Annotated in this window: 58 protein-coding genes and 1 other RNA gene; 32 read left to right on the top strand and 27 right to left on the bottom strand. The window is 65.2% G+C overall.

Annotated features, from left to right (window positions below):
- Positions 1-587: 587 nt before the first annotated feature.
- A complete protein-coding gene (locus IB259_RS21870; protein WP_054458545.1) occupies positions 588-1,064 on the bottom strand; it encodes an Lrp/AsnC family transcriptional regulator in 477 nt (158 codons plus the stop codon).
- 156 nt (positions 1,065-1,220) lie between these two features.
- On the opposite strand from IB259_RS21870, the gene hppD reads away from it, so the two are divergent.
- A complete protein-coding gene (gene hppD / locus IB259_RS21875) occupies positions 1,221-2,333 on the top strand; it encodes a 4-hydroxyphenylpyruvate dioxygenase (protein WP_054458542.1) in 1,113 nt (370 codons plus the stop codon).
- A gap of 82 nt (positions 2,334-2,415) precedes the next feature.
- Here the strand turns inward: hppD and msrA are convergent, their stop codons facing one another.
- The 3 genes from msrA to ilvD all read right to left on the bottom strand — a co-directional run bounded on the left by msrA (position 2,416) and on the right by ilvD (position 5,054).
- Positions 2,416-2,970: a peptide-methionine (S)-S-oxide reductase MsrA gene (msrA, locus tag IB259_RS21880; RefSeq protein WP_192330114.1), complete on the bottom strand. Its 555-nt coding sequence runs from the start codon at positions 2,968-2,970 to the stop codon at positions 2,416-2,418.
- A gap of 79 nt (positions 2,971-3,049) precedes the next feature.
- The gene (locus IB259_RS21885) at positions 3,050-3,385 is read right to left on the bottom strand and encodes a c-type cytochrome (protein WP_054458538.1); all 336 of its coding nucleotides are present in this window, start codon (positions 3,383-3,385) and stop codon (positions 3,050-3,052) included.
- On the bottom strand, positions 3,369-5,054 hold the full coding sequence (ilvD, locus tag IB259_RS21890) for a dihydroxy-acid dehydratase (protein ID WP_054458536.1): 1,686 nt from the start codon (positions 5,052-5,054) through the stop codon (positions 3,369-3,371). The genes IB259_RS21885 and ilvD overlap by 17 nt, the downstream gene beginning before the upstream one ends.
- Positions 5,055-5,180: 126 nt before the next feature.
- On the opposite strand from ilvD, the gene lgt reads away from it, so the two are divergent.
- The gene (gene lgt, locus IB259_RS21895) at positions 5,181-5,969 is read left to right on the top strand and encodes a prolipoprotein diacylglyceryl transferase (protein ID WP_054458535.1); all 789 of its coding nucleotides are present in this window, start codon (positions 5,181-5,183) and stop codon (positions 5,967-5,969) included.
- Here the strand turns inward: lgt and IB259_RS21900 are convergent.
- The 4 genes from IB259_RS21900 to IB259_RS21915 all read right to left on the bottom strand — a co-directional run bounded on the left by IB259_RS21900 (position 5,944) and on the right by IB259_RS21915 (position 7,758).
- Entirely contained in the window at positions 5,944-6,702 is a 759-nt protein-coding gene (locus IB259_RS21900) for an SIMPL domain-containing protein (RefSeq protein WP_054458533.1), read from the bottom strand. The genes lgt and IB259_RS21900 overlap by 26 nt on opposite strands.
- 80 nt (positions 6,703-6,782) lie before the next feature.
- A non-coding RNA gene (gene ssrS / locus IB259_RS21905) (6S RNA) lies at positions 6,783-6,967 on the bottom strand.
- 33 nt (positions 6,968-7,000) lie between these two features.
- Positions 7,001-7,312, bottom strand: coding sequence for a cell division protein ZapA (locus IB259_RS21910; RefSeq protein ID WP_006388757.1), 312 nt, complete (start codon positions 7,310-7,312; stop codon positions 7,001-7,003).
- On the bottom strand, positions 7,312-7,758 hold the full coding sequence (locus tag IB259_RS21915) for a hypothetical protein (RefSeq protein WP_054458532.1): 447 nt from the start codon (positions 7,756-7,758) through the stop codon (positions 7,312-7,314). Before IB259_RS21915 ends, IB259_RS21910 begins: the two co-directional genes overlap by 1 nt.
- A 424-nt stretch (positions 7,759-8,182) precedes the next feature.
- On the opposite strand from IB259_RS21915, the gene IB259_RS21920 reads away from it, so the two are divergent.
- The 4 genes from IB259_RS21920 (at position 8,183) to IB259_RS21935 (ending at position 12,938) form a co-directional block, all read left to right on the top strand.
- Positions 8,183-8,647, top strand: coding sequence for a tripartite tricarboxylate transporter TctB family protein (locus IB259_RS21920; RefSeq protein WP_054458530.1), 465 nt, complete (start codon positions 8,183-8,185; stop codon positions 8,645-8,647).
- Positions 8,648-8,660: 13 nt separating this feature from the next.
- Positions 8,661-10,166 carry a tripartite tricarboxylate transporter permease gene (locus tag IB259_RS21925; RefSeq protein WP_054458528.1) on the top strand — a complete coding sequence of 502 codons (1,506 nt, stop codon included), beginning with the start codon at positions 8,661-8,663 and terminating at the stop codon, positions 10,164-10,166.
- Positions 10,167-10,353: 187 nt separating this feature from the next.
- Positions 10,354-11,958 carry a gamma-glutamyltransferase family protein gene (locus tag IB259_RS21930; RefSeq protein ID WP_175161287.1) on the top strand — a complete coding sequence of 535 codons (1,605 nt, stop codon included), beginning with the start codon at positions 10,354-10,356 and terminating at the stop codon, positions 11,956-11,958.
- Between the two features lie 74 nt (positions 11,959-12,032).
- Positions 12,033-12,938: an NAD(P)-dependent oxidoreductase gene (locus IB259_RS21935; RefSeq protein WP_119449440.1), complete on the top strand. Its 906-nt coding sequence runs from the start codon at positions 12,033-12,035 to the stop codon at positions 12,936-12,938.
- Positions 12,939-13,004: 66 nt separating this feature from the next.
- On the opposite strand, the gene IB259_RS21940 is transcribed toward IB259_RS21935, so the two are convergent.
- On the bottom strand, positions 13,005-13,634 hold the full coding sequence (locus tag IB259_RS21940; RefSeq protein WP_054458522.1) for an FMN-dependent NADH-azoreductase: 630 nt from the start codon (positions 13,632-13,634) through the stop codon (positions 13,005-13,007).
- 152 nt (positions 13,635-13,786) lie between these two features.
- On the opposite strand from IB259_RS21940, the gene IB259_RS21945 reads away from it, so the two are divergent.
- A complete protein-coding gene (locus tag IB259_RS21945; protein WP_054458519.1) occupies positions 13,787-14,722 on the top strand; it encodes a LysR family transcriptional regulator in 936 nt (311 codons plus the stop codon).
- On the opposite strand, the gene IB259_RS21950 is transcribed toward IB259_RS21945, so the two are convergent.
- The 6 genes from IB259_RS21950 to IB259_RS21975 form a co-directional block, all read right to left on the bottom strand.
- A complete protein-coding gene (locus IB259_RS21950) occupies positions 14,716-15,645 on the bottom strand; it encodes a glyoxylate/hydroxypyruvate reductase A (protein ID WP_119449438.1) in 930 nt (309 codons plus the stop codon). The two genes, IB259_RS21945 and IB259_RS21950, sit on opposite strands and share 7 nt — an antisense overlap.
- Positions 15,646-15,753: 108 nt before the next feature.
- Positions 15,754-17,283 (bottom strand): tripartite tricarboxylate transporter permease, encoded by a 1,530-nt coding sequence (locus IB259_RS21955; RefSeq protein WP_042796392.1) that lies wholly within the window; start codon positions 17,281-17,283, stop codon positions 15,754-15,756.
- 6 nt (positions 17,284-17,289) lie between these two features.
- On the bottom strand, positions 17,290-17,718 hold the full coding sequence (locus IB259_RS21960) for a tripartite tricarboxylate transporter TctB family protein (protein WP_192330403.1): 429 nt from the start codon (positions 17,716-17,718) through the stop codon (positions 17,290-17,292).
- A gap of 243 nt (positions 17,719-17,961) precedes the next feature.
- The gene (locus IB259_RS21965; protein ID WP_119449443.1) at positions 17,962-19,464 is read right to left on the bottom strand and encodes a sensor histidine kinase; all 1,503 of its coding nucleotides are present in this window, start codon (positions 19,462-19,464) and stop codon (positions 17,962-17,964) included.
- A 30-nt stretch (positions 19,465-19,494) separates the two neighbouring features.
- Entirely contained in the window at positions 19,495-20,181 is a 687-nt protein-coding gene (locus tag IB259_RS21970; protein ID WP_008157866.1) for a response regulator, read from the bottom strand.
- Positions 20,162-20,734 carry an RNA pyrophosphohydrolase gene (locus IB259_RS21975; RefSeq protein WP_042796390.1) on the bottom strand — a complete coding sequence of 191 codons (573 nt, stop codon included), beginning with the start codon at positions 20,732-20,734 and terminating at the stop codon, positions 20,162-20,164. Before IB259_RS21975 ends, IB259_RS21970 begins: the two co-directional genes overlap by 20 nt.
- A gap of 65 nt (positions 20,735-20,799) precedes the next feature.
- On the opposite strand from IB259_RS21975, the gene IB259_RS21980 reads away from it, so the two are divergent.
- The 10 genes from IB259_RS21980 (at position 20,800) to IB259_RS22025 (ending at position 29,801) form a co-directional block, all read left to right on the top strand.
- Positions 20,800-22,527, top strand: a complete 1,728-nt coding sequence (locus IB259_RS21980; RefSeq protein WP_054458515.1) for a proline--tRNA ligase — start codon at positions 20,800-20,802, stop codon at positions 22,525-22,527.
- Positions 22,528-22,580: 53 nt separating this feature from the next.
- Entirely contained in the window at positions 22,581-23,003 is a 423-nt protein-coding gene (gene ybgC, locus IB259_RS21985) for a tol-pal system-associated acyl-CoA thioesterase (RefSeq protein WP_054458513.1), read from the top strand.
- Positions 23,004-23,005: 2 nt separating this feature from the next.
- Positions 23,006-23,686, top strand: coding sequence for a protein TolQ (gene tolQ, locus IB259_RS21990; protein WP_054458511.1), 681 nt, complete (start codon positions 23,006-23,008; stop codon positions 23,684-23,686).
- On the top strand, positions 23,686-24,144 hold the full coding sequence (locus tag IB259_RS21995) for an ExbD/TolR family protein (protein ID WP_054458509.1): 459 nt from the start codon (positions 23,686-23,688) through the stop codon (positions 24,142-24,144). The genes tolQ and IB259_RS21995 overlap by 1 nt, the downstream gene beginning before the upstream one ends.
- A 39-nt stretch (positions 24,145-24,183) precedes the next feature.
- A complete protein-coding gene (tolA, locus tag IB259_RS22000) occupies positions 24,184-25,305 on the top strand; it encodes a cell envelope integrity protein TolA (RefSeq protein ID WP_054458507.1) in 1,122 nt (373 codons plus the stop codon).
- Positions 25,306-25,321: 16 nt separating this feature from the next.
- A complete protein-coding gene (gene tolB / locus IB259_RS22005) occupies positions 25,322-26,644 on the top strand; it encodes a Tol-Pal system beta propeller repeat protein TolB (RefSeq protein ID WP_054458554.1) in 1,323 nt (440 codons plus the stop codon).
- 31 nt (positions 26,645-26,675) lie between these two features.
- Positions 26,676-27,176 carry a peptidoglycan-associated lipoprotein Pal gene (gene pal, locus IB259_RS22010; RefSeq protein WP_042796384.1) on the top strand — a complete coding sequence of 167 codons (501 nt, stop codon included), beginning with the start codon at positions 26,676-26,678 and terminating at the stop codon, positions 27,174-27,176.
- An 86-nt stretch (positions 27,177-27,262) separates the two neighbouring features.
- The gene (ybgF, locus tag IB259_RS22015) at positions 27,263-27,952 is read left to right on the top strand and encodes a tol-pal system protein YbgF (protein ID WP_054458506.1); all 690 of its coding nucleotides are present in this window, start codon (positions 27,263-27,265) and stop codon (positions 27,950-27,952) included.
- A complete protein-coding gene (locus IB259_RS22020; RefSeq protein WP_054458504.1) occupies positions 27,952-28,995 on the top strand; it encodes an iron ABC transporter permease in 1,044 nt (347 codons plus the stop codon). Before ybgF ends, IB259_RS22020 begins: the two co-directional genes overlap by 1 nt.
- Entirely contained in the window at positions 28,992-29,801 is an 810-nt protein-coding gene (locus IB259_RS22025; RefSeq protein ID WP_175181731.1) for an ABC transporter ATP-binding protein, read from the top strand. Before IB259_RS22020 ends, IB259_RS22025 begins: the two co-directional genes overlap by 4 nt.
- 18 nt (positions 29,802-29,819) lie before the next feature.
- On the opposite strand, the gene IB259_RS22030 is transcribed toward IB259_RS22025, so the two are convergent.
- Positions 29,820-30,317 carry a YbaK/EbsC family protein gene (locus IB259_RS22030; RefSeq protein WP_054458501.1) on the bottom strand — a complete coding sequence of 166 codons (498 nt, stop codon included), beginning with the start codon at positions 30,315-30,317 and terminating at the stop codon, positions 29,820-29,822.
- Between the two features lie 129 nt (positions 30,318-30,446).
- On the opposite strand from IB259_RS22030, the gene IB259_RS22035 reads away from it, so the two are divergent.
- Complete coding sequence (locus IB259_RS22035) at positions 30,447-31,256, top strand: alpha/beta fold hydrolase (RefSeq protein WP_192330116.1); 810 nt, start codon at positions 30,447-30,449, stop codon at positions 31,254-31,256.
- 30 nt (positions 31,257-31,286) lie between these two features.
- Here the strand turns inward: IB259_RS22035 and IB259_RS22040 are convergent, their stop codons facing one another.
- Positions 31,287-31,757, bottom strand: a complete 471-nt coding sequence (locus IB259_RS22040) for an Lrp/AsnC family transcriptional regulator (RefSeq protein WP_054458496.1) — start codon at positions 31,755-31,757, stop codon at positions 31,287-31,289.
- A 244-nt stretch (positions 31,758-32,001) separates the two neighbouring features.
- On the opposite strand from IB259_RS22040, the gene IB259_RS22045 reads away from it, so the two are divergent.
- Positions 32,002-32,958 carry a DMT family transporter gene (locus IB259_RS22045; RefSeq protein ID WP_225596917.1) on the top strand — a complete coding sequence of 319 codons (957 nt, stop codon included), beginning with the start codon at positions 32,002-32,004 and terminating at the stop codon, positions 32,956-32,958.
- Positions 32,959-32,965: 7 nt separating this feature from the next.
- On the opposite strand, the gene fusA is transcribed toward IB259_RS22045, so the two are convergent.
- The 4 genes from fusA to IB259_RS22065 all read right to left on the bottom strand — a co-directional run bounded on the left by fusA (position 32,966) and on the right by IB259_RS22065 (position 37,755).
- On the bottom strand, positions 32,966-35,077 hold the full coding sequence (fusA, locus tag IB259_RS22050; RefSeq protein ID WP_054458492.1) for an elongation factor G: 2,112 nt from the start codon (positions 35,075-35,077) through the stop codon (positions 32,966-32,968).
- Positions 35,078-35,346: 269 nt separating this feature from the next.
- Complete coding sequence (locus tag IB259_RS22055; protein ID WP_013391481.1) at positions 35,347-35,811, bottom strand: universal stress protein; 465 nt, start codon at positions 35,809-35,811, stop codon at positions 35,347-35,349.
- Positions 35,812-35,911: 100 nt separating this feature from the next.
- Positions 35,912-36,256, bottom strand: coding sequence for a TIGR01244 family sulfur transferase (locus tag IB259_RS22060; protein ID WP_042796377.1), 345 nt, complete (start codon positions 36,254-36,256; stop codon positions 35,912-35,914).
- A gap of 38 nt (positions 36,257-36,294) precedes the next feature.
- Positions 36,295-37,755 carry a PLP-dependent aminotransferase family protein gene (locus IB259_RS22065; protein ID WP_054458490.1) on the bottom strand — a complete coding sequence of 487 codons (1,461 nt, stop codon included), beginning with the start codon at positions 37,753-37,755 and terminating at the stop codon, positions 36,295-36,297.
- 149 nt (positions 37,756-37,904) lie between these two features.
- Between IB259_RS22065 and IB259_RS22070 the strand changes: the two genes are divergently transcribed.
- Both IB259_RS22070 and IB259_RS22075 read left to right on the top strand, forming a co-directional pair.
- Entirely contained in the window at positions 37,905-38,828 is a 924-nt protein-coding gene (locus IB259_RS22070) for a DMT family transporter (protein ID WP_175161280.1), read from the top strand.
- On the top strand, positions 38,825-39,469 hold the full coding sequence (locus IB259_RS22075) for a LysE family translocator (RefSeq protein WP_054458487.1): 645 nt from the start codon (positions 38,825-38,827) through the stop codon (positions 39,467-39,469). The genes IB259_RS22070 and IB259_RS22075 overlap by 4 nt, the downstream gene beginning before the upstream one ends.
- Positions 39,470-39,477: 8 nt before the next feature.
- Here the strand turns inward: IB259_RS22075 and IB259_RS22080 are convergent, their stop codons facing one another.
- Together IB259_RS22080 and IB259_RS22085 are read right to left on the bottom strand one after the other, a co-directional pair.
- Complete coding sequence (locus IB259_RS22080) at positions 39,478-40,170, bottom strand: LrgB family protein (RefSeq protein ID WP_054458486.1); 693 nt, start codon at positions 40,168-40,170, stop codon at positions 39,478-39,480.
- Positions 40,160-40,564, bottom strand: a complete 405-nt coding sequence (locus tag IB259_RS22085; RefSeq protein WP_192330118.1) for a CidA/LrgA family protein — start codon at positions 40,562-40,564, stop codon at positions 40,160-40,162. The genes IB259_RS22080 and IB259_RS22085 overlap by 11 nt, the downstream gene beginning before the upstream one ends.
- A 97-nt stretch (positions 40,565-40,661) precedes the next feature.
- Between IB259_RS22085 and IB259_RS22090 the strand changes: the two genes are divergently transcribed.
- The 9 genes from IB259_RS22090 (at position 40,662) to IB259_RS22130 (ending at position 49,101) form a co-directional block, all read left to right on the top strand.
- A complete protein-coding gene (locus IB259_RS22090; protein ID WP_054458482.1) occupies positions 40,662-41,549 on the top strand; it encodes a LysR family transcriptional regulator in 888 nt (295 codons plus the stop codon).
- 38 nt (positions 41,550-41,587) lie between these two features.
- Positions 41,588-42,475, top strand: a complete 888-nt coding sequence (locus IB259_RS22095; protein ID WP_119450679.1) for an alpha/beta hydrolase — start codon at positions 41,588-41,590, stop codon at positions 42,473-42,475.
- A gap of 265 nt (positions 42,476-42,740) precedes the next feature.
- The gene (locus IB259_RS22100; protein ID WP_175161276.1) at positions 42,741-43,652 is read left to right on the top strand and encodes a dihydrodipicolinate synthase family protein; all 912 of its coding nucleotides are present in this window, start codon (positions 42,741-42,743) and stop codon (positions 43,650-43,652) included.
- An 89-nt stretch (positions 43,653-43,741) separates the two neighbouring features.
- Positions 43,742-44,497 (top strand): ABC transporter ATP-binding protein, encoded by a 756-nt coding sequence (locus IB259_RS22105; protein ID WP_082401334.1) that lies wholly within the window; start codon positions 43,742-43,744, stop codon positions 44,495-44,497.
- Positions 44,490-45,209 (top strand): ABC transporter ATP-binding protein, encoded by a 720-nt coding sequence (locus tag IB259_RS22110; protein ID WP_054458474.1) that lies wholly within the window; start codon positions 44,490-44,492, stop codon positions 45,207-45,209. Before IB259_RS22105 ends, IB259_RS22110 begins: the two co-directional genes overlap by 8 nt.
- 57 nt (positions 45,210-45,266) lie before the next feature.
- Positions 45,267-46,472, top strand: coding sequence for an ABC transporter substrate-binding protein (locus tag IB259_RS22115; protein WP_054458472.1), 1,206 nt, complete (start codon positions 45,267-45,269; stop codon positions 46,470-46,472).
- A 109-nt stretch (positions 46,473-46,581) separates the two neighbouring features.
- Complete coding sequence (locus IB259_RS22120) at positions 46,582-47,484, top strand: branched-chain amino acid ABC transporter permease (protein WP_054458471.1); 903 nt, start codon at positions 46,582-46,584, stop codon at positions 47,482-47,484.
- Position 47,485: 1 nt separating this feature from the next.
- Positions 47,486-48,451 (top strand): branched-chain amino acid ABC transporter permease, encoded by a 966-nt coding sequence (locus IB259_RS22125; protein ID WP_125472389.1) that lies wholly within the window; start codon positions 47,486-47,488, stop codon positions 48,449-48,451.
- On the top strand, positions 48,451-49,101 hold the full coding sequence (locus IB259_RS22130; protein ID WP_054458468.1) for a GntR family transcriptional regulator: 651 nt from the start codon (positions 48,451-48,453) through the stop codon (positions 49,099-49,101). The genes IB259_RS22125 and IB259_RS22130 overlap by 1 nt, the downstream gene beginning before the upstream one ends.
- On the opposite strand, the gene IB259_RS22135 is transcribed toward IB259_RS22130, so the two are convergent.
- Positions 49,076-49,558 (bottom strand): multidrug/biocide efflux PACE transporter, encoded by a 483-nt coding sequence (locus IB259_RS22135; protein ID WP_054458466.1) that lies wholly within the window; start codon positions 49,556-49,558, stop codon positions 49,076-49,078. The two genes, IB259_RS22130 and IB259_RS22135, sit on opposite strands and share 26 nt — an antisense overlap.
- Before the next feature lie 109 nt (positions 49,559-49,667).
- Between IB259_RS22135 and IB259_RS22140 the strand changes: the two genes are divergently transcribed.
- Positions 49,668-50,531, top strand: coding sequence for a LysR family transcriptional regulator (locus IB259_RS22140; RefSeq protein ID WP_054458464.1), 864 nt, complete (start codon positions 49,668-49,670; stop codon positions 50,529-50,531).
- 33 nt (positions 50,532-50,564) lie between these two features.
- Here IB259_RS22140 and IB259_RS22145 read toward each other — a convergent pair whose 3' ends face one another.
- A complete protein-coding gene (locus IB259_RS22145) occupies positions 50,565-51,380 on the bottom strand; it encodes a ChbG/HpnK family deacetylase (RefSeq protein ID WP_054458462.1) in 816 nt (271 codons plus the stop codon).
- Between the two features lie 36 nt (positions 51,381-51,416).
- On the opposite strand from IB259_RS22145, the gene IB259_RS22150 reads away from it, so the two are divergent.
- Positions 51,417-51,812, top strand: coding sequence for a GtrA family protein (locus IB259_RS22150; protein WP_082401333.1), 396 nt, complete (start codon positions 51,417-51,419; stop codon positions 51,810-51,812).
- Here IB259_RS22150 and IB259_RS22155 read toward each other — a convergent pair.
- Both IB259_RS22155 and IB259_RS22160 read right to left on the bottom strand, forming a co-directional pair.
- Entirely contained in the window at positions 51,772-53,349 is a 1,578-nt protein-coding gene (locus IB259_RS22155) for a glycosyltransferase family 39 protein (RefSeq protein WP_192330120.1), read from the bottom strand. The genes IB259_RS22150 and IB259_RS22155 overlap by 41 nt on opposite strands.
- Before the next feature lies 1 nt (position 53,350).
- Entirely contained in the window at positions 53,351-54,403 is a 1,053-nt protein-coding gene (locus IB259_RS22160; protein ID WP_119450685.1) for a glycosyltransferase family 2 protein, read from the bottom strand.
- Between the last annotated feature and the right edge of the window lie 161 nt (positions 54,404-54,564).

Consider the following 54,564-nt stretch of genomic DNA (forward strand, 5'->3'; position numbering starts at 1 on the left):
CTTGCTTGCGACCTCTTCAGGCCTGCCTCTCTTAGCAGCTATCGAAATATCAGGGTTAACCCTAAGTTTTCGGCAACTGCCAAGCCCAAGACTATAACACGATTTTTGCAGATTGTGCAACTGGCTTCTGCCTAACTTGCACCTTATCTAGCAACCCCATCGCCGCCGCTTTCGCTTTGAATCTGAGATCGGTTACCGCCTGGATGACCAGCGATATAAGGGTAAACCCTTAATAATCATCACCAGCCAAGCCCAAGACTATAGCACGATTTTTGCAGATTACGCAACTGGCTTCTGCCTAATTTACTGCAACCCTTGCAATAACCGCTGTCAACATCGCTGCTGACCTGGCGGCAGGCCGGCTAGGTTTCCCTTAGCCAACCCGTGTGCCTGCTTGGCTTCACGCTTCAAAACTGCCCGAATCGCGAAGGAGCGAGACTATAGCACGGAATTTTGGCGGGATACGAAGGTGACACCCTTTTTTTAAAAGATGCATCCTTTACGGGGACGCACCATTCGCCCTGGACACCCCACGACAAACGTCTGAGGGCGGTACCTATATATAGAGAGGGGCTGAAAAGCCATAGCTAGAGCCTGAGCTCCGTGGTTTCCTTGATCTGCTGCAGGGCGAAGAATGAACGCATGTCCACCACTGCAGGGTGGCGCATCAGCGTATCCATGGCGAACCGGGAGAAATGCGCCAGGTCGGCGACCTGTATACGCAACAGGTAGTCCATGTCTCCGGACATGGCATAGCACTCCACGACCTCCGGCCATAGTTGCACGTCGCGTGCGAAGTCGCTCATGGGAGCATGACTGGATCCGCTGTGCTTGTTCAGACGGATGTTTACGTAGGCGAGCAGCCCCAGGCCGACCTTCTTCGCGTCGATCAGGGCGACGTACTTCTTGATGAAGCCCTTCTCTTCCAGTCTGCGGACCCGCCGCAGGCAGGGACTGGGCGACAGCGACACACGATCGGCCAGCTCCTGGTTGCTGAGGCGGCCGTCGCGCTGCAATTCGGCCAGAATCCGTATATCTGTCCTATCCAGCTCAATGTCAGACATTTTCAGCCCTTAATATTTTCTATCCGGCAATATTATTGCTCAACCTACTGGCTTTCGCGACATGTTTGCAATTGTCTGCCCGTCGTTCCTTCCTACAATCTCCGTCTAGACTTGAAGAACAAGTCGTCCTTAAAAACGATGCAAGGGAGCAGACTTATGAGCAGCGCTTTCCAACCCTGGGACAACCCGATGGGCACCGCCGGGTTCGAATTCATTGAATATGCCGCGCCGGACCCCGCCGCGCTGCGCAAGGTGTTCGAACTGCTGGGCTTCAAGGCCATCGCCAAGCACCGCCACAAGGACGTGACCCTGTACCGCCAGGGCGGCGTCAACTTCCTGATCAACGCAGAACCGGATTCCTTCGCCCAGCGTTTCGCGCGCCTGCATGGCCCGTCGATCTGTGCGATCGGCTTTCGTGTGCAAGATGCCAACGCCGCCTACAAGCGCGCGCTGGAACTGGGCGCGTGGGGCTTCGATTCGCACAGCGGCCCGATGGAATTGAACATTCCGGCGATCAAGGGAATCGGCGATTCGCTGATCTACCTGGTGGACCGCTGGGCTGGCAAGGACGGCCATGGCGGTATTGGCGACATCAGCATCTATGACGTGGACTTCGTTCCCGTGGATCCGCAAAACGCCCAGGCCGACCTGAATCACCGCGGCGCCGGCTTGACGCTGGTGGACCACCTGACGCACAACGTGCACAAGGGCCGCATGGCCGAGTGGGCAGAGTTCTACGAACGCCTCTTCAATTTCCGCGAAGTCCGCTACTTCGACATCGAGGGCAAGGTGACGGGCGTGAAGTCCAAGGCCATGACCTCGCCTTGCGGCAACATCCGCATTCCGATCAACGAGGAAGGCACGGAAGAAAAGGGCCAGATCCAGGAATACCTGGACCTATACCGTGGCGAAGGCATCCAGCACATCGCCATGGCCACCGAAGATATCTACGCCACCATCGAAGCGCTGCGCCAGAACGGCGTAGTGTTCCTGGACACGCCGGAAACCTACTACGAGCTGCTGGACCGGCGTCTGCCGAACCACGGCGAAGACGTAGCGCGCCTGCAAAAGAACCGCATCCTGTTGGACGGCGCCCCCGGCGGCGGCCTGCTGCTGCAGATCTTCACCGAAAACCAGATCGGCCCGATCTTCTTCGAGATCATCCAGCGCAAGGGCAACGATGGCTTCGGCGAAGGTAACTTCAAGGCCCTGTTCGAGTCGATCGAACTGGACCAGATGCGCCGCGGCGTGGTGAAGACCGTCGAATAAAGACTTCCCCCGCCAGCGCCCGGTGCTCGGGCATCGGCGCTGGCTTTGAAACCTCACCTTGTGGTGAGGTTTTTTTTGCCTGCTACTTTTGCAGCCGCTCCTGGAACTGCTTGCGGAACTTGGCGACCTTGGGCGCGATCACGAATTGGCAATAGCCTTGCTCGGGATGCTGGGCGAAGTAGTTGCTGTGGTAGTCCTCGGCCTGCCAGAACTTGGCGGGCGGCAGCACGTGAGTCACGATGGGCGCATCGTAGATCTGCTGTGCATTGACCTCGGCGATGACGGCTTGGGCCTGCTCGCGCTGCCCCTCGTTCTGCCAGAAGATGGCGGATTCGTATTGCGGACCGACGTCATTGCCCTGGCGGCCCGGTGTGGTGGGGTCGTGGGTCGCGAAGAATACGCGCAACAAGTCACTGTAGGACAGTTCAGCGGGATCGAACTCGATGCGGGCCACTTCAATGTGGCCCGTGGCCTTGCCGCAGACCTGCTCGTAGCTGGGATTGTCCACATGCCCGCCGCTATAACCGGGCAGCACGCTCTTGACCCCGCGCAGCTCGGTGAACACCGCTTCAACGCACCAGAAGCAGCCGCCGCCAAGTACCGCGACCTCATTGCCCGGAGAGGGTTGTTCTGCCATGACGATTCCTTCCTGATAAAGGGCCGCGGAATACGGCCTGGCGTCCCGGCTTTCGTGCGCGGAACGCGAGAGAATAAGACTACTGCTTGGGCGGAGCCAGCGACAAGATCCATTCGGCGAGCGCGCGGGCGTCGTCCGGGCTGACCTGAGTCTGCGCGGGCATGGGCACGGCACCCCAGGCGCCGCGACCGCCGCCGCGGATCTTGCCTGCCAGGTAATCGACCATGGCGTCGCCCTGCCCCGCATAGCGTTCAGCCACGCTCTTGAGCGGCGGGCCGACACGCTTGGCTTCGACCTGGTGGCAGGCCATACAGGCCTTGTTCTTGGCCAGGTCCAACCCGGTGGTTTGCGCTTGCGCCGCCCCCGCGCCCAGGACGCAGGCGGCGGCCAACAACAGACTACTCTTCAAATGCATCGGTAACTGCCCCACGGCTCGCGGTGCTGGCGAGCTTGCCGAATTTGGCAAGCACACCGCGTGTATAACGCGGCCGGGGCTGAACCCAGGCCTGGCGACGAGCCGCCATTTCTTCGTCGCTGATATTGAGCTGCAATAGCAGCTTGTGGGCATCGATGGTAACCGAATCGCCCTCGCGGATCAGCGCGATGGGGCCGCCCACGAAAGCCTCCGGCGCGACATGGCCCACGACCATCCCCCAGGTGCCACCGGAAAAACGGCCGTCGGTGATGAGACCCACCGTTTCGCCCAGTCCCTGGCCGACCAGCGCGGAGGTCGGCGCAAGCATCTCACGCATGCCGGGACCGCCCTTCGGCCCTTCGTAGCGGATGACCACCACGTCGCCATCGCGGATCTCGCGCGCCATGATGGCGGTCATGGCGTCATCCTCGGAATCGAAGACGCGCGCCGGGCCCGTGATGACGGGATTCTTCAGGCCAGTGATCTTGGCGACACAGCCTTCGGGAGAGAGATTGCCTTTCAGGATGGCAAGATGGCCTTGCGGGTACAGCGCGCGATCCAGCGGCATGATGACATCCTGGTCCGCCCTGGGAGCGTCGGGCACATCAGCCAGGGTCTCGGCGATGGTCTTGCCGGTGATGGTGATGCAGTCGCCGTGCAACAGGCCGGCGTTGAGCAGCAGCTTCATGACCTGCGGAATGCCGCCGGCGCGATGCAGGTCGGTGGCGACATATTTGCCGGACGGTTTCAGGTCGCACAGGACAGGCACGCGCTTGCGGATGCGTTCAAAGTCGTCGATGGTCCACGGCACTTCCGCCGCATGCGCGATTGCCAGGAAATGCAGCACGGCGTTGGTGGAGCCGCCCGTGGCCATGATGACGGACACCGCGTTTTCGATGGATTCGCGCGTGATGATGTCGCGCGGGCGCAAACCCTTCCTGACCGCCTCGACAAGCACGCGCGCAGACTCCGCGGCGGAGGTGACCTTTTCTTCGTCCTCGTTGGCCATGGTGCTGGAGTATGGCAGGCTCATGCCCATGGCTTCGAACGCGGAGCTCATGGTGTTGGCGGTGTACATGCCGCCACAGGACCCGGAGCCGGGAATCGCGCACTTCTCTATCTGCTTGAAATCTTCTTCGGGCATGCGGCCCATGGTGTATTCGCCCACGGCCTCGAAGACGGAGACGATGGTGAGATCGTTGCCCTTGTAGTGGCCGGGCTTGATGGTGCCGCCATAGACGTAGATGCCGGGCACATTGGTGCGCGCCAGTGCGATCATGCCGCCAGGCATGTTCTTGTCGCACCCGCCTATCACCACCACGCCGTCCATCCACTGCCCTTGCGCCGCGGTCTCGATGCAGTCGGCGATGACCTCGCGGGAGACCAGCGAGTACTTCATGCCCTCGGTGCCCATGGACATGCCGTCTGAAATGGTGGGCGTGCCGAATACCTGGGGATTGGCCCGTGACGCGCGGATCGCATCGATGGCCGCATCGGCCAGGCGCTGCAGGCCGCTATTGCATGGCGTGATCGTCGAATGGCCGTTGGCCACGCCGATCATGGGATTTTCGAAGTCGGCTTCCTGATAGCCCAGCGCGTAATACATGGCGCGATTGGGCGCGCGCGCGACACCGTGGGTGATGTGGCGGGAACGATCGTTGTGCGGCATGGTCTGTCTCCTGTCGGCCGCCGGGGCTCGGACATGGCAACCGCCCCGGGGGAACTGGCTCGCTTGCGCGCGAATCTTCAATGTTCGCCGGTTATTATCATTCAACTTTATTGTGTCGGGCAGAACATGCTGCAATATCCCCAATTTGACCCCGTCGCCCTGCAGATCGGGCCGCTTGCCATCCACTGGTACGGACTGATGTACCTGGTGGGCTTCGCCCTGGTGTACCTGCTGGGACGCCGCCGCATCACCTCCGGCCACACCACGTCACTGAACGTGAAGGATCTGGAAGACCTGATCTTCTATAGCGTGCTGGGCGTGGTGCTGGGCGGACGGCTGGGTTATGTGCTGTTCTACAAGCCCTCTTACTACCTGTCCCATCCGCTGGAAGTGCTGTACCTGTGGCAGGGCGGCATGTCGTTCCATGGCGGGCTGATCGGCGTAATCGTGGTGATGCTGCTGTTCGCACGCAAGAAGAAGCTGCCATTCTTCGCGGTCAGCGATTTCATCGCGCCGCTGATTCCGCTGGGGCTGGGCTTTGGCCGCCTGGGCAACTTCATCAATGGCGAACTCTGGGGCCGGCCCACCGATGTGCCGTGGGCCATGGTGTTTCCGGGCAGCGGCGACGGACTGGCGCGCCACCCCTCGCAACTCTATGAGCTGGGCCTGGAAGGCATCGTGCTGTTCGCGCTGCTGTGGTGGTTTTCGAGCAAGCCGCGCCCGCTGGGCCAGGTGAGCGGGCTCTTCCTGATGGGTTACGGAACGTTCCGCTTCCTGGTGGAATTCACCCGCGAGCCGGACAACTTCCTGGGCCTGCTCGCGGGCGGGTTGAGCATGGGACAGTGGCTGTCCGTGCCGATGGTCGCCCTGGGCGCCATCATGTTCAGCCTTACTGCAAAACGATCGTCCCGTTGACCGCGATGCTGACCGTGACGTTGCCCGCTTCCAGCGGGACGTCCGGGCTATAGCCGCCCGAGGCATCCTTGGCCATGGCCGCGGCGCCCATCATGCGCGGCATCGGCACGGGGCCGCCCGAGCCGCCCAGTTCCAGCTTGGACAGGCGGTAGCCCGAGAAACCGAAGGCGTTGGCTGCGGCCAGCGCGCGGTCCTTGAAGGCTTGCGCGGCTTCCTTGAGCAGCTTGCGCTCTTCCGCCTCGCGCACTTCGCGCGACAGCAGGAAGCTGATATTCGAGATGGCGGTCTTGTCCGACAGCTTGGACGCCAACGCCGCCGCGGCTTCGAAGTCCTTGGATTCCAGGATCACTTCGCCCTGGCCGCGCCAGGAACCGATCTTGCCCTTGCTGGAAGTGTTCGGCCAGACGTTGTAGCCGCCAGTGCGCACTTCCACTCCTTTGACGTCGCGCGCACGCTTGACCACGTCGTCCAAGGCCGCGCTCAGCTTCTTGCCTGCGGCGGGCTGGTCGGGCGCCTCGACTTCGGCGGACAAGGAAATGCGGACCGTGTCCTGCTTGACTTCAGAAGACGCATTGGCCTGCAGAGTCAGTTCGGGCGCGCGGCTGGCCGACGCTTCGGTCGCGGCGGCGGGCGCCTGGGTCTGCGCATGGGCAAGCGGCGCGGCGCTCAGAGCGGCCACGGCTGCGCACGCTGCGCCGAGTTTGGTCAGCGAGAAAACAGGGTGTTTGAACATGGGCTGGTCCTAGAGGGAGGACGAAGGGGAGTGGTGAGGCGCCCGAGGCGGACCTGCTCTTATGGCAGGCCCGCTGGGATAGATGCCCCGCCTGTGCCGTCAAGGCCGGCATCTCGAACCCTGAGGTTCAAGGTGGTCGCGTTCCGAAGAGCGTCGGGTTCGTCTACAGGAGACGATCACTCCAGCTCTGCACTCCCGCAACCAATATGCCATAAGACATAGGTTCAGAGAATGTATGGCCTAGTCACGAACACGGCAGGGACAAACTGAAAATACTTGAGTACTGCTATATGAACTGTCAGAGCAGCTTTTCCTGACCCGACAAGGCGTCATCGAGTACTGCGTTCATGTCCTCGATTCTACGCTTGAAGTCGCCGACCGCCAAACCGCCCAGCGGACCATCGGGCGCTTTCATGGCGAGCAGCTCGCCCGCGACTTGCAGCGCGGCCATCACGGCGATGCGTTCATTGCTGGAGACCTTGCCCGTGCCCTGGATGCGCAGCATCAGTTGGTCCACGTGGCGCACGGCGGCCAGCAGCGTCGGCTTCTCTTCGGCGGAACACGCCAAAGAGTAGTCGCGCCCCAGTATGGTGACATCTACGCGTTCCATCAGTGTTGCTCTCCAGACGGTGCGCCCGGCAAGCGGGCCAGCACGGCGTCAATGCGCTCGCGGGCCGATGCGGCGGCCACGCGCAAGCGCTGTAATTCGGTGTCGCGGGTCTGCAAGCTGCCTTGCAATTCGGTTTCACGGGCGGAGAAACGCGATTCGAGAGACTGGCGCTCGGAGGTTTCGCGGGCCAGTTGCTCGCGCAGCGCGGCCTCGGCCTGCTGGGCTTGCTCGAGCATGGAGGTGACCGCGCCGTCGTGATCCTGAAGCTTGCTCTGGAGCGTGACGATTTCGGCCTCGCGCTCGGCGGCGCGCTGCTTGAGCACACGCTGCTCAGCTTCGGTTTCGTTCAGGCGTTGGCGCAACGCGTCACGCTCTGCGTGGAGTTGCCGGGTGCGTTGCACCAGTTGCCCTATGCGGGCGGCGAGTTGGTCTAGATCTTGCAGCATGGGCGCTATCGTAAACCATCCTGAGTTGAACGGGGTCTCTTCACGCAAGGTGAGAAACCCGGCAATATTCAGTAGGATTTATTCCTGCCTCATTCGAAAGCCACGCATCCGGCCGATCCTGCTTTCGTCTTTCTTTCTATAAACTTTCACTTAGCTTTCAAAAAGCCCTCAAACTTCCTGACCCGTTACAACTCGGGGTCGGGAGTTCCCGAATTCTAGGGAAAACCCCAGCCTTTCACCGACCTTACAGGGTTTGCAGCGTGGCGGGCGTCCATTACCATTCGCCCTTTCAAGAATCCCAGCCTTACCTTTCATAAGAACAAATGGCACCCTGAAGTGCCTTTTTTGTGCCTGTCACTCGCCTGTCGGCGGGATTGGCCACAGACCTTTTTATCTACATGCTGTAAACAGGAGCCAACCAATCATGCAGCTACGCAATCGACAGGACTTCTGGTCGGGGGTGATGTTCATCGCCCTTGGACTGGGATTCGCCTGGCAGGCCAGCAGCTACCAAATGGGTACTGCCGCCCGAATGGGCCCAGGGTATTTTCCTTTCTGGCTAGGCATTGTTCTGGCATTGCTGGGCGCCATCGTGCTGCTTGGCTCGATGTCCAAGAAGGCGCACGAAACCCACGTCGACAAGTTCGACTGGCGCATCGTGTTCCTGGTGGTCGGATCGGTCGTGCTCTACGGCTTCATCCTCAAGCTGCTGGGCATCTACATCTCGGTGTTCGTTCTGGTTGTCGTCAGCAGCCTGGCCAGCCATGAGTTCAGCCTGAAGGTCGCCGTTGCCAACGCGATCTTCCTGGTGGTGTTCTCGTATCTGGCATTCGTCAAGGGGCTGGGGCTGATTTTCCCGCTGTGGCCGTCGTTTCTGGGCATGAACTAAGGAGCCTTCGGCCATGGAATTGTTTGACAACCTCATGCTGGGCTTCTCGGTGGCGTTCACGCCCGAGAACCTGGCCTATGCCCTGCTGGGCTGCATCCTGGGCACGCTGATCGGCGTGCTGCCGGGCATCGGCCCTGTCCCGACCATCGCAATGCTGCTGCCGATCACGTACGTGCTGCCCCCGGTGGCCGGCCTGATCATGCTGGCAGGCATCTACTACGGCGCCCAATATGGCGGCTCCACAACGGCAATTCTCGTGGCCTTGCCAGGGGAAACGTCCGCGGTGGTGACCGTGCTGGACGGCCACCAGATGGCCCGCAACGGCCGCGCGGGCGCCGCGCTGGCAATCGCTGCGCTGGGTTCGTTCTTCGCAGGCTGCGTGGCCACGCTGCTGCTGGCCGCCTTCGCGCCCCCGCTGGCTGAAGTCGCGTTCAAGTTCGGCCCGGCCGAGTACTTCTCGCTGATGTGCCTGGGCCTAGTCGGCGCCGTGGTGCTGGCTTCGGGTTCGCTGCCGAAGGCCATCGCGATGATCCTGCTGGGTCTGCTGCTGGGCATGGTGGGCACCGACGTGAACTCGGGCGTCGCCCGCTTCGACTTCGGCATCCCCGAACTGCAAGACGGCATCGACTTCGCCATCGTGGCCATGGGCGTGTTCGGCTTCGCCGAAATCATGACCAACCTCGAGCAGAAGGAAAACCGCGTCGACATCACCGACAAGATCGGCTCGCTGTACCCCAACAAGCAGGAATTCAAGGAAGCCGCCCCCGCTGTGCTGCGCGGCACAGCTCTGGGTTCGGCCCTGGGCATCCTGCCTGGCGGTGGCGCCGTGTTGTCGTCGTTCGCCTCCTACACGCTGGAAAAGAAGATCTCGCGCAATCCGGAACGCTTCGGCAAGGGCCACCCGGCCGGCCTGGCTGGCCCGGAATCGGCGAACAACGCTGCTGCCCAGACCTCGTTCATCCCGCTGCTGACCCTGGGCATCCCGGGTAACGCCGTGATGGCGCTGATGGTCGGCGCGATGACCATCCACAACATCCAGCCCGGCCCGCAAGTCATGACGAGCCACCCGGAGCTGTTCTGGGGCCTGATCGCCTCGATGTGGATCGGCAACCTGATGCTGGTCGTGCTGAACCTGCCGCTGATCGGCCTGTGGGTCAAGCTGCTGAAGGTGCCCTACCGCATCCTGTTCCCGGCGATTCTGGTGTTCTGCACGATCGGCGTGTACTCGTTGAACTACAACACGTTCGACATCTTCACCACCGCCATCTTCGGCATCATCGGCTACGTGTGGTCCAAGCTGAAGTGCGAAGGCGCACCGCTGCTGCTGGGCCTGGTGCTGGGTCCCATGATGGAAGAGAACTTCCGTCGCGCCCTGCTGCTGTCGCGCGGCGACTTCACGACCTTCGTGACGCGTCCGCTGTCGGCTTCGCTGCTGGCCGTCGCCGTCTTCCTGGTGATCCTGGTGGCCCTGCCGGCGATCCGCAAGAAGCGCGAAGAGACCTTCGTCGAAGAAGACTAAAGCCAGCCTGCCGCCCCGCTGCGGCAGTCTCGCCCTGAAAACCCCCGGGTTCCGCCCGGGGGTTTTTCTTTGCGCGTCCGGCATCCAGTCCGATAAACGCTACGAATCAATACAACTCAATACGGGTTATGTTCAAACGCAGTTCGCGTACGGTAAGCTAGGGGTTTACCCCACGCGATGATTCGAGATGAATTTCAACTGGAACAACCCCTATCCCACCACCCGCCGCCCCGTGTTCGCACGCAACGTGGTCGCCACGTCACAACCGCTGGCCGCCCAGGCAGGCTTGCGGATCCTGGCGCAAGGCGGCAACGCTGTCGACGCGGCGATCGCCGCGGCCGCCACGCTGGCCCTGACGGAGCCGGTCAGCAACGGGCTGGGATCGGATTGTTTCGCCATCATCTGGGACGGGTCCAAGCTGCATGGACTGAATGCCTCGGGAACGGCGCCGGCAGCCTGGAACATGGATTATTTCCGGCGCAAGCACCAGGGCGCCATCCCGATGCGCGGCTGGGACAGCGTGACGGTGCCGGGCTGCGTGGCGGGCTGGGCCGCCCTGCACGAAAAGCTGGGCCGGTTGTCCTTTGCCGACGTGCTTGCACCCGCCATCGAATACGCCGAGCGCGGCTTTGCGGTGTCGCCCATCGTGCAGGAAAAGTGGGCGGCGCAAGCCGACCTCCTGCAACCGCAGCCGGGCTTCGCCGAGCATTTCCTGCCTCGCGGACGCGCGCCGCAGGTCGGCGAGCACTTCGTGCTTCAAGGCGCGGCCGCCACGCTCAAGCGCATTGCGGCCAGCGGCGGCCGGGACTTCTACGAAGGCGAGACCGCCCACAAGCTGGTGGCGCATGCCCAAGCCCACGACGCCGCGCTGACGCTGGCGGATCTGCGCGATTACGCGCCGCAGTGGGTGACGCCGATCAGCCAAAGCTACCGCGGCCACACGTTGCATCAGATTCCGCCCAACGGCCAAGGCATCGCCGCCCTGATCGCCCTGGGCATCCTGCAGAACTTCGACGTGGCGGCACGCCCGGTGGATCACCCTGCAACGCAGCACCTGCTGATCGAGGCGATGAAGCTGGCCTTTGCCGATGTCTACGCGCACGTGGCCGACTCGCAGCACATGCAGGTCACGCCCGAACAGATGCTGGCCGCGGACTATCTGGCGCAGCGCGCGCGCCTGATCGACCCCGATGCGGCGCAGCCCCACGCCAGCGGCCACGCGCCGCGCGGCGGCACCGTCTACCTGACGGCCGCAGACAAGTGCGGCATGATGGTCAGCTTCATCCAGTCGAACTACATGGGCTTCGGCTCCGGCGTGGTGGTGCCGGGCACCGGCGTCAGCCTGCAGAACCGCGGCCATTGCTTCAGCACCGACCCTGGCCACGCCAATGCGGTGGCGGGCGGCAAGCGCCCCTTCCACACCATCATCCCCGGCTTCCTGATGCGCAATGGCGCACCCGTCATGAGTTTCGGGGTCATGGGAGGCAATATGCAGCCCCAGGGGCAGGTGCAGACGCTGGTCCGGATGCTGGACTATGGCCAGCAGCCGCAGGCCGCCTGCGACGCGCCTCGCTGGAAATGGAATCATGGACTGTCGCTGGACGCGGAGGCCGGCCTGCCCGCGGCCGTTGCCGAGGGACTGCGCGCCCGCGGCCATGTGCTCGAAAGCATGGCGGATCCCTACATGGACTTCGGATCGGGGCAGTTCATCTGGCGCCTGGGCGACCCGGCCGTGGACGGATATGTCAGCGCCAGCGACAGCCGGCGCGATGGACTCGCCGCGGGCTTTTGATTGCGTTAAGGTTAGGGCCTGTTTACAGGCGTCAACGCCTGACGGCCCCAATCACATAAAGCGGAGTCCCCTGCATGGCAACGATCGGTACCAAGAGCTACGACGCTGTCGTAGCCCAGAAAGTCACTTTCCTCGGATTGGGCGTGATGGGCCTGCCCATGGCCGGCCACCTGGCGCGCGCAGGACACGACGTCACGGTCTACAACCGCTCGCCCGCCAAGGCCCAGGCCTGGGTCGCCGAATTCGGCGGCAAGAGCGCAGCCACGCCGCGCGAAGCCGTGGCCGGCGCGCAGATCGTGTTCGCCTGCGTCGGCAATGACGATGACCTGCGCAGCGTCGTGCTGGGCCCCGACGGCGCTTTCGCCGGCATGACGCCCGGCGCGGTCTTCGTCGACCACACCACCGCATCCGCCGACGTGGCGCGCGAACTCTACGCGCAGGCCAAGGAGCTGGGCCTGAATTTCGTCGACGCGCCGGTATCCGGCGGACAGGCAGGCGCGGTCAACGGCGTGTTGACCATCATGTGCGGCGGCGAACAAGCCGTGTTCGATGCGATCAAGCCCGTGGCGCAGAGCTTCGGCCGCGCGGTCACGCTGGTGGGCCCGCCCGGAGCCGGCCAACTGGCCAAGATGGTCAACCAGATCTGCATCGCAGGCGTCGTGCAGGGCCTGTCCGAGGCGATCGCTTTCGGCCAGGCTGCCGACCTGGACATGAAGCTGGTGCTGGACGTGATCAGCAAGGGCGCGGCGCAGAGCTGGCAGATGGAAAACCGTGGCGGCACCATGGTCGACGACAAGTTCGACTTCGGCTTCGCGGTGGACTGGATGCGCAAGGATCTGGGCCTGGTGCTGGCCGAAGCCCGCCACAATGGCGCGCGCCTGCCCCTGACGGCCCTGGTGGACCAGTTCTATGGCGACGTCCAGAAGCTGGGCGGCGGCCGCTGGGATACCTCCAGCCTGATCAAGCGCCTGCGCGACTGAGCCCTGCCCTCGCGGCAAGAAAAAAGGCGAGCCGCAAGGCTCGCCTTTTGCTTTGGACGCCTGCGCTTACGCAGCCAGGCTGTCCTGCTGCGCAGCGGGCAGCAGCGCGTCGATGCGCTGCTTGGCCTGCGCCATGCCTTCCAGCGCGGCCACTTCACCCATGGCCATGCCTTCGGCGGCGATGAAGGTGACGTCGGTCATGCCCAGGAAGGCCAGCATCTGGCGCAAGTAAGGCGTCATCGTGTCCGAAGGCGTGCCTTCGGCCTTGCCGCCGCGGGCGGTCAGCACGAACACCTGCTTGCCCTTGACCAGGCCTTCCGGCACGCCTTCGGGGGTATAGCGGAAGGTGACGCCGGCGCGGGCGAGATGATCGAGATAGCTCTTGAACTGAGCGGGCATATTGAAGTTGTAGACCGGAACGGCGAAGACGATGCGATCGGCATCCATCAATTCGGCTACCAGCGCGTCGCTCATCTCAACCAGGCGTTGCTGGTCCACGCTGCGGGCATCGGCCGGAGTGAACAGGGCGCCGGCGGTGTTGCCGTCGAAGTAAGGGATGGGCTGGGCGCCGATGTCGCGGACCTTGATGGCCGCGGCCGGATTAGACGCCTTGACGCGGTTGATCAGGTGATCGGCCAATTGCTTGCTGTTGGAACGATCGCCGAGAATAGAGGAAAGGATAACCAGGGTCTTCATTGCAAATTTCTCCAGTGAGGGCCCGCTCGCTGCGGGCGGTCAGGATCCGTAGGCTTTGATCAGATCCCGAGTGCATGGCGTCACTGTAGACGGGTTAATTGTTCACATAAATCCGGTTATGATGAACTATTCGTTCCAGGAATAGAACAATCATGCAAGATCTCAACGACCTCTACTACTTCTCCCAGGTAGTCGAACAGGGAGGGTTCAGCGCCGCGGCCAGGGTGCTGGACATTCCGAAATCCCGCTTGTCGCGCCGGATCTCGCACCTGGAGGAAAGCCTGGGCGTGCGCCTTCTGCAACGCACGACGCGCCGCTTGCGCCTGACCTCGGCGGGCGAACGTTATCTGCACTATTGCCGCGAAATGGCCGCATCGGCGCGCGCGGCGGACGACGCCATGCGGCAGTTGCAGGCCGAACCCACCGGCCCCGTGATCGTGAGCTGCCCCGTATCCATCGCGCAGGACGTGCTGTCGCCGCTGCTGCCCGAGTTCCTGGACGCCTGGCCCGCCGTGTCGGTGCAGTTGCTTGTGACCAACCGCCGCGTGGACCTGATCCGCGAGGGCGTGGACCTGGCGCTGCGCGTGCGCACCAAGCTGGATACCGACGCCGAACTGGTCGTGCGTCACTTCGGCACCGCGCGCGGCACACTGGTCGCCAGCCCCAGCTACCTGCAGCGCCATGGCACGCCCGACACGCCGCAGGACCTCGCCACGCACACCACACTGAGCTTCAGTGATCCGCAAAACGAAGTGCGCTGGCCCCTGCGCAACGACAAGGGCGAGGAAGTGCATGTGGAATTGAAACCGCAGCTGTCATGCAACGACTTCATCGTGCTGACCGAAGCCGCGGTGCGGGGCCGCGGCATCGCCCTGCTGCCCTCGATCGCCACGCATGAACAGCTGCGGCGCGGCCAGCTGGTGCAGGTCTTGCCGCAATGGCAGTCACCCGAGGGCATCGTGCATTGCATCTATCCGTCGCGGCGGGGCATGATGCCCGCCGTGCGCGCCCTGCTCGATTTCCTGTCGGAGCGCCTGCCCGCCATGTACCAGCGGCTGGAAAAAGCCCCGCTGCCGCCGGCTCAGTAGCCGCGCGAGCGGTCGACCACGCCGGTGATGGCTTCGCCGCGCTGCAACTGCGCGACCTTGCCTGCGATCTGGCGAATGCTCTCATCGCGCAAGGTGCGCGCCGCGATGTGCGGAGTCACGTGCACCCGCGCATCGCGCCAGAACGCGTGGTCCTTGGGCAAGGGTTCGGTGTGGAACACATCCAGCGTGGCGCCGTCGATTTCGCCTTCTTCGAGCATCTGCACCAGGTCATCCTCGACCAGGTGTTCGCCCCGGCCCACGTTGACCAGATGCGCATGCGGCAGCAACTGCGACAGCGTTTCGCGGTTGAGGATGCCAACGGTGTCCGGCGTGAGCGGCAGCACGTTCACCAGGAAGCGCGTGCGGGCCAGGAACGCCGGCAAGGCGGCCGCGCCCGCAAAGGTCTCGACGCCGGGAATTTCGCGCGGCGTGCGCGACCAGCCCGCCACGGGGTAGCCGAATTCGGCCAGCGTCTGAGCGACTCTGGCGCCCACCTGCCCCAGGCCCAGCACGCCCACCGGCCAGTCCGCCTGCCGCGAGCCTTCGCGGGTATCCCAGTGTTGCCGCGCCTGCGCATGATCGAAAGCTTCGAAATCGCGCGCGACGCGCAGCAACGCGTACAGCGCGTATTCCGCCATCTGCACCGACATGCCCGCGTCTTCCAGACGGACGATGCGCACCTGCGGCGGGATCTCGGGCATCTTCAGCAAGGCGTCGACGCCCGCGCCCAGGTTGAACAGCGTGGTGAGGCCGGTCTCGTGCTTGAAGAGTTCGGCCGGCGGACGCCACACCAGAGCCGCCTGCGCGCCCGAAGGCGGGCCGTCCGGGTTCCACACGGAAATGCGGCATCCGGGCATGGCGGCTTCCAGCAGCGGAACCCAGGCGGCGGGATCATGGTGGGGACAGGCAAAGAGTATGTGCATGGTGGCTCTGTGTGCAGACTGGGGAAGCCTCAAGCATGAGGGATGCCGCCGCACAAATCAAACGGCCCGGCATGTAGCCGGGCCGCGTGCAGGCAAACGGAAAAGCGCTCAGGCCGCCTGCGGCACCTCGGGCTTGCCTTTGCCCTTGTTCTTGTTGCGGCGCAGGAAGGCCCACACCTGCAGGAGGACCAGCAAGGCGCTCGCACCGATGAACCACGCGCTGATCGGGCGCTCCACAAACACCGCCAGATCGCCGCGCGACAGCAGCAACGCCCGGCGGAAGTTCTCTTCGACCATGGGGCCGAGCACGAAGCCGAGCAGGATGGGCGCAACCGAGAATTCCAGCGTCATGAGGATGGCGCCGATCACACCAAAAGCCAGCACTTCCCAGATCTGGAAGAGACTGTTCTGGGTACTGAACACGCCCACCGCGATGAAGAACAGCGCCGACGGGAACAGATAGCGGTACGGTACCTGCAGCAGTTTCACCCACACGCCGATCAGCGGCACGTTCAGCACCATGAGCAGCACATTACCCACCCAGAAGCTGGCGATAAGGCCCCAGAAGATGTCCGGATGCTCGGTGATCAGTTGCGGGCCGGGCTGGATGCCCTGGATCAGCAGCGCGCCCAGGATCAGCGCCATCACGGCGTCGCCGGGGATGCCCAGGCTCATCGTGGGGATGAAGTCGACCTGCGTCTTGGAGTGCGAGGACGCTTCCGGCGACGCCACGCCGGCGATCATGCCGGTGCCGAATTTCTCGGGCGTCTTGGAGATCTTGCGCTCCAGCGCATAGGCCACGAAGGTGGTGATGGTAGGACCGGTGCCGGGCATGGCGCCAAACAGCGTGCCTACCGCCGTGCCGCGCACCATAGGCCAGAAGGCGGTCTTGAGCTCCTGCTTGCTGGGCCGCATGTCGCGCAGGCGCAGCTTGGCGCCGCTGCCGATGATGGTCATGCGGTTGACGCTCATGAGGAAGTCGGCAACGCCGAACAGGCCCATGGAAATCGCCACCAGCTCCAGGCCGTCGGACAGGTCCAGCAGCCCGAACGAAAAGCGGATGGTGCCGGTATTCACGTCCGTACCCACCACGCCGCACATCAGGCCGAACAAGGTCATCGCCACGCCCTTGAGCGGCGAGCCGCGCGACATGGTGGCGCCGGCCAAAAGGCCCAGCAACATGATCGAGAAGATCTCGGTGGGACCGAACTTGAACGCGACTTCGACCAGCAGCGGAGACGCGAAGATCATGACGATGATCCCCACCGACGCGGCGAAGAACGAACAGATCATCGTGATGCCGAGCGCCGTTCCGCCCTTGCCTTGTTTGGTCAGCGGATAACCGTCCAGGCAGGTGACCGCGTGCGGCGGATGCGAAGGCAGATTCAGCAGGATCGCGCCGATGGCGCCGCCGTACTGCGAACCGTAGAAGATGCCGGCCAGCATCAGGATGGCCGGCACCGGATGCATCACGTAGGTGAGCGGCAGCAGAATGGAAATGGCCGACAGCGCGCCCATGCCGGGCAGCACGCCGATGAGGTTGCCCACCAGCACGCCGAAGAACGACCACATCAGGTTATGCCACTGGAAGGCGACGCCGAAGCCGTACCAGAGGTCCATCAAGGATTGCGAAATCATGGCGCTTCAACCCCAGCGAAACAGCGGAAGCTGCAGCTGCAGCGCCCACCAGAAGACGACGACCGCGATGACGGTCATGGCGATCGAAAGCAGCAGAGCCTGCTTGATCGTGTTGTTGCGGTCGCCCAGCGCCGAAATGAAAACGATGGCGAACGTGGCAGGCAGCAAACCGCCGTAATGACCCAGCAGCAGGAAAGCCAGGATGCCCAGCAGGATGCAGGCGCCGCCGCGGAAGTCCGGCAGGCCGTGGACATGGCCGTCGCCGGGCGCAGGCGCGGACGATTCACCCGAGCGCGCCGAGATGGCGATCAGCACGCCGGTCAGCGCCAACAGGCCGCCGAGCGCCGCGGGAAAAAAGCCCGGCCCCATGTGACTCAGGGTGCCGATGTGATAGTCGGTGCCACCGTAGATCGCCCCCAGCCCGATGAGGACCATCAGCGCTCCGCCGTAATAGTCCTTTCTATTGATTGTCTTTTGCACTTCATCCTCCTTCGTGGTGCGGCCGTGCGCCTGGCCGGGACGCACCCGCGAAACGAGCGCCATCCGGTGCCTGGCGACAGGCCCGGACGCAGATTACGGAAGGAAGCTGCTAATCCGCTTTCTGTGCGCTGTCGCGTTCCTGAATTCAGGGGTTATCCCTGAACGGAAGCCGCGCATGACTGCGGAAATGGGGAGAAGTTACTGATCGCCCTTGAGCTCGACATCGAGCGGACGAGGATATTGGGAGACCGTGGACGCCAACGGCAGCCACAGCACGGAGGCCAGGCCAACGCCGCCTTGCGCGTTCGGTTCGCCGTCGCGCAGTTCGATGTCACCGTCGTTGCGGCGCGCGTAGGCGCGGGCAATCGCCAGGCCCAGGCCCGAGCCCGACGAGGCGACCGGCTTGTCCGTGCCGACCCGCTCGAAACGCGCGAAAGCGCGCTGGCGCAGTATCGGGTCCAGCCCCGGCCCGTTGTCGGAAACAGCGACCTCGGCGCGGTTGTCGTGGCAGCAGACCGACACGGTGATGCGTGCGCCCGCGGGCGCGTAATGGATGGCGTTGTGCACCAGGTTCGACAAGGCTTCGTGCAGTTCGGCCTCGTTGCCCGACACCGGCGCGGGGATTTCCTGGCCCTCTTCGGAACCCGCCTGTACCCAGCCCAGGTCCTGCTGTTTTTCGTGCGCCAGCGGCAGATACTGCAGCACCACCTCGCGCGAGACGGCGTTCATGTCCAGCAGTTGCCGCGGCAACTGGTCGGCCTGGTTGGCGTGAGCCAGCGACAGCAGCTGTTCAGTCAGGCGACGTGTGCGACCCAGCTGGTCGACGATGCCACGCAGGCCCTCCTGCGCCCGCGCCGGATCGCGTTCGCGCAGCGCATACTGCGCCTGCGTCAGCATGATGGCCAGCGGCGTGCGCAATTGATGCGAAGCATCGGCCAGGAACTGCGACTGCTCGTCGAGGACGCGGCGGTAGCGGGCGATATGGTGATTGACCGCATCGACCAGCGGCGCCACTTCGCTGGGCACGCGCGAGGCGTCCAGGGGCGTCAGGTCGTCGGGGCGGCGCGCGCGGATGTCGTTACGCAGGCGGCGCAGCGGCTTCAGCGCCCACGACACGCCCCACCACACCAGCAGCGCGACCAGCGCCAGCATGCGGGTGTCGCGCAGGATTTCCTGGCGCCGGGCATTGTTCTCGGCCTCGATGCGCTTGCCTGTGCTTTCAGCCACCACGACCAGCACCTGGCGGTGCTGACCCTGGTAGTACAGGTCGCGCACGACGGCCACGACGCGCACGGGATCATTGCGATAGACGCTGTCGTAGAAAATCGGCTGGCTGTTGGAACGCGGCCAGGTGGGCGGACGCGGCATTTCCGGCATGCCGAGCAAGGTCTTGCCGGGCTCGGTGGGCACGGCGGCGCCGTCCGGCAGCGGCGGATCGATCTCTTCGATGCGGAAATACTTGCGCAGGCCTGCGCGGGACTCGAGCATCACCTGCGCGTACAGCGGCGTAGCGACCTGCAGGTTGCCGTCAGCAGTGAATTCCAGGCTGCTTTCCAGCACCCGGGCCGGCTCGACCAGGGCGCTGTCGTAGGCTTCGTTGGTGATCTCGGCCAGCGTGCGGTAGTCGTTCACGCTGTCCACGACCAGCAGCATGATCACGCCCGGCAGCAGCAGAATGATCAGCAGCGCGCGGATGCCCACGCGCGGCAGCTCGGATAGCCGCAGCCTCACTCAGGATTCCGCGGACTCGCTGGCGACGCTTTCCAGCATGTAGCCCAGCCCGCGCACGGTGACGATGCGCACGTCGCTGCCAGCCAGCTTCTTGCGCAGCCGGTGCAGCACCACCTCGATGGCGTCGGGATTGGCTTCGCTGTCGTGCGTGAAGACCTTGCCGAACAGCTGGGATTTGTCCACCGGATAGCCGCTGCGCGTGAGCAAGGCAGCCAGGGCGGCATGCTCGCGCGGGGTCAGGAACAGCAGCGAGCCGTCCAGGGTGAAGGCGCGGCTTTCGCTATCGTAGGACAGCGAACCGCATTGCAGGCGCGGATGCTGGCGGCCGCGGCTGCGCCGCACCAGCGCCGTCAGGCGCGCTTCCAGTTCCTCGAGCGCGAAAGGCTTGGTGAGGAAATCGTCCGCGCCCAGGTTCAGGCCACGCACGCGGTCCTGCAAGGCGCCCTGGGCGGTCAGCAGGAGCACGGGGGTGCGGTCGTCGCGGTTGCGCATTTCACGCAGCACCACCAGGCCGTGCTTGTCGGGCAGGCGCAAGTCCATGACGATGGCGTCGTATTCAGTACCGGCCATGAAGGCTTCGGCGGTGCGGGCGTCGGCCGCGTGGTCCGGCACGAACCCGCTCTGGGCGAGCGCGCGCATCAACCAGGACGCCATGTCCCGTTCGTCTTCAACCAACAATATGCGCATGACCGTCCGTTCCTTCGGGCAGATTCTCTGCCGCCCGTTGCCCGTGCACCCGCTGGCGCAAGTAGCGGGTTTCGTGATGGCGCCGGAAGAGGATAGCCGACAGCTCGTTCAGCGCCTGGGTGTAGACGTCGCGCTTGAACTCGATCACGGCATCCAGGGGCACCCAATACTGGCTCCAGCGCCAGGCATCGAATTCCGGATGCTGCGTCGCGCGCAAGCACACGTCACTGTCACGTCCTACCAGGCGCAACAAGAACCAAATCTGTTTTTGTCCTTTATAGTGGCCACGCCACTCACGCCGGACGAAGTGATCGGGCACGTTATAACGTAACCAATCGCGTGTACGCCCCAAAATACGGACATGCTCGGGCTTCAAGCCCACCTCTTCATGGAGTTCGCGATACATGGCCTGCACCGGGCTTTCGCCATACTTGATGCCGCCTTGGGGGAACTGCCAGGCATGTTCCCTGATACGCTTGCCCCAAAAGACCTCGTTTCTACCGTTGACGAGAATGATGCCGACATTGGGGCGGTAGCCTTCGCGGTCAAGCATGGGCCACCCCCACCGAATTCAATACAATTACGATCGATTATACGTATCTGCAGCCACCTTTAAACATGCGCGCATCCAACTACCACATCAACACCCTCAAAGAAGCCCCTTCCGAAGCCGAAGTCGCCAGCCATCAGCTGATGACCCGGGCAGGGATGATCCGCAAGCTCGCGGGCGGCATCTACACCTACATGCCCCTGGGGCTGAAAGTCATTCGCAAGGTCGAGGCCATCGTCCGCGAAGAAATGAACGCCGCGGGTGCGATCGAGCTGCTGATGCCGGTGGTGCAGCCGGCCGAGCTCTGGCAGGAGTCGGGCCGCTGGGAGCAATACGGCGCCGAGCTGCTGCGCATCAAGGACCGGCACCAGCGCGATTTCGTGCTGCAGCCTACGTCCGAGGAAGTCATCACGGACATCGCGCGCAATGAAATCCACAGCTATCGCCAGCTGCCGGTGAACTTCTATCACATCCAGACCAAGTTCCGGGACGAGCGCCGCCCGCGCTTCGGCCTGATGCGCGGCCGCGAATTCACCATGAAGGACGCCTATTCGTTCGACCGCGACGAAGCCGGCGCGCAGGCCAGCTACGACACCATGTTCAACGCCTACATGCGGATTTTCGGCCGTCTGGGCCTGGAATTCCGCGCCGTGGCCGCTGACACGGGCTCGATCGGCGGCACCCGCAGCCACGAATTCCAGGTGATCGCCGACACCGGCGAAGACCTGCTGGTCTACAACGCCGACTCGGACTACGCCGCCAACATGGAACTGGCCGAGGCCCCGGGCCTGTACCCCACCCGCGCCGAACCCGCCCAGGCCATGGCCGAAGTGCCCACGCCGGGCGCCGCCAAGTGCGAAGACGTGGCCAAGCTGCTGGGCCTGCCGCTGGAGCGCACGATCAAGTCCATCGTGCTGGCCACCGACGGCGAGAAAGGCGCCGACATCTGGCTGCTGCTGCTGCGCGGCGACCACGAACTCAATGAAATCAAGGCCGGCAAGCTGCCCGGCCTGGCGGGCTTCCGTTTCGCCACGGAAACCGAGATCGTCGAAACCTTCGGCTGCAAGCCGGGCTACCTGGGCCCGGTCAAGACCGTCCGCCCCGTGCACGTCATTGCCGACCGCACCGTGGCCAACATGGCCGATTTCGTCTGCGGCGCGAACAAGGAAGACTTCCACATCCAAGGCGTGAACTGGGGCCGTGACCTGCCCGAGCCCGAACTGGTAGCGGACCTGCGCAACGTGGTTGCCGGCGACCCCTCGCCGGACGGCAAGGGCACCCTGTCGATCCAGCGCGGCATCGAAGTCGGCCACGTGTTCTACCTGGGCAAGAAGTACTCGGAAGCCCTCAAGGCCACCTTCCTGGACGAAACCGGCAAGCCCGCCGTCCTGGAAATGGGCTGCTACGGCATCGGCGTGACCCGCATCGTGGGCGCGGCCATCGAGCAGAACCACGACGCCCGCGGCATCATCTGGCCGCGCGCGATCGCCCCCTTCGAAGTGGTAATCTGCCCGGTCGGCTGGGGCAAAAGTGAAACCGTGCGTGACACCGCGCAAAAGCTCTATGAATCCCTGCTGGCGCGCGGCGTGGACGTCATCCTGGACGACCGCGATGCCCGCCCGGGCGTGATGTTTGCTGAATGGGAGCTGATCGGCGCGCCGCTGCGTGTAACAGTTGGAGAACGCGGGCTGAACGATGGTGTGGTGGAATTGCAGGCCCGTCGGGAAACCGAAGCGGCCAAGATTCCGGTAGAGTCCGCGCTTGAAGCCGTGCTGACGAAACTCGACACGCTGTAAACTTTATAGTAACTACGGACTTTCCGCGTCCCGACTGCCCTTTCCTATCCATCGTGACCGATCCGAAGTCCGCCGAATCCGTCCTGCAGGTCCGTGTCTATTACGAGGACACGGATGCAGGCGGAGTGGTTTTCTACGCCAACTACTTGAAATTCCTGGAGCGCGCACGTACCGAGTGGCTGCGCGACCTGGGGGTCAACCAGTCCAACCTGGCGGTCAGCGAGCAACGTCTATTCGTTGTCCGCTCCCTGGACATGTCCTACCGCAAGCCGGCCAGGCTGGACGATTTACTGACGATACGCAGCCGGGTCACACGACTGGGCCGCGCTTCGATACACTTCGCGCAACGCGCGGAACGCGACGGGGAACTGCTTGCCGAAGGCAACATCCAAGTCTGCTGCGTCGATGCCGTTCACATGCGGCCGGCGGAGTTGCCGGCTGACGTTCGCGCCAAACTGGAATTCATTCAGGAATAACCATGCAAGTCACCAACGACATGTCGTTGCTTTCGCTGATTTCGCACGCCAGCGTGCCGGTCCAGCTGATCATGCTGATGCTGTTGGGCATTTCGATCATGTCCTGGACCTATATCTTCGCCAAGCGGCTGGCGATCAAGCGGGCCCATGCCCAGACCCGCCGCTTCGAAGACGATTTCTGGTCGGGCGGCGACCTGTCCATGTTGCAGCAGGCCGTGGCCTCGCGCCGCGACGAGCAAGGCGCGCTGGCCCGCATCTTCGATGCCGGCATGACCGAATTCCTGAAAGCGCGCCGCGGCAATGCCTCCGGCGACGCCACCGCCCTGCTGGACGGCCCGCGCCGCGCCATGCGCGCCGCCTACCAGCGCGAGATGGATTCGCTGGAATCGCACCTGAACTTCCTGGCTTCGGCCGGCTCCGTGTCCCCTTACATCGGCCTGCTGGGTACGGTCTGGGGGATCATGCACGCCTTCATCGGCCTGTCGAACATGCAGCAGGCCACCCTGGCCTCGGTGGCTCCCGGCATCGCGGAAGCGCTGATCGCCACCGCCATCGGCCTGTTCGCGGCCATTCCCGCCGTGGTCGCCTACAACCGCTTCACGAACGACATCGATCGCATCTCGATCCGTTTCGACAGCTTCGTCGATGAATTCCTGAACATTCTGCAACGGCAGGTGCGCTAATGCCCTCGGTAAGCTCACGCGGCAGGTCCGGCCGCCGCATGAAGGCCGACATCAATGTGGTGCCGTACATTGACGTGATGCTGGTGCTGCTGGTCATCTTCATGGTGACCGCCCCTCTCATCACGCCCGGCCTGATCCAGTTGCCCTCCGTTGGCGCGGCCTCGGACGTGCCGGTCAAGCCGCTGGAAGTCCAGATTTCGGAAGACGGCAAGATCGCCCTGCGCGTGCGCGAACCCGGCGCCACCATGCAGGACATCGCGCGCCCCGAACTGGTGGCGCAAGTGCGTTCGCGAATTACCGCGGAAACCCCGGTGGTCATCGCCGCCGACGGCAAGGTGCCCTACGAGACGGTCGTGAAGGTCATGGATGAACTTCGCACCAGCGGCATCACCCGCCTGGGTCTGCTGGTGGACCAGTCCGCCGGCGCATCCCAGCCTGCTCCCGCGAAAAAACGCTAACGCGACGCCTTCCGCCGGCGCCGCCGGCATGCAACGCTCATGACGCCACCCATAATCCGACACCGCAGCGGCCCCCCGGCCACCCCGCCCAACCACGACAACCGGAAGGCATTGATCCTGGCCGTGGCCGTGCACGTGCTGCTGCTGATCGTCTTGATCTTTGGCGTGAACTGGCGCTCCGAGAGCCCTGGCCCCGTGCAGGTACAGCTCTGGGCAGACGGTAACTCGCCCGACTCCCCGCCGCCCACGCCGCAACCCGAACCCCCGAAGCCGCAGCCCAAGCCGGAACCGAAGCCGGAACCTGAAAAGGCGCCCGAGCCTCCCCCGCCGCCGCCCCCTCCTCCCAAGCCTGAGCCCGAGGCCCAGCCCAAGACCGAGGAAGTCGATCCCGAGATCGCGCTGCAGGAAGCCAAGAAAAAGCGCGAGCAAGAGGAAAAGGCACGCCAGGCCGCCGAAGCCGCCAAGGAAAAGGCGCGCCTCGACGAAGAACGCAAGCAGGCCGAACTGAAGGAAAAGAAGCGCCTGGAGCAGGAACGCCAGGCCGCTGAAAAGGCTGCTGCCGAAAAGGCCGCCGAGAAAGCCGCCGCCGACAAGGCTGCCGCCGAGAAGAAGGCCAAGGACGACGCTGCCAAGAAGGCCGCGGCGGAAAAGGCTGCCGCCGAAAAGGCCGCTGCCGAGAAGGCTGCGGAAGAAAAGGCTGAAAAGGCGGCCGCCGAGAAGGCTGCCGCCGAGAAGAAAGCCGCGGCCGAGAAGAAGGCCAAGGAAGAAGCCGCCAAGAAGGCCGCCGCCGACAAGGCGCTGAAGGATGCCTTCCGCAACGACGCCCTGGGTGCCGCCGGTATCCCCGGCGGCACGGCCGACCGCAATCAGGCGGGCGGCGGACGCGACAGCGGCTATGGCGCCAAGGTCCGCGCCTGCGTGCAACCCGGGGTGGCTTATCCGCCCCCGCCCCGCAGCGGATCGGAAAATCCCACGGCACAATACCGGGTACAGTTAGGTTCCGACGGGAAGGTCAACGGCGTCACCTTGACCAGTTCTTCGGGCAATGCCGGCTTCGACCGTGCGGTCGAGACGGGCATCCGCCGTTGCAACCCCTTCCCGAAGCCCTCGACGGGCCGCTACGAACCCATTATTGACGTTGTGTACAGAATGTATGATTGACAGGAGATTGATGAATATGACTCCCGCTTATAGCCGACGAGTACCCCCCCTCGCTCTCTGGCGATCGTATGGACTCGGGCTGCTGATGCTGGCCCTGGCCTGCCTGATGGCCATCAAGCCCGCCCATGCGCAGCTGCGCGTCGATATTTCCGGTACCGGCGCCACCCAATACCCCGTGGCCATCGCCGATTTTGCAGTCGACGACACCCATGGCCGCGCCCTGGCCGAAGTCATCCGCGCCGACCTGACCCGCACGGGCCAGTTCCGCCTGATCAACGCCGCCGGTTCCGGCCTGAACGTGGACTCCCCCATCGCCCATGACGACTGGCGCGGCAAGGGCGCCGATTTCATCGCCTACGGCAGCATCGTGCGCGGCGCCGACGGCCGCTACGACGTGCGCTACCGCCTGGCCGACACGGTCAAGAAGAGTCAGCTGGACGGCGTGGCGTTCTCGGGCACCGAGCAGGAACTGCGTCGCGTGGCGCACCAGATCGCCGACCGCATTTACGAGAAGATCACCGGCGTTAAGGGCGTTTTCTCGACCCGTATCGCGTACGTGCTGAAGAAGGGCGCCACCTACGAACTGCAGGTGGCAGACGCCGACGGACAGAACCCGCAGGTCGCCCTGCGTTCGCGCGAGCCCATCATTTCGCCGTCCTGGTCGCCCGATGGCTCCAAGCTCGCCTATGTGAGCTTCGAATCCGGCAAACCTGTCGTCTACGTGCACAATCTGGCAACCAGCGCCCGCTCGCCCGTCGCCAACTTCAAGGGCAACAACAGTGCGCCCGGCTGGTCGCCCGATGGCAGCAAGCTGGCGGTGGCTCTGACCCGCGATGGTTTGTCGCAAATTTACATCGTTGGCGCGACCGACGGCTCGAATCCGACCCGAGTTACGCGTTCTCCCGGGATTGACACCGAACCGAGCTTTACGCCAGACGGTGCTTCCATTATCTTTACGAGTGACCGCAGCGGCGGGCCGCAGATCTACCAGACCGGCTCGAGTGGTGGCGAAGCACGCCGCCTCACGTTTAATGGTGGTTACAACATATCACCCCGAATTTCCCCCGATGGATCGACGCTGCTGTACGTTGCAAGACGCGACGGCGCGTTTCGAATCGCATCGTTGAACCTGTCCTCAGGCTCCGAGACCTTGTTGACTGATGGTCGTGACGATCAGTCCCCGAGTTTTGCGCCGAATGGAATGCAAGTCCTCTACGCAGCCATCCAAAATGGCCGTAGCGTGCTTGCTGGTGTCTCGAGCGATGGCCGCGTACGGCAGACGCTTTCGGTACTGAATGGGGAAATACGTGAACCGACTTGGGGCCCATTTACCCGATAACACGTGTGACTCTCTTTGCAAAGGAACTATCATGAAGTCGCGCATTGCCAAAAGCCTAACCATCGCCGCTCTGGCTGCCGCCCTGGCAGCTTGCAGCTCCGTCCCTCTCGACGATAAAGCGGGTCAGGGCGGAGGCGCTGGCCAAGGATCCTCGGCCTCTGGCCAGATCCTTGATCCCTTCAACCCCCAAAGCATCCTGGCGCAACAGCGCTCGGTGTACTTTGACTTCGACAGCTACACGGTGTCGGACCAGTACCGCAGCTTGGTCGAAACCCACGCCAAGTACCTGGCCTCGCATCAGCAGCAGACCATCAAGATCGAAGGCAACACCGACGAACGCGGCGGCGCTGAATACAACCTGGCCCTGGGCCAGCGCCGTGCCGACGCTGTGCGCCGCATGATGACCCTGCTGGGCGTCAGCGACAACCAGATCGAAACCATCAGCTTCGGTAAAGAAAAGCCGAAGGCGACTGGCACGTCGGAAGCCGACTTCGCGGAAAACCGCCGCGCCGATATCGTTTATCGCCGCTAAGCTTTTTCGTATAGTCTAGAGCCCTACCACGCGTCGGGACGGTCAACCGGCCGTCCCGACGTTTGTTTTTATACCCGGGAATTTTCATGCGCGATAACGTTCTGTCCCTGCGTCCTCTGATTGCGGCCACCGGCCTGGTGCTTGCCGCCCTTGCGGCGCCCGCCCACGCTTTTTCCGACGATGAAGCCCGCCGGGCCATCCTGGACTTGCGCCAACAGGTGCAGCAGCAGAACGAACAAAGCCAGCGCGCCAAGCTGCAATTGGCCGACCAGATCCAGGCCTTGCAGCAGGAAGTCGCCCAACTGCGCGACCAACTCGAACTGGTGTCGCGCCAGCAGCCCTCGGCCAAGCCGGGCGGCGCGGCGGGCAGCGCCAATCCGCCGGGGGCCTCCGCTGGCGATCCCCAGGAACAGGCCGCCTATGACGGCGCGATCGATCTGTTCCGCAAGGGCCAGTACAAGGAAGCGTCCGAATCGCTGGCCGCCTTCACCGCCCTGTACCCCGCCAGCCAGCTCGCGCCCAGCGCCCAGTTCTACCTGGGCAGCAGCCGCTATGCGCTGAAGGACTTCAAGGGCGCCATCGAGCAGTTGAACGCCATGGTGCAGAAGGCCCCGGACAACGCGCGCGCACCGGACGCCCTGCTGGTCATCGCCGGCAGCCAGATCGAAATGAACAACCGCGCCGGCGCCAAGACCACGCTGCAGCGCATCGTGCGCGACTACCCGACCACGCCGGCCGCCAACACGGCCAAGAGCCGTCTGCAGCTGCTGCAGTAATGCCGCCTGCCGCGAGCGCGGTTGCCGCTTACCAGCACATCCTGCGCCGCCGGGCAGGGCTTATCGCCCTGCTGCTGGCGGCGCTTTTCATTGCGCTGCTGGCCGACTTCACGGTCGGCCCTTCGGGCCTGCCCTGGGGCGAACTGTGGCAGACGCTCACGGCTCCCGCCGCGGCCGATCCAACCACACGCGTGATCGTGTGGGAGATCCGCCTGCCATCGGCGCTGATGGCGGCTCTGGTCGGCATGGCGCTGGGAATGGCGGGTGCGGAAATGCAGACCATCCTGAACAACCCGCTCGCCAGCCCGTTCACGCTGGGCGTGTCGTCCGCTGCGGCCTTTGGCGCCTCGCTGGCCATCGTGCTGCAGCTGGGCCTGCCCGGCGTCCCCGCCGGCTGGCTGGTGGCGGGCAACGCCTTCCTGTTTGCGCTGCTGGCGGCGCTGATGCTGGACGCCGTGACCCGCTGGGGCGGCATGAATACCTCGGGCGTGGTGCTGTTCGGCATCGCCATGCTGTTTACCTTCAATGCCCTGGTGTCGCTGGTGCAGTTCATGGCCAGCGCCGAGGCGCTGCAGAACCTGGTGTTCTGGACCATGGGCAGCCTGTCGCGTTCCAGCTGGACCACGGTCGGCGTGCTGGCTGCGGCCTTTGCAATGGCGCTGCCGCTGGCCATGCGCCAATCCTGGAAGCTGACCGCGCTGCGCCTGGGTGAAGACCGCGCCGCAAGCTTCGGCGTGGACGTGCGCCGCGTGCGCGTCGCGGCGCTGGCCCGGGTCAGCCTGCTGTCGGCGCTGGCCGTGGCTTTTGTCGGCACGATAGGCTTCATCGGGCTGGTCGCGCCGCACATTGCGCGGCGGCTGTTTGGCGAGGACCACCGGTTCTTCCTGCCGGGCAGCGCGCTGGTGGGCGCGGTGATCCTGTCGCTGGCGTCGATCGCCTCCAAGAACCTCATGCCGGGCGTGATCGTGCCGGTAGGCATCGTGACGGCACTGGTCGGCATACCCTTTTTTGCGTCGGTGGTGCTGCGCCGGCAGATGCCATGACCGCGCCGCGCACCGCTTCTGCAACGACGCTATCCGTGCGCGGCCTCACCGCTGGCTACGGACGCACGGACGTGCTGCATGCGCTGTCGATACCCGAGTTGGCCGCCGGCCAGGTGACCGCCCTGCTCGGCCCCAATGGCAGCGGCAAATCCACCCTGCTCAAGGCACTGGCGGGCCTGGTCCGCGTGCGCGCCGGAAACGTCACGCTGGACGGCCGCGACCTGCTGCGACAAAGTTTCGGCGAACGCGCGCGGCACGTGGTCTACCTGCCCCAGGGCCTGCCCGCCGCCGTGCACCTGCGGGTGTTCGAATCCGTGCTGGTGGCGGCCAAGGCCGGCGACGGCCTGGGTACGCCGGTGGACATGCACGCCATAGACCGGCTGCTGGAGCGCCTGGGCATTGCCCATCTGGCCTTGCAGTACCTGGATTCGCTGTCCGGCGGACAGAAGCAACTGGTGGGACTGGCGCAGGCCTTGATCCGCCATCCGCGCGTACTGCTGCTGGACGAGCCGCTTTCGGCGCTGGACCTGAACTACCAGTTCCACGTCATGCAACTGCTGCGGCAGGAAACCCTGGAGCACGGCCTGATCAGCGTCATCGTGCTGCATGACCTGAACGTGGCGCTGCAGCACGCCGACCGGGCCGTCATGATCCATGATGGCCGGCTGCACGCCGAGGGGCTGCCGGCGGATGTGATCACGCCGGCATCGCTGGCGGCGGTCTACGGGGTCGAAGGACGGGTGGAGGCCTGCTCGCGCGGCCTGCGGCAGGTGCTGATCGACGGGCTGCAAGCACACCCGCACTGAGCGCGAGCCGGCGCGATGTCAGGCGCGCAGCGCCACGTCCACGACCGGCGCGCCGGTCATGTCCGCCAACTGCCGCGGCGTCAGGTTGAACACCGCGTGCGGATGCCCGGCGGCGGCCCACAGGCTGTCGTAGTTGAAGAGATCCGCGTCCAACAGCATCACCGGCTTGACCGCATGGCCGATGGGGCAGACGCCGCCGATCGCGTAGCCGGTCATGTCGCGCACGAACTTCGCGTCCGCCTTGGCCAGCCCGCCCACCTGCGAGGCCACCTTGGCCTCGTCCACGCGGTTCGCGCCGCTGGCGATGACCAGCACCGGCGCGTCATCCGAGGCGCGCCGGAAGATGATGGACTTGGCGATCTGCGCAACCTCGCAGCCTAGCCCCGCCGCCGCTTCCGCCGAGGTCTTGCCGGTTTGCGGCAGGACGACCACGGGCTTGTCATGGCCCAGCTCCAGCAGCAGGCGCGCGACGCGCTGGGCGGATTCGGGCAAGGCGGCAAGGGACTCAGGCGACATCGGGGCGGCTCCGTGGAGTTGGGAAATCAGCGCGGCCAGCGCGCCGAGGGATCGGAAAACGAGTTTATCAGCGCCGGGGCCCGGCGCCTGCGGGCTAGAATGCGCTCCTGGCTTTCCCATCCGACACCCATGCGTTCCGAACCCGTCCTGCCCCTGCAAACCGCCCTGATCGGCGGCTACGCCTTGTCCTACACCGAGTATGGCAGCGGCGCGCCTCTGGTGCTGGTGCACGGTTCCCTGTCCGACTGCCGCTACTGGAAGTCGCAGATGGCGCCGTTGGGCAAGTCGTTCCGCGTGCTGGCGGTATGCCTGCGCCGCTACTGGCCCGAGACCTGGGATGGCGAGGGTGATGGCTTTTCGATCGAACAGCATGCCAGCGACGTGCTGGAGTTCATCGATACCGTGGCGGGCGAACCGGCCCATCTGGTGGGGCATTCCCGCGGCGGCCGCGTAGCGCTGGAAGCGGCGCTGCAGCAGCCCGGCGCAGTGCGCAGCCTGACCCTGGCCGACCCGGGTCTGCCCTTGCCTGGTGACGACGACCTGCGCGGCGGTTTTCGCCAGCGCGCGCTGGCGCTCATCCGCGACGGCGAGATCGAAGACGGCCTGGCGCTGTTCGTGGATACCGTGACGGGCCCCGACACCTGGCAACGCATGGTGCCGTGGTTCAAGGAGATGGTGCGCGACAACGTCGGCACGCTGTTCGGACAGGCCGAGGAGAAGCCCGAAGCGCTGACGCCGGCGCAGATCGGCACGCTGAAGCTGCCGACCCTGCTGATTGGCGGCGCGCTCAGCCCTGCCCCCTACCCGGCCGTGCTGGACGCGTTGTCGCAATGGCTGCCGCAGGCGCAGCGGGTGACGATCACGGGATCGTCGCATGGCATGAACTTGGGCAATCCGCGCGCCTTCAACGGCGCCATCGAAGGCTTCATCAACGGCTGACGCCGGATCTGCCCGGCCGCAGCGCGCGCCTCAGGGTTCGACCGAAGGCGTGTGCTTCAAGCGCCGCAACACAAAGGTGGATCGGCTGTGCCGCACGCCGCGCAGCTTGTAGAGCCGCTTGCGCAGGAATTCCTCGTAGCCTTCGGTTCCCGCCACTGCCACCTTGATCAGATAGTCGTACTCGCCCGTCACGAGAAAGGCCTCGACCACTTCCGGCAGCCGCGTGATCTCTTCGCCAAAGCGCGCCAGCGTGTCGTCGTCGTGATGTTCCAGCGTCACCTCGATCATGACGGTGTCCGGCAGGCCCAGCGCTTTCTGGTTCAAGAGGGCCGCGTAGCCTTCGATCACGCCCGCCTCTTCCAGAGCCTTGACCCGGTTCCAGCAGGGCGTGGGCGACAGCCCCACCTGCTCGGCCAGCTTCAGGTTGGTGAGGCGTCCGTCGGCGCGTAGCGCGCGCAGGATCTTGCGGTCGGTTTCGTCGATTTTGGGCGATGCGGGCATGATGGACGGATAACGAAGATATTTTCCCTTCAAAAACTAATTCTACAAGACAACTATTCTCCAGATTCCCCAAATATGGCGTGAATCAGGAAACCTATTTTGCCCTCCTGCCCGTAGACTCTCCTGCAAGACGGTCACCTATCCCGCCCGTCCGATTTCGGCGTCCACGCTGCGGCATAACCCGGCGCAGGCGCCGGCAGTATCAACGCAGCACGCCGCGCGCCGATCCGCGCGGCAGGAAACCATGTCTCTCGCAGCAGCAGCACCCGCAAGATCCGGCCTGGGCCTGTCCGGCACCGCCATGCTTTTCGCCGCTCCGGCGCTATTCGCCTCCAACATGGTGGCGGCCCGCTGGGCCCATGATGCCAACCTCCCTCCTGTTTTTCTGGCCTTCGGCCGCTGGCTGATCGCCCTGCTGATCCTGCTGCCGCTTGCCGCGCCCGCCCTGCGCGCGCACCGCAAGACCTTGTGGCGCGCCCTGCCGTCGCTGGCGCCGCTGGCAGTGCTGGGGATGGGCGTGGCCGTGGCACCGCAGTACATCGGCGCCCAGAACACCAGCGCGACCAATATCGCCCTGATCTTTTCGTGCAGCCCTATCCTGGTGGCGCTGCTGGAAGCCATCATCTGGCGCAAGCCGCTGTCCGCCCTGCGCGGCGCGGGCCTGGCGCTGGCCCTGGGCGGCGTGCTGGTGGTGCTGGCGCGCGGCGATGCGCAGACGCTGGCCCGCCTGGATTTCGGCCAGGGCGACCTCTGGGTGCTGCTGGCCGCCACCGGCTGGGCCTTCTACACCGTGCTGCAAAAGCGGCTGAGTCTGCCCGCGGTGCCGGACAGCGCCCGGCTGGCGGCCATGATGCTGGGCGGCGTGCTGGCCCTGGCGCCCTTTGCCGCGATCGAGGCTGCGGCCGGCGCCACGCCGCCCTGGGGCGATCCGCGGCTGGCCGCGGTGCTGCTGTTCCTGGCGGTGGTGCCCAGCCTGGGCGCGTACTACGTGTACGGCCGCCTGATCAGCCAGGCGGGGCCAGCCACGGCGGGGCTGTCGATGTTCCTGGTGCCGGTCTATGCCGCGCTGCTGGCCTGGCCGCTGCTGGGCGAGGCCCCGCAGCTGTTCCATGCCTACGGCTTCGTGATGATTCTGCTGGGCGTGAAACTGGCCTCGTCGCGCATGCGCGCGGCGGCGGCCACGGCCGCCGCCCCCGCCTGACGCTGACTCAGCGGCCCGAGCCCTGGGCCGCCATCACTTCCTGCGCCACCTGGCGCGGCGCCTCGGCATAGTGCTTGAACTCCATGCTGTAGGTCGCGCGCCCCTGGGTCAGCGACCGCAGCGAGGTGGAGTACCCGAACATTTCGGCCAGCGGCACTTCGGCGCGCACCAGCTTGCCGCCGCCACCCGCGATGTCCTCCATGCCCTGCACCATGCCGCGCCGCGAGGACAAGTCGCCCATGACGTTGCCGGTGAAGTCTTCGGGCGTTTCCACCTCGACCTGCATCATGGGTTCCAGCAGCACGGGATCGGCGCGGCGCATGCCTTCCTTGAAGGCCATCGAGCCCGCCATCTTGAAGGCGTTCTCGTTCGAGTCCACGTCGTGGTACGAACCGAAGAACAGCGTCGCCTTCACATCCACCACGGGGTAGCCCGCCAATATGCCGGCGTTCAGCGCTTCGCGTATGCCCTTGTCGACGGCCGGAATGAATTCGCGCGGCACCACGCCGCCCTTGATGGCGTCGACGAATTCATAGCCCTTGCCGGGCTCCTGCGGCTCAAGCTTGAGCACCACATGGCCGTACTGGCCGCGTCCGCCGGATTGCTTGACGAACTTGCCCTCGACCTCGTTGCAGGTCTTGCGTATGGTTTCGCGGTACGCGACCTGGGGCTTGCCCACCGTGGCCTCGACGCCGAACTCGCGCTTCATGCGATCGACCAGGATCTCCAGATGCAGCTCGCCCATGCCGGAAATGATGGTCTGTCCGGACTCTTCATCCGTGCGCACGCGGAAGGACGGATCCTCCTGCGCCAGGCGGCCCAGCGCGATGCCCATTTTTTCCTGGTCTGCCTTGGTCTTGGGTTCCACCGCCTGCGAAATGACGGGCTCGGGAAAGACCATGCGCTCCAGGATGATGATGTGGGCCGGGTCGGTCAGCGTGTCGCCGGTAGTGACGTCCTTGATGCCCACCGCCGCGGCGATGTCGCCCGCGTAGACCTCGGTGATTTCGCGCCGTTCATTGGCGTGCATCTGCAGGATGCGCCCCAGGCGTTCCCGCTTTTCCTTGATGGGATTGAAAACGGAGTCGCCCGACTTCACCACGCCGGAATAGACGCGGAAGAACACCAGCTGGCCGACGAAGGGGTCGGTCATGATCTTGAAGGCCAGCGCCGAGAACGGTTCGTTGTCGGTGGGATGCCGTTCGATTTCGTGGTCGCGCTGGTCATGGCCCTTGATCGCGGGTACGTCCACCGGCGAAGGCATGTAGTCGATGACCGCATCCAGCATGGCCTGCACGCCCTTGTTCTTGAACGCGCTGCCACAGAGCATGGGGACGATTTCGTTGGCGATGGTGCGCATGCGCAGACCCTGCTTGATCTCGTCTTCGGTCAAGGGTTCGCCCGACAGGTATTTTTCCAGCAGGGTTTCGTTGGCTTCGGCCGCCTTCTCCACCATCTTGTCGTGCCATTCCTGGGCCTGCGCCTGCATTGCGGCGGGAATGTCGCGGTACTCGAAGCGCACGCCCTGGCTGGCCTCGTCCCAGATGATGGCCTTCATCTTGACCAGGTCGATCACGCCTTCGAAATGGTCCTCGGCGCCCACCGGCAGCTGGATGGGCACGGCGTCGCCCTTCAGGCGCTCGGCGATCTGGCGCTGCACGCGCAGGAAGTCCGCGCCGACCCGGTCCATCTTGTTGACGAAGGCCAGCCTCGGCACCTTGTACTTGTTGGCCTGGCGCCAGACGGTTTCCGACTGCGGCTGCACGCCGCCCACGGCGTCGTAGACCATGACCGCGCCATCCAGCACGCGCATGGAGCGTTCTACCTCGATGGTGAAATCGACGTGGCCCGGCGTGTCGATGATGTTGATGCGGTGTTCGGGATAATTGCCCGCCATGCCCTTCCAGAAGGCGGTGGTGGCGGCCGACGTGATGGTGATGCCGCGCTCTTGTTCCTGCTCCATCCAGTCCATCACGGCGGCGCCGTCGTGCACCTCGCCGATCTTGTGGGTGATGCCGGTATAGAAGAGGATGCGCTCGGTGGTCGTCGTCTTGCCCGCGTCGATGTGGGCGCTGATGCCGATATTGCGGTAAAGCTCGATACGCGTCTTGCGAGTCATGGCCTCTTCCCTTGCAGTGAACTACCGGGCGAAGACGGCAAGCCCGACCGGGCCTTGCCGCGGCGGGCGCCATGCCGCGTAGGGTGCTTGAGAATCGCGGAACCGCGCCCGCACTGATGCGTAAATATTACGCGCGGCGCGCCAGGAAACAAGCCTAGTCCCTGCAAAGGCCAAGGATAAAAAAAGCCCCTCCAGCGGGAGGGGCTCGGTAGCCATGCACCAGCCTGGGGCAGCTCCGTAGAGCATTCCGCGGCGGTCGATGCGACAGGCTACTTCTTTTCTTCCTTGACGCGATACACCAGCACTGCCGTGCTGGCCAGCGACAGGACCTTGGCGGTGACGCTGCCCAGCAGCAGGCGCGACAGGCCGCTGCGGCCGTGGCTGCCGATGAAGATCAGGTCGCAGCCGGCGTCGGCGGCGGCTTGCACGATGCCGTCGGCAACGTTGAAGTTCGACACGGCGCGCGACTCAGACTTCACGCCAGCGGTGTCGGCGCGGTCGGTGATCTGCTTGAGGTACTTGTCGGCCTGCTCGGCGGAGGCCTTTTCGTAGTCTTCGTCGGTGATGGCGTAAGCGGCAGCCATGCCGTCAAAACCGATCGTTGCCGCGAAAGGCTGGGTCACGTAGAGCGCGACGACTTCAGCGCCCACGGAACGCGCAAAGCAAATGCCGGCATTGGCGGCTTGGGCCGAGAGCGGAGAACCGTCGGTGGGAATCAGGATCTTCTTGAACATCTTGCCTGCTCCTGTTTGTGAGGTACCTCCATGCTACCGGAAACGCGCCAGGTTCACATCAACCGAACCCAGCGCGCCTTGACGCGCGTCAAGCCTGCGTTCAGCCCAGCTGCTGGGCGGCGGCGAACAGATTGGTGCAGCGGGTGCCGGTGCGGCAGTACGCCAGGACCGGGCCGGGCAGCGTGCGCAACAGCTCGGCGAAACGCACCACGTCGGCGGCGGTCATGGCGCTGCCCACGACGGGCTGGTATTCGATCTGCAGGCCGGCGGCCAGGGCGGCCTTGGACACGTCTGCGGCGGTGGGCTGGTCCGGGCCGCCTTCGAAATCGGGACGGTTGATGATCACGCTCTTGTAGCCGGCGGCGGCGACGTCCGCCATGTCGTCCGGGCCGAGCTGGGGCGCGACGGCGAAATTCTGGGTCAGGGGTTTGATGGGTGCGGACATGGCGGTTCCTTCAATGGCTTCAAAGAGACAGCTTTCTATTATTGATTGCTGGAGACGTTTTGCGCGAAGATTTTTTCCAGATCGGTCCAGACGCCCCGATGATCGGCGATCGTGACCGAAAAGCGCAGCATCGTCGACGGCGCCTGGGACGGGGAAAACAGCGTGCCCGGCGCCAGCAGCATGCCGTGGTCGGCCGCCACGCGCGCCAGCGCCTCGGTATCGCGACCGTAGTCGGCCCAGACGAACATGCCGGCGTGCGGCTCGTGATGCACCGTCAGGCCCAGTTTCAGCAGTCCTTTCAGGCACCGCTGGCGGGCATCGTCCACCCGCAGGCGCACGCGCTCGATGTGGCGGCGGTACTGCCCTTCCATCAGCACCCGGTGGATCACCCGCTCGCCGAGTTCTGGCGAGGTCAGGCCGGCCAGCATCTTCAGGTCGGCGAGCTTCTGCAGGATCTCGGGATTCGCGGCCAGATAGCCCACCCGCAGGCTGGCCGCCAGCATCTTGGAATAGCCGCCCACCAGGATCACCCGCTTCAGGCGGTCCAGCGCGGCCAGCTTCATGGCGCCGCCTGGATGCAGTTCGCCGTAGGTGTCGTCCTCGACCACCAGGAAATCGTGGCGTTCGGCGATGCGCAGGATGTCGTAGGCGGCGCCGGCCGACAGCGTGTGGCCGGTGGGGTTGTGCACCGAACCGTTGATGATGAAGAGCTTGGGCTTGTGCTGGGCCGCCAGCTGTTCGAGCAGCGCCGTGTCGGGGCCGTCCGGGCCGCGCGGCACGCCGATCAGGCGCGCGCCGAAGGCGGCCAGCCGGCCGAAGATGACGAACCATGCCGGGTCTTCGACCAGTACGGTGTCGCCCGGTTTGACCAGGTGCCGCGCGATCAGGTCCAGCCCGTGCGTGACGCCGTTGGTCGTGAGCAGATTGAGTTCCGGATGCGCAGGCACGCCATCGTTCTGCAGGAAGGCGGCGATCTGCTGGCGCAAGGGGCCGAAGCCCTGGGGATGCCCATAGCTGACCAGATGGCCGCGTACGGAGCGGCCCACGGCGCGCACCGCGCCTGCCACCATCTCGGGGTCCAGCCAGTCCGCGGGCAGCAGTCCCGCGCCGCCGGGCATGCCTGAAGGATTGGTGTCGCGGAACATGCTGCGCAGCAGCCAGGCGACGTCGATCCGCGCAGGCGGCGTGAACGCCGCGGGCGCCGCGCTGGCCACGGCGGCCAGTTGCCCGCTGCGCGCCCGTACGAAGAATCCCGCGCCGCGCCGCGACTGCACCAGGCCGCGGGCCACCAGGCGGTCGTAGGCCTCGACCACGGTGAAGCGGCTGACGCCCGACTGTTCGGCCATCTTGCGGATCGACGGCAGGCGGGTGCCGGGCCGCAGGCCCTGTTCATCGATGCGGCGCGCCAGCCCATCGGCCAATTGCGCCACCAGGGTGGCGTCGGCCTGGCGCACGGGCTGCCAAGGCATGGAGGCGGTCGCGGCGGAAGCAACTGTCATGGGGATTTCACCAGGCCAGTGATTAAAGTGATATGCAAAAGTGTACCGGTACTGTACCGACAACTATGCGTAGAGTGACAGCAATGCCGAAAACCCGCAATAGCGGATGGGCGCGATGCCCGCGGCGTTCCCCTACCTTGGTGGCTGCGATGACCCGTCCCGCTTTCTATCCGACCTCCCAGGCTGCGCCTGGCGCCCCCGCTGGGCTATGGGAGGGGTACGGCTATGGTTTTCTGGGAGTGCTGGTCTTTTCCCTGACGCTGCCCATGACGCGCCTGGCGGTCGGCGAGCTGGCGCCGCTCCTGGTGGGACTGGGCCGCGCGCTGCTGGCGGCCGTGCCGGCGATTGCCGTGCTCTGGCTGACGCGCGCCCGCCGGCCCAACCGCGAGGAATGGCCCGGCGTGATCCTGGCCGCCCTGGGCATCGTGGTGGGCTGGCCGCTGGCGTCCTCGCTCGCCATGCAGACCGTGCCCGCGTCGCAGGGCGCCGTCTTCAATGGGCTGCTGCCCCTGTCGACCGCGGCCTTTGCCGCGCTGCGCAGCGGGGAGCGCCCCTCGCCCGCCTTCTGGGCCTGGGCCGTGCTTGGCGCCGCGCTGGTGACGGCCTATGCGCTGCGCCAAGGCGAAGGCGCCCTGCAGACGGGCTATCTGTGGCTGCTGCTGGCCGTGTTGCTGGGCGGCATGGGCTATGCCGAAGGCGCGCGCGCTTCCCGCACGCTGGGCGGCGGGCGCACCATCTGCTGGGCCCTGGTGATCAGCGCCCCCGTGGTGGCCGCGCCAGTCGGCTGGATGGCGGCGCAGCAGGCCAGCTGGCCCAGCGCCCCGGTGATCTACGCCAGCGCCTATCTGGCGCTGGGATCGATGTTCCTGGGCTTTTTTGCCTGGTATCGCGGCCTGGCCGTGGGCGGCATCGCCCGGGTCGGCCAGGTGCAGTTGCTGCAACCGTTCCTGACGGTGTTGGCAGCCGCATTGTTGTTTGGCGAATCGGTGGAACCGGCGACGTATGTCTTCGCCGCTGCCGTGATCGCCGTCATCGCCGGCGGACGCCGCGCCATCGTCAGGACCAAAGAATGAATCTGCTCCCCTCCAACTGGGCCGACGTGCCTCTGATGTCCCTGTCCTTGCTGGGCCCCCTGGCCATGTTCGCGCTGGTCAGCTCCATTACGCCCGGACCCAACAACGTAATGCTGGCCTCGTCCGGCCTGAATTTCGGCTTCCGCCGCAGCGTGCCGCATCTGCTGGGCGTGAACCTGGGCTTCACCTTCATGATCTTCCTGGTCGGCATCGGACTGGGCTCGGTGTTCCAGCAGGTGCCGCAGTTGTACACCGTGCTGAAGTACGCGGGCGCGGCCTATCTGCTGTACCTGGCGTGGAAGATCGCGAATTCAGGTGAAATGGACGACGGCGAGACGCGCGGCAAGCCGTTCACCTTCCTGCAGGCCGCCGCCTTCCAGTGGGTCAACCCCAAGGCCTGGGTCATGGCCGTGGGCGTGATCGCCACCTACACCCCGCAGAACGGCTTCTTCGCCAATCTGGTCATCGCCACCGTAGTCTGCGGCATCGTCAACCTGCCCAGCATCGGCATCTGGGTGACCTTCGGCACGGCGCTGCGCCGCGTGCTGCACAAGCCCTGGGCGATCCGCGCCTTCAATGTGGGCATGGCGCTGCTGCTGGTAGCGTCGCTGTATCCGGTGGCGCTGGAAATGCTGCACTGACGCGGCCCTCAGGCCAGCAATCCCACAACCACGGCGGGCGTGACCAGCACATTGAACAGGCCCGCCATCACCATCACCAGGCCCGCGACGGCGCCCTCATCGGCCGCCAGCTCGCGGGCCTTGGCCGTTCCGGCGCCATGCGCGCCCATGCCGAACAACGCGCCGCGCGCCAGCGCCGATCGCAGCGGCAGCCAGCGCCGCATCAACTGGCCCATGGCCGCGCCGAACACGCCCGTAACGATCACGAAGACGGCGGTCAGGTCCGGCACGCCGCCCACGTGCGACGACACGGCCACCGCGAACGGCGTGGCCACCGAACGCGGCAGCAGGCTCAGGCGCAGGTCCGGCGACAGGCCCAGCAAGCTGCCCAGCATCCAGGCGCTGGCGCCTGCGATCAGGCTGCCCACCGCCACGCCCGCCACCAGCACGGGCCAGTAACGGCGGATCAGCGCGCGCTGTTCGTACAAGGGCAGCGCGAAGGCGACGATGACCGGCCCCAGCATCGCCATCAGCCAGTGCGACCCCGCCATGTAGTCCCGGTAGCCGGTGTGCAGCGCAAGCGCAAGCGCCAGCAACAGCGCGGGCGCCACCACCAGGGTCGACGTGCACCAGTAGGCGTAGCGCCGGTAGAACAGGCGCGCGCAGACATAGGCCAGCACCGTCGCGGCGGGCCAGAATAACAAGTTGAAATCAGCTGGCATGGCGGTTCATCCAGCGGTAGCAGAGATCGATGGTCAAGGCCGTGCCCGTCATCACCAGGGCCGTGCCCAGCAGGATGACGGCCAGCAGCTTCAGGCCCAGCACGCCCAGGAATTCGCGGTGGTCCAGCAGCGACATGACGGCCGGCACGAAGAACAGCAGCATCTCGCCCAGCAGCCAGCTGGCGCCGCGACGCACGTTGCGCACCCGCAGGCGGCGCGTGGCCAGCAGCAACAGCACCAGCGCCATGCCGATGACGCCGCCCGGCACGGGCAGCCCCAGCAACTGGGCCAACGCCTGACCCAGCAGGGAGAAGAGGACCAGCAGGCAGATTTGCAGCACGCGGCTGCGGCGCAGCTTGCTGCGTAGAAGAATGGCGAGGCGTGGGCGAGACATGAGACGAAGTTCCTGCGGCAAGCAGATGTTTTACGCCTGCGCCGCCCATAGATAAAATGAATTCATTGAATTCAGGCCATTCCAATAAGGCATAAACATGGAACTGCGTCCCCTGCGCGCCTTGGTCGAAGTGGTCCGCCAGGGCGGTTTCTCCCAGGCCGCCAAGACCATCTTCGCGACCCAGCCCACCGTGAGCAAAGCGGTGCGGCAGCTGGAAGACGAACTGGGCATGCCGTTGCTGGACCGCCACGCCCAGCCGCCGCGGTTGACCGCCGCCGGCGAAATCGTCTACCGCCGAGCCGTCGCCATGCTGGCGCAGCGCGACGATCTGCACGCCGAGCTGGACGAACTGAAGGGGCTCAAGCGCGGCGTGCTGCGCCTGGGCCTGCCGCCGCTGGGCAGCAGCACGCTGTTCGCACCCATGTTTGCGCGCTTTCGCAGCCGCTATCCGCAGATTGAAATCAGTCTGGTGGAACACGGCAGCCGCCGGCTGGAGGAAATGGTGATGGCCGGCGAGATCGAACTGGCCGCCTCGCTCAAACCGGTGCCCGACATCTTCGAATGGCAGCCCGTGGCGCGCGAGCCGCTGGTGGCGCTGATGCCGGCCGACCACCCCAAGGCGCATGCTGAAACCGTCGGGCTGAGCGACTTGCGGGACACGCCTTTCATTCTGTTCGAGACGGGCTTCGCCCTGAACCGCATCATCCACGACGCCTGCCAGCGCGCCGGCTTCGCCCCTGCCGTTGCCGCGCGCAGCGGCCAGATCGATTTCATCGCGGCGCTGGTGGCGGCCGGCCTGGGGGTGGCCTTCCTGCCGCGCCTGAAGGCCCGCGAAGAGCTGCACGCCGGCGTGGCGCGGGTGCCGCTGCGCGATGCCGGCACGGACTGGGAGATGGTGCAGGTGTGGCGGCGCGGCGGTTACCTGTCGCATGCCGCCCAGGCCTGGCTGGCCCTGACCCGCGAAGTCCATCCCGAAGTATGCTGATGCCGGAACCCAGCCGCCTCGCCCGGGTCAGATAATCCATGCCAGCCTTCCCCCGCCTCTCTCCCCGCCGCCTGTTCGCCGTTGCCCTCTTGGCCGGCGCCAGCGTCGTCGGCTGCACCCAGCTCGATTCCTGGCAGCGGCAGACCATTTTCTCCCCCCAGTCCGAACCGCAAACATGGTGGCGCGAACCCGCCGCCGGCACCCAGGTTTACGACCTGACGCTGGCCGGTGGCGACAAGGTGCGCGCCTGGTACTGGCAAAGTCCCCAAGCCGGCGCGCCCACCGTGCTGTACCTGCATGGCGCACGCTGGAACCTGAACGGCAGCGCCTTCCGCATCGACGGCTGGACGCGCATGGGCTATTCCGTGCTGGCTATCGACTACCGCGGCTTCGGCGCCTCGACCCCGCGCCTGCCGTCCGAGGAAAGCGCGCTGGAAGACGCAATGGCCGGGTTGAAGGAGCTGGCCCGCATCCAGCCCGATCCGGCGCGCCGTTTCATCTACGGCCACAGCCTGGGCGGCGCGATCGCGATCGACCTGGCCGCGCGCCCCGAACAACCGGCGTTCGCCGGCCTGATCGTGGAATCCAGCTTCACCAGCATCGGCGCGATGCTTGCCACGCTGCGCTGGGGCAAGGTGCCCGGCGCCAGCCTGCTGGTCACGCAGCCGTTCGCCTCGGTGGAAAAGCTTGCGCGCATGCACACGCCCATGCTGTTCATGCACGGCACCGCCGACCGCGTGGTGCCGCACACCATGAGCGACGAGCTCTACGCCGCCGCCAGCAACGTCGCGCCCGAGCTCAAGCGCCTGGTCAAGATCGAAGGCGCCTCGCATTCCGGCGCCTTCCGCAGCGGCGCGCAGTATGAAACCGCGGTGAAGACTTTCATGCAGGACGCGAGCCGCGCGTATCCGCGCAAGGCGGGCTGACAGCCATCCGCGTCGACGCGGCAGGCTCGGACTGCCTGCCCATGCCTCCTTAGCGCGCTTCCCTTTCGTGACCCGCCCCGCGGAAAGACACGCGCCGCGCTGGCCCCACGCCGAAAGCAATGCCCTCTTGGGAAATCCCCCCGGGTTGACCCGCCCCGGGAAATCCCCGAATCAAAATATCTTCTAAATATATTTATCAGATATTAGACTTTGCACCTGCTCGCCGCTCCGCCATTGAAGCGACGGCATCTTGAGGAGAAGCCAGTTGAGTAACGTGCATTGGCAGGGCGTCTTCCCTGCCGTAACGAGTAAGTTCCATGCCGACGAGACCCTCGACTTCGAGGCGATGCGCAAGCACTTCGGCTTCCTGATCGACAACGGCGTACACGGCCTGGTCACCTGCGGTTCGCTGGGCGAAGCCAGCACCCTGACCCTGGAAGAAAAGCTGGAAGTGACGCGCTGCGCGGTGGAAGTCAGCGCCGGCCGCATTCCGGTCCTGGCCAACGTGTCCGAGACCAGTACCCGCGAAGCGCTGCGCTTCATCAAGGCCGCCGTGGAACTGGGCGTGGACGGCTTCATGCTGATGCCCTCGCTGATCTACGTGGCGGACTCGCGCGAAGCGATGCAGAGCATCCGCACGATGGCCGAGGCCGCGCAGAAGCCCTGCATGATCTACAACAACCCCGTCGCGTACCGCGTGGATCTCAAGCCCGAGCACATGGCCGAACTGGCCGACTGCAAGTGGCTGGTCGCCATCAAGGAAAGCAGCGACGACGTGCGCCGCCTGACCGACCTGCGCAACGCGCTAGGCACGCGCTATCAGCTGTTCATCGGCGTGGACGACCTGTCGTTCGAGGCGCTGGCGCTGGGCGCGGACGGCCTGCTCGCCGGGCTGGTCACCGCCTTCCCGCGCGAAACCGTGGCCCTGTACGACCTGATGAAGGCCGGCAAGTGGCAGGAAGCGCTGGCGCTGTACCAGTGGTTCACGCCGCTGTTGCACCTGGATGTCTCGACCAAGCTGGTGCAGAACATCAAGCTGGCCGAGACCCTGGCCGGCGTGGGCAATGAGCACGTGCGCCGCCCGCGCCTGCCGCTGGCCGGCGCCGAACGCGAACGCTGCGCCGCCATCATCCAGGCCTCTCTGGCCAAGCGCCCCGCGCAGTACCAGTCGAAGTAAGGCCGGGCTCCGGAAGAAGCACGAACCTCCTGGCGCGTGGCGGGACCGCGACGCGCCAGGGCCTGTCCCCAGCAAGCCCAACGGACATCATGCAAAGCGACATCATTCTTCAGACACGGGGCCTGAGCAAGGAATTCCGCGGCTTCGTGGCCGTCAACAACGTCGACATGAGCGTGCGCCGCGGCGCCATCCACGCGCTCATCGGCCCCAACGGCGCGGGCAAGACCACCTTCTTCAATCTGCTGACCAAGTTCCACATCCCGACGCGCGGCGAGATCCTGTACGACGGCGTGGACATCACGCAGGAACGCCCCGCGCAGACCGCGCGCCGCGGCATCGTGCGTTCGTTCCAGATTTCCGCCGTCTTTCCGCAGCTGTCGGTGCGCGAGAACGTGCGCGTGGCCCTGCAGCGCAAGCTGGGCGTGGACTATTGCTTCTGGCGGTCGGAACGCACGCTGGAAAGCCTGCACCACCGCGTCGAGGAACTGCTGGATCAGGTCGGCCTGCGCACGCACCTGGACGTGGCCGCGGGCGACCTGCCCTATGGCCGCAAGCGCACGCTGGAAATCGCGACCACCCTGGCGCTCGAACCCGAGCTGCTGCTGCTGGACGAACCGACGCAAGGCATGGGCCACGAGGACGTGGACCGGGTCAAGCATCTGATCAAGCAGGTCAGCGCGGGCCGCACCATCCTCATGGTCGAACACAACATGAAAGTGGTGGCGGACATCTCCGACACCATCACCGTGCTGCAGCGGGGCGAGATCCTGGCCGAAGGCCCCTACGCGACCGTATCGGAAAACCCGGCGGTGCGCGAAGCGTACATGGGAGCCGAAGATGAATGAAGCCGCCGCAGCCTCCAGCATGCTGGAGATCCGCAACCTGCACGCCTGGTACGGCGAATCGCACATCCTGCACGGCATCGATCTGGACGTGAAGCCCGGCGAATGCGTGACCCTGCTGGGCAGGAACGGCGCGGGCCGCAGCTCCACGCTGAAGTCCATCCTGGGCCTGGTGGGCCGGCGCAGCGGCTCGATCAGGATCCAGGGCCAGGAGACCGTCGGCCTGCCGCCCCATAAGATCGCGCGCCGCGGCATCGGCTATTGCCCTGAAGAGCGTGGCATCTATGCATCCTTGACCGCCGAGGAAAACCTCATGCTGCTGCCCTCGGTAGGGCCGGACGGCATGTCGGTGGCAGAGATCTACGACATGTTCCCCAACCTGAAAGAACGCGCGCACAGCCCCGGCACGCGCCTGTCGGGCGGCGAACAGCAGATGCTGGCGATGGCGCGCATCCTGCGCACCGGCGCCCGCCTGCTATTGCTGGATGAAATCACGGAAGGCCTGGCCCCCGTCATCGTGCAGTCCCTGGGCCGCGTGATCCGGCAATTGAAAGAGCGCGGCTACACCACCGTGCTGGTCGAGCAGAACTTCCGCTTTGCCCAGCACCTGGCCGACCGCCATTACGTCATCGAGCACGGCCAGGTGGTGGCGGTGATAGACCGCGCCGAAGTCCAGCAATCGCAGGACAGGTTGAACGCCCTGCTCGGCATTTGAGTTTTCCAGACGCATTCCTTCCGACCGCAGTCCCCTTCCTACACGGAGCGTAGTCAGATGAAATTGAATCGAATCTCAGCAGCGCTGTTCGCCATCGGCATGATCGGCGCCGCCCAGGCCCAGACCAAGGTCAGCGATGACGTGGTCAAGATCGGCGTCCTGACCGACCTGTCCGGCGTCTATTCCGACCTGGCCGGCAACGGCTCCGTGATCGCGGCCCGCATGGCCGCCGAGGAAATGGGCAACAAGGTGCTGGGCAAGCCGGTGGAAGTGGTTTCCGCCGACCACCAGAACAAGCCCGACGTCGCGGCCAACCTGGCCCGCGAATGGTTCGACCAGGGCAAGGTCGACATGATCACCGACTTCCCCACCGCGTCCACCGCGCTGGCGGTGATGGAAATCGCCAAGCAGAAGAACCGCGTGACCATGCCGTCGGCGGGCCTGTCCACCGCGATCCTGGGCGAAAAGTGCTCGCCGTTGAACGCCCAATGGACCACCAACACCTACGCCCTGGCCGCCGGCACCGCGCGCGCGCTGGTCAAGGAAGGCAAGAAGAGCTGGTACTTCATCACCGCCGACTACACCTTCGGCCACTCGCTCGAAAAGGACGGCACCGAAGTCATCCAGGAGAACGGCGGCAATGTGGTGGGCGTGTCGCGCCATCCCTTTCCCGGCAACGACTTCTCTTCGTTCCTGCTGAAGGCGCAGGCCTCCAAGGCCGACGTGATCGCGCTGGCCAACGCCGGCAACGACACGGTCAACGCGGTCAAGCAGGCCAACGAGTTCGGCATCAACAAGAAGCAGATCGTGGCGCCGCTGCTCACCTACATCTCGGACGTGCACAGCATGGGCCTGGCCAAGGCGCAGGGCATGTACCTGACCGAAGCCTTCTATTGGGACTATGACGACGCTTCGCGCGCCTGGGCCCAGAAGTTCTTTGAAAAGGCCAAGAAGATGCCGACCGCCTCGCAGGCCGGCGTGTATTCGGCCACGCTGTCGTACCTGAAGGCGATCGAAGCCGCCGGCACCGACGACGCACCCGCCGTGATGGCCAAGCTGCGCGAAATGACCATCAACGACGCCGTGATCCGCAACGGCAAGCTGCGCGCCGACGGCGCGCTGGTGCACGACATGCTGCTGCTGCAGGTCAAGACGCCCAAGGAGTCCAAGGCGCCGTGGGACTACTACAACGTGAAGTCGGTGCTCAAGGGCGAGGACGTGTTCCCCAAGCCCCAGGCCGCGTGCTCGTTGAACAAGACCTGATGCCGCCACGCGCCGCACGCACAGCGTGCGGCGCCGGCTGCCATGGCCGCGGCGCACCGCCGCGCGCTTCCCGGAAATCGACGCGACACCTTTCCGCCCGCCGCCTACCATGTTCGACATCTCGCTTTCCGCCTTGCTCGCCCAACTGCTGGTGGGTCTGATCAACGGCTGCTTCTACGCCATCCTCAGCATGGGGCTGGCCATCATCTTCGGCCTGCTCAACATCGTCAATTTCACGCACGGCGCCCAGTTCATGATGGCGGCGTTCCTTGCCTGGATCGGCTTCACCCAGCTGCCGCAGTTGCTTGGGCCGGGCGTGCAGATCAACTTCTGGGCCGCGCTGATCCTGGCTCCCCTGCTGGTGGGGCTGGTGGGGGTCGTGATCGAGAAGACGCTGCTCAAGCGCCTGTACCACCTGGACCACCTGTACGGCCTCTTGCTGACCTTCGGCATCGCGCTGATGATGGAAGGCGGCTTTCGCTACTTCTACGGCATTTCAGGGGTGGGCTATGAGCCGCCCGAGGTTCTGCAGGGCGGCTTCGACCTGGGCTTCATGTTCCTGCCGGCCTATCGCGCGTTCGTGGTGGTGGCGTCCCTGGTGCTGTGCCTGGCCACCTGGTATCTGTTCGAACGCACCCGCCTGGGCGCCATGCTGCGCGCCGGCACCGAGAACCCCAGGCTGCTGCAGGCTTTCGGCGTGAACGTGCCAGTGATGATCACCCTGACCTACGGCTTCGGCGTGGCGCTGGCCGGCGTGGCCGGGGTGCTGGCCGCACCCGTCATGCAGATCAACCCGCTGATGGGCTCGAACCTGTTGAACATCGTGTTCGCCGTGGTCGTGATCGGCGGGCTGGGCTCCATCATGGGCGCCATCGTCACCGGGCTGACGCTGGGCCTGCTGGAAGGGCTGACCAAAGTGTTCTATCCCGAAGCCTCGACGGTGGTCGTCTTCATCGTCATGGCGATCGTTCTGCTGACGCGCCCCGCCGGCCTGTTCGGCAAGGAGAAATAAGGTGCAGCGCATACCCTCCTCGATCCGCATCCTGGCGCTGCTGCTGGTGCCGGCCCTGCTGGTGCCGCTTTTCCCGCAGATCGTCTATCCCGTGTTCGTCATGAAGGTGCTGTGCTTTGCGCTGTTCGCGCTGGCCTTCAACCTGCTGACCGGTTTTACCGGCCTGGTGTCGTTCGGCCATGCCGCCTTCTTCGGCTGGGCCGGCTACGCGGCCGGCGAAATGATGATCCTGTTCGGCGCCCGCGGCCTGCCGCCCGAAATCGCCATCGCTTGCGGCGTGGCCATGGCCGCGGCCATCGGCTGGGCCATCGGCTGGCTGGCGATCCGGCGCACCGGCATCTATTTCGCGATGATCACGCTGGCGCTGTCGCAGGTGGCGTACTTCATGGCGGTGCAGGTGGGCTGGACGCGCGGCGAGGACGGCATGCAGGGCATCCCGCGCGGAAAGTTCCTGGGCCTGGTGGACCTGAGCGTGGACGCCAACATGTATTACTTCACGCTTGGGGTCTTCGTGCTGGGCTTTCTGTTCGTCTACCGGGTGATCCATTCGCCCTTCGGCCAGGTGCTCAAGACCATCCGGGACAACGCGCCGCGCGCCATATCGCTAGGTTACGATACAGACCGGTGCAAGCTGCTGGCCTTCGTGCTGTCGGCCTCGGTGGCCGGCCTGGCCGGTTCGCTGAAGGCGCTGGTGCTCCAGCTGGTTGCATTGAACGACGTTTCGCTCGCCACCTCCACCGAGGTGCTGCTGATGACGCTCCTGGGCGGCATCGGCACGGTATGGGGGCCGGTGGTGGGCGCGACGCTGGTCGTCAGCTTGCAGAACTATCTTGCCACCCTGGGCGACATCGTCACCATCGTCATCGGACTGATTTTCGTGTTGTGCGTGTCGTTCTTCCGGCGCGGATTCGTCGGCGAATGGCTGGCCTACACGCAGTGGCGCAAAACGAAGGAAAACAACAGTTGATGGCAGCAGCAGAATCCAAACGGCGCGCCGCCGATGTCGCCTACGACCAGATCGAAAGCATGATCGCCACGCTGCAATTGCAGCCGGGCAGCGCGGTCGTGGAAGCGGATCTGGTGGAAATGACCGGCCTGGGACGCACGCCGCTGCGCGAGGCGCTGCTGCGCATGGTGGCCGCCGGGCTGATACGCCAGGAACCGCGGCGCGGCCTGCGGGTGTCCATGATCCAGCTGGCGGACCACATGGACCTGATCCAGACCCGCCGGGCGCTGGAGCAGCTGATCGCGGCCAGCGCCGCGCGCCGCGCCACCCCGGCGCAGCGCAGCCAGATCGTGGATTGCGCGGCGCAGATGATCCAGGCGGCGGAAGGCGGCAATCTCGACAACTACATGCATGCCGACCAGATGCTGGACCACGTCTGCCACCAGGCCTGCCGCAACGCCTCGGCCGTGAATGCGGTGGCCCCTTTGATCATCCAGTGCCGCCGCTTCTGGTACGCCTACCAGCACGAGGGCGACATCGCCGAGGGCGCTCGCCGCCACATGCTGATGGCCGAGGGCATCGCCACCGGCAACGAGTCCGCGGCCATCAAGGGCGCGGACTCGCTGATGGACTACCTGGAGATGTTCACGCGCAAGGTGATTGACGCGTGACGGCCGGCGCGGCCTGCCCTTTGCGGCGGGCCAGCCACTGCAGGACCCGTGGCCGCGAGCGGTCATAGGCCAGGTTGTAGAGGAAGGCGTAGGGCAGATAGAACAGCACCAGCGCGATATCCAGCACAAAGGCCTGCCACAGGCTGATGTCTAGCCACCAGGCCGCCAGCGGGATCACGATCAGGATCAGGCCCAGCTCGAAGCCGAAGGCATGCACCACGCGCAGCCGCAGCGTGCGGGTCCAGCCCATGCGGTTCTCGATGCGGTCAAAGCCGGCGTTGTAGATCATGTTCCAGACCAGCGCGATCCAGGCGATCACTGCCGTCAGCACGCCCATTTCGAACAGGGACTTGCCCATGGCCCAGGCGGCCGCCGGGGCGCACAGGCCGATGGCGATGATTTCGAACAGAAAGGCGTGGAGGAAACGTTCTTTAATGGATTTCTTGGCTTGCGTCATGACCCACCTGCGGTCGGTTGATACTCAGTGGCAGGGATTCTCGACGATATTTCCGTTACCATAAAGATAGTTTTCATCGGAAAAACCGATAACACCGGACATCCCACCCATGCGCCACTCCCTGGAATCCCTGGCGGCGTTCGCCCAGGTCGCCTCCGAAGGCACGTTTTCGGCTGCCGCCCGCAAGCTCGGGAAAAGCCAGTCCACGGTTAGTGAAACCATCGCCAACCTGGAAGTGGACCTGAACGTGACATTGTTCGACCGCAGCCAGCGCCAGCCCGCGCTGACCGAGGCCGGCCAGGTCCTGCTGGGCCAGGCCCTGCAAGTGCTGGCTGCCAATGATCGGCTGAACCGCAGCGCCAGCCAGCTGGCCGAGGGCCTGGAGCCCCGGCTGACGGTGGTGCTGTCCGACACTTTCCAGTCCGAGACCTTCGACACCATGCTCAGCCAGATCGACCAGCGCTATCCAGCGCTGCGCTTCGAATGCCTGATCGCGGAATACGAGGACGTGGTGGCGCTGGTGCAGCAGGGCCGCGCGCACCTGGGACTGATGGCCGCCCAGGACAGCTACCCGCCCGACGTGGCGCACGCGACGCTGGCGGAGCTGTCTGAGATCGTCCTGTGCGTGGGCCGCGGGCATCCGCTGGCCCAGCTGCCGCAGGTCACGCAAGACCAGCTGAAGTCCGAACGCGCGCTACGCCTGAGCACTTACGAGCTGGGCGACAAGGACGCCGAGCCTGCCTATGCGACCTGGTCGGCGCCCGGCTATCTGATGCTGCTGGAAATGGCCAGCCGCGGATTCGGCTGGACCGAGCTGCCGCGCTGGATGATCCAGCGCTTCGGCCAGGATCAGCTGGTGGAGTTGAAGTCGCCGGGCTGGCCGCGCCACATCCGCGTCGATGCGGTCTGGTCACGGCGGCGCGCGCTGGGACCTGCGGGCGCCTGGCTGCTGCAGAGCCTGACGGGCGGCTAGAGCCAGCCCGCGCCGCAACGACCTTGCAGCCGATCAGCGCGCCGTGGCCGGCAAGCGCGAGATATGCACCCCGTTGGCGTTGAGCCAGTCGCCCAGCTTGGGGCTGGCCAGCACGTCGAATTCCGCGCGGCGCTGGCGTGACATGGCGCAGCCGTCCTGGTTGCCCATGGCCGGATGGCACATGAGCAGGTCGCAGTCGCGCGCATTGAACAGCCAGTTCTGCAGCAGATCCGCATAGCGACGCTTGCCGCCTGCGAAACCATAGACGCCCAGCAGCCGGCGGTTGGTGCGCATGCCATCCTGGCGCGCTTGGCGCGCCAACGCCGCGGCGCCCAGCGCGCCGATGACACGCGCCTTGATGGCCTCCTTCATGGGAATGCCGAACTGCATGCCCGGCGCCGTCTGGCGCAGCCATGGCATACGGGCGCCGTAACGGCGCTTGAGCAGTTGCAGCAGGCGCTCGCGAATGCCGGGCAGTTGATGCACGTGCTGGTGACCGTCGACATAGTCGGGCGCGCGGCCGAACGCGGCCTCGAAGGCGTCGAACTGACGCTCCAGCTGCGCCTCGATCCACTCTCCGTCCAGCCTGCCCGTGTAGGCATTGAGGATCAGCCGGCTCAGCGTCGGCATGGGCTCGGCGCCGGGCATGAGCGATTCGGTGAAGTTCACATGCAGGCCGATATCCACGTTCAGCGGCGCCAGCCGCCTCGCATTGACCGCAAACGAAGGGCCCAGCGCGAGGCAGCTGACCGCGCTCAGGCGGCCCATGCCGGCCAGCGCAATCATGCCTTCATCGATGTCGGCATTCATGCCAAAATCGTCCCCGCAGACAACGATACGTTTGCTCATCGCTATACCTCTGACTTCCTTATCTTCACGGCTTTCATGCGCGCCCTGCTGCAACAAGTAAGCACTTTCATTGCTGTCGGATGCGCGGCCGCAGCCACCCATTGGGCTGTCGCCGTGGGTTGCGTCGAACTCTTCCGCCTGCCGCCCCTGGCCGCCAACCTCGTGGGCTGGCTGATCGCCTTCGCGGTGTCCTTCGCCGGCCATTACCGGCTTACATTCCGACATTCCAAAACTCCCTGGACGGTAGCAGCGCGCCGTTTCTTCTTTGTGTCAGCCGCAGGCTTTCTCATCAACGAAGCCACCTACGCCTGGCTACTGCACAACACTGCCATCCGCTACGACATCCTGCTGGCGCTGATCCTGCTCGGGCTTGCCGTGGCGACTTTCATCGTCAGCCGGTTCTGGGCATTCCGCCACAAACCCGCTGCCTGAACGCCGCATCCACGTCGACGCGCCACATCACGTACTTCACGCTGCTCACCACTGGCGCCAGCCCCTGCAGCGGCGGATAGGTGGGGTTGTCGGCCGCAGTGCCCCACACCCAGAAACGCGCGCCTTGCTCCGCCTGGCACAGACGCGCGGTGAACTCCGCGGGACTGAGCAATACCTCTCCGCCCGTCTCGGGATCGAACTGGGCGGCGTCGTACAACTCCTTGCGCCAGTTATCGCGCACGGGGACCTCCGTGTTGCGCCAGTCGTCCACCACCCACGCAGGACGCGCCGCCCTTGCGTAGAGCGCCAGATCGAAGGGATAGGTGTGCAGCGAGACGAACGTATCGTCCGGCCGCGCCTGTTCCCGCACCACCCTGGCCAGCGGCTCCGCGCTGCCGCGCGCGTTGTTCGCCGCAATGCCCACCGCGGTGACGCAGATGCCCGCCGCCAGGACCGCGCTCAGGCGCACCAGGCGAGTAGCACCCTCGGCATCGGCGCGCCTGGCCCCCTGGATCACTTCAGCCAGCAGAAAAGCCAGCGGCGCCAGCGCCGGCAGGACATAGCCCACGAGCTTGGACTGCGGCAGCGAAAAAAACACGAGCACGACGGCAAACCACACCAAAGCCAGGCGCCGCAGGCTGCGCGTAGGGCCCACCCAGAACGCCTGGCGCAATATGCCGCCGCCCCACAGCGACCAGGGCAGGCTGAGCCCGACAATCACCGGCAGATAAAACCAGAACGGCTGCGCATTGTTGAAGCCGCTGGCCGCGAAACGCTGGAAATGCTGATAGACGAAGAAGTAGTCGTAAAAACCGGGATAGCGCAGCTGCATCAGCAAGAACCACGGCGCCGCCACGGCGATGAACGCCAGCAGCGCGGGCGGCCAGCACAGCGCGGCCAGGCCGCGCCAGCGCCGCTCCCACAGCAGCCAGACCAGCAGGATCGCGCCCGGCAGCGCCAGGCCGATCAAGCCCTTGGCCAAGACCGCCAACGCCGCCAGCACGCCGGCCGCCACCGCCATCGCGCGCCATGCCTGCCCGCGCTCGACGCGCAGCGCCGTGTCCACGGCGGCCAGCACGCACAGCGTGATCAGGCCGGCAACCAGCATGTCCAGATTTGCGAACTGCGCGCCGCCATAGAAGAACGGCATGGTGGCGAGGACCAGCACCGTCAATGCGGCGGTCTCGGTATCTCGGTAGCGCCGCACGAAGCAATACAGGGCCGCCACGGCGCCCCACGCGGCCAACCAGGAAGGCACCCGCGCCGCCCAGGGATGCACGCCAAACACCGAGAAGGACAGCTCGGTCAGCCAGTAATAGAGCGGCGGCTTGTGGAAGTACGGCATGCCGTCCAGCAAGGGCACCGCATGCGAGCCGCTGCGCAGCATGTCCCAGGCCACGCCTGCATAGCGCCCTTCATCGGGCAGGGTCAGGGGCCTGATCCAGGCCAGGAAGGCAAGCCACGCGCCTATCGCAAGCAGGAAGCGTCCTGCCGGCGGGGTCCAGTCGGAACGCCGCCAGAAAGTCGTGGCGGACATGTCAGCCCAGGCCTTTGCCCGGCCGGGAAGCCTGGCCCTGCCGGCGGCGCACGACGAAGAGCGGCCGTCCCTTCACTTCATCGAAGATGCGGGACACGTACTCGCCCACCACGCCCAAGGAAATCAAATTTACGCCGGCAAAGAACAGCACCGCCGTCACGATGGTCGTCCAACCGGAGACCTGGTTGCCGAAGAACAGGTACTCGCCGACCAGATAGGCCGCGTAGCTCAGCGCCAGCATGGCGAAGGCCACGCCGACCAGGCTGACCAGACGCAGCGGCCAGGTGGTGAAGGCGGTCAGGCCATCCAGCGCCAGCCGGAATAAGCGCATGCTGCCGAAGCGGCTGTCGCCGTGCATGCGTTCCTCGGGGGTATAGGCCAGGGCCTCGCCCTTGAAGCCGACCCAGGCGTACAAGCCCTTCATGAAACGGGTGCGTTCGGGCAGCGCGATCAGCGCGTCCACCACGCTGCGGTCCATCAGGCGGAAGTCGCCCGCGTGCGCCGGCACATCCACGCCGCGCGCGCCGCTCAACAGCTTGTAGAACCAGCGCGCGCCGGTGCGCTTGGCCCAGGATTCGTCGGCGCGGGTCTCGCGCACCGCGTAGACCATTTCGGCGCCGGCGGCCCAGCGCGCCAGCATCTGTTCGATCAAAGCAGGGGGATGCTGCAGATCGGCGTCCAGGCAGATCACGGCATTGCCGGTGGCGGCTTCCAGGCCGGCGCTGATCGCGGCTTCCTTGCCGAAGTTGCGCGACAGCTGCACGTAGCGGAAACCGTCGTGTTCGGTCCATTCGGCCATCAGCGCTTCCGTGCCGTCCGTGCTGCCGTCATCGGCCACGATGATCTCCCAGCTGGTGCAAAGCGCCTCCAGGCGGTTGCGCAGCAAAGGCAGCAGGACCCGCAGGTTTTCGCATTCGTTCAGGCAGGGAATCACGCAAGTCACGCAGGCGTCGTACGGTACGGGCGCCTCGGCCGCCGGCCATACCGCTTCCAGAGGATACGATTTGGTCAACACTTGCGGGACGGCGGATTCGGACCGGAATTGGATGTGCATGGCTCTAGACTCGGAATGCAGGACTATGGCGAGCAGTATGCGAAGGGTGTCGTTGAATTTTCATAAAATGCGGCGCGCCCGACGATCCGGCAATCCAGGGCGAATTCTAGGGAGCCCCTCCCTGAAAACAATAAAGTCCCGTGAACCTGTGTCCCCAATTT

This window comes from Achromobacter sp. ACM04 (genome assembly GCF_014851465.1).
GTDB classification, from domain to species: domain Bacteria; phylum Pseudomonadota; class Gammaproteobacteria; order Burkholderiales; family Burkholderiaceae_B; genus Achromobacter; species Achromobacter aegrifaciens.

Excerpts from the sequence above, each read along its gene's own strand:
- IB259_RS21910 (WP_006388757.1), bottom strand. The coding sequence starts at position 7,312 with ATGGAACGCGTAGATGTCACCATACTGGGGCGCGACTACTCTTTGGCG.
- IB259_RS21975 (WP_042796390.1), bottom strand. The coding sequence starts at position 20,734 with ATGCTTGACCGCGAAGGCTACCGCCCCAATGTCGGCATCATTCTCGTC.
- IB259_RS22155 (WP_192330120.1), bottom strand. The coding sequence starts at position 53,349 with ATGTCCGCCACGACTTTCTGGCGGCGTTCCGACTGGACCCCGCCGGCA.
- IB259_RS22095 (WP_119450679.1), top strand. The coding sequence starts at position 41,588 with ATGCCAGCCTTCCCCCGCCTCTCTCCCCGCCGCCTGTTCGCCGTTGCC.
- IB259_RS22140 (WP_054458464.1), top strand. The coding sequence starts at position 49,668 with ATGCGCCACTCCCTGGAATCCCTGGCGGCGTTCGCCCAGGTCGCCTCC.
- IB259_RS22070 (WP_175161280.1), top strand. The coding sequence starts at position 37,905 with ATGACCCGTCCCGCTTTCTATCCGACCTCCCAGGCTGCGCCTGGCGCC.
- ybgF (WP_054458506.1), top strand. The coding sequence starts at position 27,263 with ATGCGCGATAACGTTCTGTCCCTGCGTCCTCTGATTGCGGCCACCGGC.
- IB259_RS22080 (WP_054458486.1), bottom strand. The coding sequence starts at position 40,170 with ATGCCAGCTGATTTCAACTTGTTATTCTGGCCCGCCGCGACGGTGCTG.
- tolA (WP_054458507.1), top strand. The coding sequence starts at position 24,184 with ATGACGCCACCCATAATCCGACACCGCAGCGGCCCCCCGGCCACCCCG.
- IB259_RS22040 (WP_054458496.1), bottom strand. The coding sequence starts at position 31,757 with ATGCCCGCATCGCCCAAAATCGACGAAACCGACCGCAAGATCCTGCGC.
- IB259_RS22065 (WP_054458490.1), bottom strand. The coding sequence starts at position 37,755 with ATGACAGTTGCTTCCGCCGCGACCGCCTCCATGCCTTGGCAGCCCGTG.
- IB259_RS21925 (WP_054458528.1), top strand. The coding sequence starts at position 8,661 with ATGGAATTGTTTGACAACCTCATGCTGGGCTTCTCGGTGGCGTTCACG.
- tolB (WP_054458554.1), top strand. The coding sequence starts at position 25,322 with ATGACTCCCGCTTATAGCCGACGAGTACCCCCCCTCGCTCTCTGGCGA.
- IB259_RS21980 (WP_054458515.1), top strand. The coding sequence starts at position 20,800 with ATGCGCGCATCCAACTACCACATCAACACCCTCAAAGAAGCCCCTTCC.
- pal (WP_042796384.1), top strand. The coding sequence starts at position 26,676 with ATGAAGTCGCGCATTGCCAAAAGCCTAACCATCGCCGCTCTGGCTGCC.
- IB259_RS21900 (WP_054458533.1), bottom strand. The coding sequence starts at position 6,702 with ATGTTCAAACACCCTGTTTTCTCGCTGACCAAACTCGGCGCAGCGTGC.
- IB259_RS22130 (WP_054458468.1), top strand. The coding sequence starts at position 48,451 with ATGGCAGCAGCAGAATCCAAACGGCGCGCCGCCGATGTCGCCTACGAC.
- IB259_RS22110 (WP_054458474.1), top strand. The coding sequence starts at position 44,490 with ATGAATGAAGCCGCCGCAGCCTCCAGCATGCTGGAGATCCGCAACCTG.
- tolQ (WP_054458511.1), top strand. The coding sequence starts at position 23,006 with ATGCAAGTCACCAACGACATGTCGTTGCTTTCGCTGATTTCGCACGCC.
- IB259_RS21915 (WP_054458532.1), bottom strand. The coding sequence starts at position 7,758 with ATGCTGCAAGATCTAGACCAACTCGCCGCCCGCATAGGGCAACTGGTG.
- IB259_RS22115 (WP_054458472.1), top strand. The coding sequence starts at position 45,267 with ATGAAATTGAATCGAATCTCAGCAGCGCTGTTCGCCATCGGCATGATC.
- ilvD (WP_054458536.1), bottom strand. The coding sequence starts at position 5,054 with ATGCCGCACAACGATCGTTCCCGCCACATCACCCACGGTGTCGCGCGC.
- IB259_RS22150 (WP_082401333.1), top strand. The coding sequence starts at position 51,417 with ATGCGCGCCCTGCTGCAACAAGTAAGCACTTTCATTGCTGTCGGATGC.
- IB259_RS21930 (WP_175161287.1), top strand. The coding sequence starts at position 10,354 with ATGAATTTCAACTGGAACAACCCCTATCCCACCACCCGCCGCCCCGTG.
- lgt (WP_054458535.1), top strand. The coding sequence starts at position 5,181 with ATGCTGCAATATCCCCAATTTGACCCCGTCGCCCTGCAGATCGGGCCG.
- IB259_RS22060 (WP_042796377.1), bottom strand. The coding sequence starts at position 36,256 with ATGTCCGCACCCATCAAACCCCTGACCCAGAATTTCGCCGTCGCGCCC.
- fusA (WP_054458492.1), bottom strand. The coding sequence starts at position 35,077 with ATGACTCGCAAGACGCGTATCGAGCTTTACCGCAATATCGGCATCAGC.
- IB259_RS21955 (WP_042796392.1), bottom strand. The coding sequence starts at position 17,283 with ATGATTTCGCAATCCTTGATGGACCTCTGGTACGGCTTCGGCGTCGCC.
- IB259_RS21970 (WP_008157866.1), bottom strand. The coding sequence starts at position 20,181 with ATGCGCATATTGTTGGTTGAAGACGAACGGGACATGGCGTCCTGGTTG.
- IB259_RS22160 (WP_119450685.1), bottom strand. The coding sequence starts at position 54,403 with ATGCACATCCAATTCCGGTCCGAATCCGCCGTCCCGCAAGTGTTGACC.
- IB259_RS22090 (WP_054458482.1), top strand. The coding sequence starts at position 40,662 with ATGGAACTGCGTCCCCTGCGCGCCTTGGTCGAAGTGGTCCGCCAGGGC.
- IB259_RS21935 (WP_119449440.1), top strand. The coding sequence starts at position 12,033 with ATGGCAACGATCGGTACCAAGAGCTACGACGCTGTCGTAGCCCAGAAA.
- IB259_RS22020 (WP_054458504.1), top strand. The coding sequence starts at position 27,952 with ATGCCGCCTGCCGCGAGCGCGGTTGCCGCTTACCAGCACATCCTGCGC.
- IB259_RS22025 (WP_175181731.1), top strand. The coding sequence starts at position 28,992 with ATGACCGCGCCGCGCACCGCTTCTGCAACGACGCTATCCGTGCGCGGC.
- IB259_RS22085 (WP_192330118.1), bottom strand. The coding sequence starts at position 40,564 with ATGTCTCGCCCACGCCTCGCCATTCTTCTACGCAGCAAGCTGCGCCGC.
- IB259_RS21940 (WP_054458522.1), bottom strand. The coding sequence starts at position 13,634 with ATGAAGACCCTGGTTATCCTTTCCTCTATTCTCGGCGATCGTTCCAAC.
- IB259_RS22075 (WP_054458487.1), top strand. The coding sequence starts at position 38,825 with ATGAATCTGCTCCCCTCCAACTGGGCCGACGTGCCTCTGATGTCCCTG.
- IB259_RS22105 (WP_082401334.1), top strand. The coding sequence starts at position 43,742 with ATGCAAAGCGACATCATTCTTCAGACACGGGGCCTGAGCAAGGAATTC.
- IB259_RS21870 (WP_054458545.1), bottom strand. The coding sequence starts at position 1,064 with ATGTCTGACATTGAGCTGGATAGGACAGATATACGGATTCTGGCCGAA.
- IB259_RS22135 (WP_054458466.1), bottom strand. The coding sequence starts at position 49,558 with ATGACGCAAGCCAAGAAATCCATTAAAGAACGTTTCCTCCACGCCTTT.
- IB259_RS22120 (WP_054458471.1), top strand. The coding sequence starts at position 46,582 with ATGTTCGACATCTCGCTTTCCGCCTTGCTCGCCCAACTGCTGGTGGGT.
- IB259_RS22055 (WP_013391481.1), bottom strand. The coding sequence starts at position 35,811 with ATGTTCAAGAAGATCCTGATTCCCACCGACGGTTCTCCGCTCTCGGCC.
- hppD (WP_054458542.1), top strand. The coding sequence starts at position 1,221 with ATGAGCAGCGCTTTCCAACCCTGGGACAACCCGATGGGCACCGCCGGG.
- IB259_RS22030 (WP_054458501.1), bottom strand. The coding sequence starts at position 30,317 with ATGTCGCCTGAGTCCCTTGCCGCCTTGCCCGAATCCGCCCAGCGCGTC.
- IB259_RS21950 (WP_119449438.1), bottom strand. The coding sequence starts at position 15,645 with ATGCACATACTCTTTGCCTGTCCCCACCATGATCCCGCCGCCTGGGTT.
- msrA (WP_192330114.1), bottom strand. The coding sequence starts at position 2,970 with ATGGCAGAACAACCCTCTCCGGGCAATGAGGTCGCGGTACTTGGCGGC.
- IB259_RS21960 (WP_192330403.1), bottom strand. The coding sequence starts at position 17,718 with ATGGTCCTCATCGGGCTGGGGGCGATCTACGGTGGCACCGACTATCAC.
- IB259_RS22035 (WP_192330116.1), top strand. The coding sequence starts at position 30,447 with ATGCGTTCCGAACCCGTCCTGCCCCTGCAAACCGCCCTGATCGGCGGC.
- IB259_RS21920 (WP_054458530.1), top strand. The coding sequence starts at position 8,183 with ATGCAGCTACGCAATCGACAGGACTTCTGGTCGGGGGTGATGTTCATC.
- IB259_RS21885 (WP_054458538.1), bottom strand. The coding sequence starts at position 3,385 with ATGCATTTGAAGAGTAGTCTGTTGTTGGCCGCCGCCTGCGTCCTGGGC.
- IB259_RS22145 (WP_054458462.1), bottom strand. The coding sequence starts at position 51,380 with ATGAGCAAACGTATCGTTGTCTGCGGGGACGATTTTGGCATGAATGCC.
- IB259_RS22045 (WP_225596917.1), top strand. The coding sequence starts at position 32,002 with ATGTCTCTCGCAGCAGCAGCACCCGCAAGATCCGGCCTGGGCCTGTCC.
- IB259_RS21945 (WP_054458519.1), top strand. The coding sequence starts at position 13,787 with ATGCAAGATCTCAACGACCTCTACTACTTCTCCCAGGTAGTCGAACAG.
- IB259_RS21995 (WP_054458509.1), top strand. The coding sequence starts at position 23,686 with ATGCCCTCGGTAAGCTCACGCGGCAGGTCCGGCCGCCGCATGAAGGCC.